This is a genomic window from Tessaracoccus coleopterorum, from assembly GCF_011174705.1.
Classification (GTDB): domain Bacteria; phylum Actinomycetota; class Actinomycetes; order Propionibacteriales; family Propionibacteriaceae; genus Arachnia; species Arachnia coleopterorum.
In genome coordinates, this window is record NZ_JAANIJ010000001.1 from 166,975 (window position 1) to 223,282 (window position 56,308).

Here is a 56,308-nt window from a genome sequence, read left to right on the forward strand (position 1 = left end):
AACTCCGAGTTCGCCGGGCTGCGGCGCTCCCCGATCGTGTACCGGCACGCCAGCTACCCACGGCACACGATGGCGGCCATGTACCGGATCGCCGACGTCGCCGTCGTGACCCCGCTCCGCGACGGGATGAACCTCGTTGCGAAGGAGTACGTGGCCTGCCGACCCGGCGACACAGGTGCCCTGGTGCTGAGCGAGTTCGCGGGAGCCGCCCATGAGTTGAAGAGGGCATACCAGGTCAACCCGTACGATCTCAACGGGATGAAGGACGTCATCATGCAGGCCGTGACGGAGCCCGCCGTGGAGCAGCGCCGTCGGATGAGGTCACTCAAGCGACAGGTGCACCGTCACACGATCGACCACTGGGCGGACGCGTTCCTTGGCGACCTTGAGACGGTCACCCGCTGACGCAGCCCGAGGGCCCGCGCCGACGGGGTCCAGACTCCCGGCCACCCCTCCCTGCCTCCGCGGCACAGTCGCACACGGTTGTGGCCCGGACGAGTCGATCCGTCCGGGCCACAACCTTCTTTCATGCTGCTCAGCTGAGCGGTAGCACCCACACGTCGGCGACGGATGGGTCATGGTCCCCGTCCACATCCTGGAAGCGGAGCCGGACCCGGCCGTCGGCGGCGACCTCCGGCTCGTCGACCACGAACTGGTAGGTCATCGTGCCCTGCCCACCAGCCGTGCGCCGGAGGCTCTGCGACAGCACAGTGACGCCGTCGGCCGACACGTCGTAGGTCTTGAGCGTCGCCCCGTCGAAGGTCTCCACGACTCGGACCGCGAACGGACCGTCCGTGGGCACCACGACATCGAACTCGAACCAGCCACCGGGGTACATGCTGTGCGTGTAGCGACGGGTCACCCCGGCCTCGAAGGAGGTGCCGGAATGCTGCGACGCTGCAAGAGCGTGCGCAGCCTCGGAGGCGCCGTCACCGAGATCGACATGGTCGATGGCCCCCGTCGGAGGCGTCGGAAGCTGCACGTTCAGGCTCGCCTCGGCCTGTACCGCAGCGGCGTCGGGGCGGGCCGTGAGCCGGACCGGCCCCTGCACCACCGTGTCGGGAACGACCAGCTGGCCGGCCACCTCCGTCGTGGCCCCGGCGCCCGCCTCAACCGAGTAGGGAACCTGCACCTCAGCCCAGCCCGAGGGACCCCGAACGTCAGGACGCCGCCACGGGCCGCCTCAGTCCCGTTGCGCAGCACGGCCCTCACCTGCACCGTCTGGCCTGGCTGTGCCTGCTCAGGGGTGACGCTCAGCGAGTCGACCGTCACCGGCGATGTCACAGTGAGCGTCGCGGTGAGTGGGAGCGACACGGTGGTTCCGTTGTAGCGGTAGCTGGCGGTCCCACCGAGGTCGTAGCGGCCGGGCACGACGTCGTCCGGAATCGACACGTCGAACGGGAAGCCCGCCTCGGTGCCCGGTTGCTGGGCCCCGCCGGACGCGCAACGGGTGTGACGACCCAGCCCTCCGCCGATGTGAGGGTGGCGGCGACCTGGCTCAGCGGCCAGGTGCCGTTGACGGCGAGCGTCACGTCGACCCGCGCGGTCGTGCCCGGGAACGCGAGATCGGGCACCCCTACCTTCACGTCCCCTCCGACCAGGCTCGCGCCGGCCGCGGAGAGGGCGTCGGACGCCGCGGCGGCGAGGGCGCGCACGTCGGCGCTCTGCGCGTCGTCCAGCTCGCCCCTGGCGACCTCGGAATCGAGGTAGGCGATGAGCGTCTGGAGGTCGCTCAGGCCCTGGTGCACCGAGACCGCGGAACGGACGGCCGCGGAGGGTCCGGTCACGCCCACGTAGACGTCCCACGCCCTGGTTGCGGTGCGGTCGAACTTATCGACCAGCCGGCCCAGGGTCCTTGCCTGCCCTTGGACAGGGCACCGGCGTCGTCGAGCGCCTTCACCGCGGCGCGGATGGGGTCGACACTCGCGGCGCCGTCGCCAATCTGCCCGAGGGTCGGATCGACCGTGAATGCGTAGCTGCCCGAACCGATCGAGAGGCGGACGTGCCCGGCCTCGTAGCCGAGGAACTCGACCGAGCCCACGTCACGCACGGGGGTTCCACCCTCCCGAACCGCCCACGGCGACCGGGCGGGACCCGGACCTCGGCGGTCGTGTTCGGGGCACCACGACGTTCAGCGTCATGGTGCCTGCGGCATCGGTGCTCCAGGAGGAGCCGATGGTGCCGTAGGAGCTGTCGAACCGGTAATCGACCTCGTCGATGCCGGCTCCGGCGACAGGGGCGATCAGGATGCGGCTATATCCCGGCTCGAGCGCGGAGACGCCGGCCATGGTGCGGTACATCCACTCACCGACCGCGCCGTAGGCGTAGTGGTTGAAGGAATTCATGCCGACCGGGCCGAACGAGCCGTCGGGCATGATCGAGTTCCACCGCTCCCAGATCGTGGTGGCCCCTTGCCGATCTCGTAGCCCCACGAGGGTAGTCCTCGTTCTGGAGCAGCCGGTAGGCGATGTCGCTGCGGCCCACCTTGGTGAGGGCGGGAAGCAGGCCGTCGACGCCGAGGAAGCCGGTCGACAGGTGGAAGTCGCGGCGCTCCAGCGCCTCCACGAACTGGGCGGTCACCTTGTCGGACATCCCGTCGGGGATCAGGTCGTTGGTGATGGTGAGGATGTAGGCGGTCTGCGAGTCACCGCGCACCGTGCCGTCCGCCGAGATGAACGTCGCGGCGAAGGCCGCCTTGATGTCCTCGTAGAGGGAGGCGTAGCGGGCGGCATCCTCGTCGCGGCCGATGGCGGCGGCCATGATGGAGAACTCGCGGGTGCTCTTCGCGACGAACGCGGTGTCCACCACCGGCACCGGGGTGTCGTCGTCGAGGTTGAGCCAGTCGTTGTAGCCGCCCACGTTGCGGATGTGGTTGGTGGAGGTGGCGGCCAGGTAGTCGACGTAGCGACGCATCGCGTCGTAGTTCTCCTCGATGACGGCGGTGTCACCGTAGGCCTGCCAGAGCGAGTACGGCACGTGCACGCCCGCATCCGCCCAGCCCGCGCTCCCGTAACCCCCATCGAAGCGCCCCGGAATGACGGGGGCCACGCCCGGGAAGGCGCCGTTGGCGCTCTGGGTGTCGCGCAGGTCCTGCAACCACTTCGTCAGGAACTGCTGCGAGTCCATGTTGTAGTTCGCGGTGTTGGCGAACACGTTGATGTCGCCGGTCCACCCATCCGCTCGTCGCGGGCCGGTGTGTCGGTCGGGACGGAGAGGAAGTTGCCGCGCTGGCCCCAGATGATGTTGCTCTGCAACTGGTTGACAAGGGGCGACGATGTCTCGAGGTGGCCGGTCAGCTCGTTGTCCGTACCCACCACGACGCCCACCACTTCCCGGCGGCCGGGGCCTGGGTGAGCCCGGTCAGCTCGACGTAGCGGAAGCCGTGGAAGGTGAAGCGCGGCTCCCAGGTGGCCGTGCCGTCCGGCCCGAAGGTGAAGTAGTCGGTGGCCTTTGCGGAGCGGAAGTTGTCGGTGTAGAGCGTGCCGTCGGGGTTGAGCACCTCGGCGACGCGGATCCGCACGGTCGTTCCCGGCTCACCCTGCATCGTGACGCGGGTCCGGCCGACCATGTTCTGGCCGAGGTCGTAGATGAAGGCGCCCGCCACCGGATCGGGCATCCTGGTGCCTGTGATCTCCTCGGTGACCCGGACCGGCGGATCGATCTGGGGCTCCAGCACGTCGGAGCGTTCGTCCCGGACATCGGCCGCCGCCCACTGCGCGTCGTCGTAGCCCGGGCTGTCCCAGGCGCCGAGCTCTGCAGCGCGGCCTGCGTCGAATGCCTCACCGTCGAGGATGTCGGCGGAGATGGTGGCCGAGGGCGCCGTCCGCCACGTCTCGTCCGTGGCGATGGTCTCCTCGGTGCCGTCGGTGTAGGTGACCCGCAGCTGCGCGATGAGCGAGGTGTCCGTGCCGTAGACGCTGTCACCGAACGAGGCGACGCGGCCCGAGTACCAGCCGTCGGCGAGCTCGGCCGAGAAGGCGTTGCCGCCGGCAGCCAGCTGGTCGGTGACGTCGTAGCTCTGGTAGGCGATGCGCTTGCGGTAGTCGGTCCAACCGGGTGCGAGCTCCTGGTCACCGACCTTCTCGCCGTTGAGCCGCAGCTCGTAGACGCCACGGGCGCTCGCGTAGACGCGGGCGCTGGCCACGGGCTTGTCGAGATCGAACTCGGTGCGCAGGATCGGCACCTCCGTCCCCTTCGCGAGCCAGGCCTCGACGTTGCCCGCGAGGCGGAGGGTCCCGCCGCTGACGGTTCCGCCCGTGAAGGTGCGGTCGCCGGCCGCGAAGGTCGTGTCGAGCAGAACCTCCCGTTGGAGGACGTGACGGACATGTCCCGGATGACTCCCGCTCGTCGCCGTTGGTGCGGAAGCCGACGATGCCGGGGCCGGAGTAGGCCGTCGACGTCCGGACGTCGAACACCTGATCGTCGACCAGCGTCGTGATCGTGTTTCCGGAGACCTTGATCGTGTACCTGTGCAACGAGTTGAAGTTGAACCCGGCGGGGAACGGCGTCGGCTGCAGCACCGTGAACCCGCCGTTGGACTTGATGTGTGGCCGCAGCGCCCTCTCCGACTGGTTGATCTGCCACATGTAGGCGTTGTTGCCGTCGAGGCCGCGGAAGTAGAGGCCGAGTGCCCCGCGATGCCCGAGGCCCGGAACGTGATGGTGGTGTCACGCCAGGCCTCGGACAGGCTCTTGCCGGAGCCGATCCACTCGGCATCGGCCCACTCGCCCGAGCCCCGAGTGCGGTCTCGAAGGTTGCCGGTGTACTCCAGTCCGACGCCACACCGGCCTGATCCCACACCCGCACCTGCCAGACGTACCGCGTCGTCGGGTCGAGAGCAGGACCCCGTAGGCGACGCCTACCGAGTCGTCGGTGGTGGTGCGACCGCTGTCCCAGACGTCGGGTCGCTCCAGTTGCTGCTCACTGGAGGCGACCCGGATCTGATACGCGCTCTGCATCGTGCCGCGGGCCGATGAGGTGAGTCGCCAGCTCAGTTGAGGGTGGTCAGGGGATGCCGAGCGGGTCGGTGGCCGCGTTCGTCTGGAGGGAGGCCACCCCCGTCCGGGTCGGGTCGGCCGTGGCCGACGGGGCTGCGAGCCCCACCGAACCGATGATCAGGGCGGTGGTGAGGGCGCACACCAGAGGGGTGTGTCTGCGTCTGGACAAATCGTTTCTCCTCTTTGTGAAACGTCTCAATCGGGACCAGACGGACGATACACAGGCAACTGCCCGGCCACAGCGGGATTGCGAAATCACTTTGTGGCTCACCCTGCACGGTCGCCGTCGAGCGACGTGCCCGGGCGCTCCGGAGAGGCCAGCCGGATCGGACACATGACGCCGACCTTGTCAGTGACCCGCGGGGCCCGGAACGAGACACACACCGCGGGGTCCGGGGGCCCGGGGCCGGGAGAAACTCATTCTGCGCGGAGGTGCCCGTCCACCCCCGCCACACGCCTGTGCTCCCCGGGCCCACCCGAGCCAACCGGGCGACGACGAGACGTCCGCCTGTGGCTCAGGCGGCCGTCTCGTCGTCGACGGCGATGCGCATCATCAGCTCGCAGGCCATCGAATTGGACCAGCTGAACCAGGGACGCGTGAACAGGGTCGGGTCGTCCTTGTGGAAGCCCTCATGGGTCCATCCGGTGCCACCGTCGGTGGCCAGAATCGTGGCCAGGCAGGCCCTGGCCTCCTCGAGGTCGCCGGTGAGGCCCTGCACGGCGAGCGCGATGTGCCAGATGTATTCCTCGGGTGTGTGCGGGCTGCCGATGCCTTCGGCGGCGCTGCCCGAGTAGAAGTACGGGTTCTCCGGGCTCAGGACCCACGCCCGGGTCGCCTGGTAGAGCGGATCGGCCTGGTCGACGTCCGAGGTGAGCGGGAGCGACAGGAGCGACGGCATGTTGGCGTCGTCCATCAGGAGCGTCCCGCCCAGGCCGTCCACCTCGTACGCATAACGCCCGTCCACCACGCCGTGACGCTCGAGGCCGCCGCGGATCTCGCCGGCGAGTGCGGCCGCGTCGTCTCGGAGGTTGGCGTCACCCCAGTGCCCGGCAAGCTCCCCGATCTGCCGGAGGGCCGCAGGGCCATCAGCTGGGCCGGGATGTTGTACCCGAAGGTGCAGGCGTCGTCGGAGGGCGGAACCCGCTCCACGTCATCCCCGTGTACGCCACCGGGTGCCCCTGCCGTCCTCACCCAGCGTGTCCCACGGCTCGGATTCCCGGACATGGCCGTAGCTGGACGACTCGCCGTGATTCTGCTCGACCCGCCATTGCCCGACGATCGTGCGGCAGCCGGCGTGGACCACCTCGGTCAGGTGGCTGTCGTCGCCGGTCTCCGCCCAGACCCGGAACGCCAGATCGACGGGGAAACCAAGCGAGTCGATCTCGTACTTGCGCTCCCAGACCCGGGATCCATGGCGAGGTCGCCCTCGTCGAAGTGGGCTCCCGTCGGGCCGTCGTTGAAGGCGTTGGCATAGGGATCGAGAGCGATGGAGGCCCACTGCCGTGCGATGATCCCCGCACCACCCGGGCAACCTCCGCGACGTCGAGCAGCCGCATGAAGGGAAGCACCTGCGCCGAGGAGTCGCGCAGCCACATGGCGGGGATGTCGCCGGTCACCACGAACACGCCGTCGGGGCGGAGGGTCATGGTGGTGCACCAGGTGTCGAGCATCATGGCCCGGAAGCGCTCCGCGGCGATCTCCCCGAGGACCGCTCGATGCGCTCGGCCCAGGCGTCGATCCGGAGATCAGCTCGGGCCCGGCCGGGTTGGCGATGTGACGCATGTCAGTCTTCCGTCCTTGTCGTTGCGGTGCCCTCGGTGCGGCACCAGTTCAGTTCCATCGCCGTCAGCCTGTCGAGGTGGGAAGCCAGTCCGGCCAGGGTGTCCGCCTCGCTGACCTCACCCGCCACAGCTGCTGGGCCAGGGCGCTGCCGCGGGGCCAGAGCTGGTACTCGGCGCGGCCCCAGGTGTGGACGTACTCCGACCAGAGCTGGAACTGGCCGCCCAGGAGCCTCGGTCGGAGCCCGGGCTCGAGGCGCAGCTCCTTCGCGAGCCCCGCCGTGTGGGCGAGCGTGGTCATGCCCCCATCGTCAGGGGCCGGAGGGATCGTCGTGTTGGGCGTAGTCGAGGTAGGTGGAGTCGACCGGGGCCGCGATGACCTCGAAGCCCTTGGCCGCCGCCGCTGCGATGGATGCCCTGTCGCGCCACACCATGACGGTGACGCCCTCGGGGCACCCATCTCGAGGACCTCGTCCCACGCGACCACTCTGCGGCCGGCGGCGAGCACATGGTCACAGACCTGCCGCTCGAACCAGGCCTGGGCCTCTGCCCCCGTGGTGATGCCGTGCTCAGCCATGGTGGCGAGCGAGACCGGGTCCTGGAACCACTCCTCCGAGGGGCACTCATCGCCGCCGATGTGGATCGGCGACCCGGGGAAGAGCTCCATCGCGGCATCGAGAACGTCGCGGCAGAACCGGACGGCCTCGTCCGAGAGCCGCAGCACGTGGTGGGACACGCCGAAGCAGGTGCGGGGGTGGCTGACATGATCGCAGGCGCCCAGCTCCGGATAGGCGGCGAGGACCGACTCCATGTGCCCGGGCATGTCGATCTCCGGCATGACGGTGATGCCGAGTTCGCCGGCGCGGGCCACGAGCCTGCGGATCTCCTCGACGGTGTAGGAACCGCCGTGGGGACGCCCGTCATGCTGGGGGAAGTCGTCGCGGTCGTTCTCATCGGGCGGGGGCTGATGACCCGGCAGGGTCCCGGGCGCCGGGCGCCCTCGGCCGTCAGTTTCGGGTATGCCGGCACGGGTAGCCGCCAGCCCTGATCCTCGGTCAGATGGAGGTGGAGCACGTTGAGTTTGTGCGCCGACATCACCTCGAGGTGCTTCAGCAGGCCGTCCATCGGCAGGAAGTGACGACCCACATCGATGAGACACCCGCGCCACGCGTTGGCGGGTGCATCCTCGATCCGGGCGCACGGGAGGACGAGGGACGACTGCTCCATGGGCCCGGGCCCCTGGATCTGGGCCGGCAGCAGCTGCAGCAGCGTCTGCACCGCCCAGACCGCCCCCGTCTCCCGCCCGCACGGACGGAGACACCATCGGGGCGATGTCGATCCGGTAGGCCTCCTCGGCGAGCGAGGGGTCCGCGATGAACTCGACGCCGGGGCCCACGGCTGCCACCGTCCGGGCACCGGCGGCCAGCAGAAGGCGCTCGGCGAGGAGGCGGGCACCCACACCTCCCCGCGCACGGGCAGCGGATCGGTGAGGGAGAAGGTCCCTTCCAACCATTCGACGTGTGTGGGGGTGGGCAGGAGCTTCACGAGATCGCCTCCGGGGTCCAGGTGATGATGCGGGGATCGGTCAGGTCGGGGACGTTGAGGTCGCCCAGATGTGCGGCGTCGGGACCGACTGTCACGACGAAGGCACCGGAGGCGCGGGCCGCGGTGGCGCCCATCGGCGAGTCCTCGAAGACGACGCACTCGGTGATGTCGGCACCGCAGCGCTGCGCGGCGAGCAGATAGAGGTCGGGCGCGGGCTTGGGGTGGACGACGTCCTCGGTGCCGAGCGCCGCCGTGAAGTGGTGGTCCCAGCCCAGCGTTGCGACGACCCTCGCCACGATGTCGGAGGGGGAGTTCGACGCGATCGTGATCGGGAGCGACGGGCTCAACCGCTCGATCAGCTGGGCTGCCCCAGGGGTGGGGTGAACCCCGTCCCGCAGGTTTTCGCCGAGGAGTTCGAGCATGCGGGCCCCAGCGCCTCCGGGTCGGCTCCGGGATGGACGCCAATGATCTCGTCGACCACATCCTGGACGGTCCCACCGAGGATTCCCTGTCCGGCCGAGTCCTCGCCCAGTTCCCGCCAGAGTTCGCGCGTGGCCGCGAACCACGCATGTTCCGAGGCGACCAGCGTGTTGTCCATGTCGAAGAGCACGGCGGCCACGCGAGCGGGTGGTGAGGCCGTTGCAAGGGGTGGGGCGTCATTGAGTCTCCAGGGTCGGGGCCGCGCACCACGATAGCTCGGAATGCGCGTTCTTGACCATTTCGATTGAATTTGAGCGAGTTGCGCCGCTAGGTTGATCATCATGTCTGTGCCCTCACCGTCGACGTGCTCACCGTCGGTCTCACCTACCGCGACCTGATCTTCACCGGGGTGGAGGCGATGCCTTTGCCGGGCGAGGAGCGCTACGCGTCCTCGTTGCACGAGATGTGGGGCGGCATTGCCACCATGGCCCGCGTGTCCGCCGCCCTCGGTAGCCACACCGCCCTCGCCACCGCCGTCGGATCCGACCCGGCCAGCAGGCGGCTCCTCGACGACATGGCCGCGATCGGCGTCGACACGAGCCTGACCGCCCACCACGAGGGCTGGAGCCTCCCCGTCACCGTGGCCATGTCACTCCCCACGACCGGGCCATGCTCACCGTCGAGACCCCACCGCCCGCGGATCTGGCCACCCACCTGGCGGAGGCCCGGTTCACGGCCACCTCCCTGATCGTGGACCTCCGCGATCCGCCGCCCCTGGCTGCAGAGCGCACGGGCGGGCGGGGCGACCGTCTTCGCGTCCCGGGGTTTCGACCCGACGGAGCAGTGGGGCGATGAGGCCCTCCACGGACTGGACGGGACCGACGTCTGGATGCTCAACGACCTGGAGGCCCGGGCCTTCACGGGGCTCGAGGATCCGGCCGCTGCGGCCCGCCTCCTCGCGGAGCGGGTTCCGCTCGTGATCGTGACGCGCGGCGCGGACGGGATGGTCGCCGCCGACGGGAGCACCGGCGCCGAGGCGGTGGTCCCCGCATTCGCAGTGACGCCCCTCAACACCACGGGCGCGGGCGACTCGACCCTTGCCGCCTTCGCCTTCGCGCACCGCATCCCCGGTGCCTCCCTGGAGGACCGGCTCAACCTCTCCGCCTTCATCGCCAGCGCAGTGCTGGCCTCCCCGCCGGGGCGGGGACTCCCCGTCCCTCGAAGAGCTCCACCGCAACGCCACCCGCGGCACCGACCCACGTCATGCGCGGATCGCCGAACTCCTGGAAGGAAATCGATGAAACCGTTCTCGATCCTCGTCATCGGCGACACCCAGTACCTCTTCGACGGGGCACGGAAACGGCCCGGGTTCCTGCTCGACACCTTCAGGCATGCCTCGGCGCTTGCCGGAACCGGGGCCGTCGCCCCCATCCGCCACGTGATCCATGTCGGCGATGTCACCGAGCACGGATGGGCGGACGAGGCGGAGGCCGCGGAGTCGGTGCTGCAGGCCGGGGCGGCCCTGCTCCGGGGCACCGGCATGACGATCGCCACCGGCAACCACGATATTGCCCAGTACTCGGACGACACCCGCGGCGAGACGGACTTCTCGCGCGTCTTCGGGCCCGCCTCCCGCTGCTCGGGGAAATGGCGTGCGTGCCCTCCGGCACGGGCCAGGCGGGTACTCCTCCTGGCGGGAGGTCGAGATGGGCGACGGCGCATCCATCGGCGTCCTCGCCCTTGACTGGCGCCCCTCGGCGGCGGGCTGGCGATGGGCGGACGACATCCTCTCGGCCCATCCCGACCTGCCCACGATCATCGTCAGCCACGAGACCGCCTTCCAGGGCGAGCTGACTCCGCACGGCGACCTCGTGAAGGACCTGATGGCACCCCACCCGCAGGCTTTCCTGGCCCTCGGGGGCACGAGTGGCCCAGCACCAGGGTCAGCCAGGACGGACGGGAGTACCACGCCGTCAACTACCAGGAACTGCCGTTCGGTGGCGCGGGCGCCGGCCGCATCTACGAGTTCGATCCCGGCCGCGGAACCTGCCAGGTCATCTCCTTCTGCCCGGCGGCCGACCGGCCGGAGGTGCTCCGTTCGGTCGAGGCCCGGCGCAGGTTGGCTCTCGCCCGACCCGAGGATCAGTTCGCGTTCGACCTGCCCGCCTCCCTCGGCGGGAGGTCGACCCCCTGGCAGGCCGAGGGCCTCGCCCTCATCGCCGACACCGCGCCGAACGGCGAGACCGAGATCACTCTCAGACTCGACGGTGCCTTCGTCCTCGAGATCGAGGCGGAGCTGCCGCCCGCGATCCCGGACAGCTGGCAGGTCCTGCTGACGCGGCTGGGGACCGCGCCGGACGGCTCCCCGGAGCCCCTCGCGGCACTCAGCCTGTCGACCGAGAACTTCATCGGATGGATGGCGTACACGCAGGGCGGGGAGACCTGGACCAACTCACACGAGTATCAGCCCTCGCAGATCGTGAGCATCGTCATCGCCCAAGGCGCGACCCACGGCGCCTGGATCGACGGTGATCCGGTGGGACGGGTGGACGGGGGACTCGCCCACACCCTCCTCGACGGGCCCTGGCGCTGGCGCCTCGGGTCGGGCGAGTACGGCGGCGAGCCGGCGGACCCGTTCGGGGGAACCGTCCGCCGGCTCAGGGCCTGGGCCTGAGGACCCCTCAGGCGCCCTGCCCGACCACCGAACCGGTCACCACTCGAAGCTCAGGTTTCGGGTGGGGCCGAGGGGCTCGATGTCCCGGAGCTCGCCGACCCCGGGGCCTCCCAGGAGCCGCTCCGCACACCGAGGGCGTCGAGCAGCAGGCCCATCACATCCTGGCTGCGCAGCGTGGCCGCCCCCTGAGTGTCTCCGGCAGCCGGCCACCCACCCGGTGGGTGATGAGGAAGCTGCGCCGCACCTCGACCTCGTCCTCGCCGTGGCCGCCGGCCGGCTTGTGACCGTGATCGGTGGTCACGGCGATGAGCCAGTCCTCGCCCAGCTGCTCGTGCCGTTCGTAGACGGCCTTCACCAGATGCCTGGTGAGCTCATCCACCCTCGAGATGGCCTGCCGGTACTGCTCTGAGTCGGCGCCGAACTCGTGGCCGGAGGCGTCGGCACCCTCGAAGTACACGACGGCCCCGTCCGGGCCCTCGTGCAGGAGCCTCCAGCATGCCCAGGCGGCCACCTCCGCATCGGCCGCGGGGATGCCGTCGGCCGACGCGGGGTGGAACACCTGGTGCTGGCCGGTTCGCTGCTGGTCGGTGCGCTGTTGGAGGATCGGGCCGGGCGCCGTGACGAACGCGTCCCAGGTGGCGGCCAGCATGGTCCTGGCGGTCGGGTTCGCGTGGAAGATGCGCGACAGGATGTCGGGCCGACGGGCCAGGTCATGGCCGACGAACTCGTTCCACCAGACGTTGCACTGCTCGTGCGTCGACCCCGTCAGGATCGAGGCCCAACCGGGAGCAGAGTCGGTGGGCGGGGTCATCCACATCGGGACGACCCGCCCCTCGGAGTGCTCGCCACCCCGCACGAGCCGGGCGAGCGTTGGAGCGATCACCCCGAGTTCCGCAACGCCGGGCCCGGTCAGTGTCGCGTCGCCTCCCCGGCGGTGAACCGCTCGTCGGACGGATGGTCCGGGGCGTCGAAGCCGCGGTCGGCGGCCACGGAGTCGGGCAACGCGAGATCGGCGCGGACGCCGTCGAGGCACACCAGGAGCAGCTTCACGTCACCGCCGCCTGATCCGCAGCGTGAGGATCTGGAACGGGCGGAGCCGGAGATCCAGCACCCCCTCCGCGGCGCCCACCAACGACTGGGTCGGCTCGTCCACTGGCGCCTCGAGGAGATCGACCTCCAGCACCTCCGCGTGATCCTGCAGCACCCGGAGCCGCACCCGGCTGCGGGCACCGGCGGCCTCGTGGAGACGCACCACCAGATCGCCCGACCCGTCGAAAGCGAGCTTGACGGCGTCGATGACCGCGAACGAGGCGCCGTCAAGGGGCTCAACGGAGACGGGGCCGCCACTTCGACGGCGCCCGGTACGACGCGGAGTGGCTGGTTGAGCCGCGCCCCTGCCGCGTGCGACGCGGCCACATCCGTGCCGACCGTGATGGCGTAGGAGAGCGTGTGCTCCCCGAGGTCCGCGGCCGGGTCGGGCGAGTTGGGTGCCCGCAGGAGGCTCAGTCGTGCGTCGACGCCACCTGTGGCCCTCGCCTCCGATCCCCCGCCGGAGTGACGTTGTGGCCGTACCCGGAGTTGGTGCTCAGCGTGACGCCGTAACCGGGTTCGCGCAGCCAGAGCCAGCGGTGCGCCATGGTCTCGAACCGGGCGTGGTCCCACGACGTGTTCGAGTGGATCGGGCGCTCGATGTGGCCGAACTGGACCTCTGCCGCCGAATGGGTGGCGCGCACGTCGAGCGGGAAGGAGACCTTCATGATCTTCTCGCGCTCGCGCCAGTCAACCCTCGCGCCGAAGTCCACGGTTGCGCTGCCGGCATCGAGCGAGACGCTCTGGACCACGGCCGACGTGCCAAACCTCCTGGTGACGTCCACCCGTGCCCGCAGGCGGTCCTCCACCGCGATCTCGAGCGACTCGACGGAGGTGAGGTCCTCGCCCGTCCGCAGGTACTGGTCCTCGAGTTCCCAGGCGTCGAAGCAGCTCGGGTGGTCGGGGTGGAGGCGCAGCACGTTGGCCCGGCGCCCCGGCAGGAGCACCTCACGGTCGACGCGCAGGTCGATCAGCGACCCGACGGTGCCGTCGGCCTCGACGACGACGCGGACCAGCGAGTTGTCCAGGATGATCCGGTCGCCGTCACGCGAGATCGTCACGGGTGCGGCCGGAGCATCGCCCTGGCCGGTCAGCCGGCTCGACGACAGCGGCGGGAGCGACACGAACCGGAGCCGCCCGTCGTGCTCGATGACCTCGGTGCGCTCCACATCGGAGGCGTTCACCACCGTGGCGCCGACGCCACCGGCAGCGGTGAGCGCGGCAGCGGCGGAGGCGAACATCGTCTCCAGTTCATCGAGGATCTCCCGGTACTCGGCGATGGCCTCCCGGTTGACCCACGACGTGCTGCTTCCCGGCAGGATGTCGTGGAACTGGAGCACGAGCACCCGGCGCCAGAGGGTCTCCAGCTCGTCCTGCGGGTAGGGGTGGCCGACCCGGGCGGCATGCGAGCAGATCCACTCGACGGCCTGCAGTGCGGCCTCGCTGCGGCGGTTGCCCTGCTTGAGCTCGACAAGGGAGGTGAAGATGCCCCGGTGGAACTCGAGGTAGAGCTCCCCCGCCCACACGGGCGGGTCGTACTCGGCCCGGGCCGCCTGCTCGAACTCGGCGGGCGTTCCGTGGGAGACGACCGGTGCCCCCTCGAGATCGGCGAAGCGGCGCACCCGCTCGACCATCTCACTGACGGGGCCACCCCCACCGTCGCCGTAGCCGTAGGGCAGCAGCGAGCGGGTCGCGCGGCCCTTCTCCTTGAAGTTGCGCTCCGCACCCAGCACCTCCTCGGCGCTGACGATCGAGTCGTAGGAGTCGACGGGTGGGAAGTGGGTCCAGATGCGGGTGCCGTCGATGCCCTCCCACCAGAAGGTGTGGTGCGGCAGCTTGTTGACCCGGTTCCACGAGAGCTTCTGCGTGAAGAACCAGCGCATCCCGGCGAGCCGGGCGATCTGCGGCAGCTGGCCGCTGTACCCGAAGGAGTCGGGCAGCCACAGACAGTCGGTGTCGACACCCAGCTCATCGCGCGTGAAACGGACTCCGGAGGTTAGCTGCCGGACGAGCGACTCTCCGCTCGGCATGGTGGCGTCGGGCTCGATCCACATTCCACCCACAACGCTCCACTGGCCACGGTCCATGGCTCCACGTACCCGCCGGTAGACCTCGGGCGAGTCCTCCTTGAGCCAGGCGTGGTGCTGTGGCGCGGAGTTGGCATAGCGGAAGTCGGGGTACTGGTCGGCCAGCGCCACGACGTTGCTGAACGTGCGCACGATCTTGCGGCGCGTCTCACGCAACGGCCAGAGCCATGCCGTGTCGATGTGGGCGTGGCCGACGGCGGTCATCTTCTGCGCCGAACGCGCAGCACCGCTCTCAAGCAGCGGACGCAGAACCGCGCGGGCCGCCTCCGCGCCCTCGATGATGCCCTCGGCATCGAGGACATCGGCGGCATCCTCCATGCCACGCAACAGGCAGGCGCGCCAGGTGGAGTCCACCGGAAGCTGCCGCATCAGTCCGTCCAGCACATCCAGGTCCATGTGAAGGCCCCAGACATGCTCGCGGCGAACGACGAGCTCGGCACCGCCGAAGCGCCAGACGGGCGCGTCCGAACGGGTGAGGATGTCACCCTCGAGCGTCACCTTGCCCAGCTTCTGCGTCATGTCGGGGTTGGCGGCGGCCTCCACAAACAGCGTGACCGTCCCGTCCGGATCGACGATGCTGCGCTGGGCCGCCAAGGAACCGAAGGTCAACGGCACCGTACGGTTCATGGGGTTGACGGCCTTGAGCGGCCAACCGTCGGCGGTGTAGACCATGCCCTCGGACTGGTTGCCCGCCCAGTCGCCGACGAACCCGAGGTCCACCCGCAGCTCCAGTCGCTCCGCGGCCGCCTCCTCAGGCACGTTTCCCGCGACCCTCAACCACCACGTCGACCAGGCAGGGCCCAGAGGGTGTCGACGGGGAAAGCACTGTACTCGGCCTCCAACGCCTCGCTGAAGCTCACCGGCTCCCCGGCACCTTCCAGGCGCTGACATCGAGTGGCGCGACGACGTGGAAGACCGACCCTTCGACCCGCTCGCGGAGCTTCTCGATTCGCTCCTCCACCAACTCTCGGTTGTCGTGCATCAGGGCTTCTCCTTGAGGTAGGCGAGGTCGTCGAAGTTGGCGATGAGGTCGTCCAGCAGTTCCCCGCCACCCGGTACGAGTCGACGAGCGGGTGATGGCTGAGCGCCAGCAGCGCATCCTCGCGGGAGCCGTTCACGGCCGCGTGGATCGTGCATCGCTCCACATACTTGGCGTTGACCACGATCCCCTCGCATGTTCGGGGAGGACGACCCCGGGCAGCGGCGTGACCCCGCTCCCGTCGACGTGGCAGGGATCTCGACGACGGCGGAGTCGTCCAGGTCGGGCAGCAGGCCGTTGTTGGCGACGTTGAGTATGAGCTCCGCGGGGACGTCGTTCGCAATGGCGTGCATGATGGCGAGGGCAACCTTGTCGTAGCCGCCCGTCTCCAGGTCGGCATCGTCGCGTTCGAAGCTGCCTGCGGCCTCACGGTTTGTCGCCATGTAGGTCGCCTCACGCTCGAGCCGGGTGCGCTCCCACCGTTCGTAGGCGCCGGCGGCTGCGCCGTCGAACGAGTCGTAGAAGGCGCGCTGCTGCTGGGCGAGGAACCGGCCGCGGGTCTGATCGGTGGCGCTGTCGATCGCCAGATCCTCGCGGGCGTAGTAGTAGTAGTGCAGGTACTCGTTGGGGACCGCCCGAAGCGACTGCACGAGGTCGGCCCCGAAGAGGCGCCCTTCCTCGAAACGCTCGATCAGATCAGGCCGGTCCAGGAGCAGCGGAAGCACGTCGACGCCGTCTACCGACAGGCCGGTAAGCCATCCGAGATGGTTGAGCCCCGCGTAGTGGATCCGGACGCGGTCGCTCCCGGCAGAGACGCCAGGGACATCGGCGGCCACCAGGCCCTCTGCCTTGAGCACGTCGATGATGCGCCGGGCGAGGCCTACAGGCGAGTCGCAGATTCCGATCACGCGGTCACCGAGATGACGCTGCATGAACTCGGTGATGACCCCGCAGGGTTCGTGAAGTTGATCACCCAGGCATCCGGCGCATACTCCTTGACCGCGTCCACGATCCGCGTGACAGCAGGGATGCCGCGCAGCGCGTAGGAGATTCCCCCTGCTCCAACTGTCTCCTGGCCGATGACGCCGTGCCTCAGCGAGATCTGTTCGTCGAGCGCCCGACCAGTGGTGCCACCCACCCGGATGGCGGAGAAGATGAAGTCGGTATCGGTGAGGGCCACCCTGAGATCCGTCGTTGCAATGAGTTCGGGTGCACACTCGACACCGGTTGCGAGTTCACGGAGCACGCTCGTGATGGCGGCCAGCCGACGCTCATCGGTGTCGTAGAGCCGCAACTGTGTGACACGTTCGACGTTGTTGTCGGCGAGCAGCGCCTTGTACACGAGCGGCACGCGGAATCCGCCGCCGCCGAGAATGGTCAACTTCATACTGTCCTGATTTCGGTGTGGTGATTGAAGCAGCGCTCCACGAGCGAGGGTGCGAGAGCCCGGGCATCTGTGATGATGCCGTCGAGCAGGTCGACATCGAAGGGCGAGGTGCTCCCCTTACCTGGGAACTTGTCCTCATCCGCGAGGAGATACGTGGTGGTGGAGGCCGCCCTGATGGCTCGCTTGACGTCGCTCTGGGCGAACGAGTTGTCCCTGATGCGTCCGGTGTCCGAGACGCCGGAACAACCGAGAAAGGCGATGTCAGCCTGCTGGCGGGCCAACGCAGCGGAGACCTGCGGACCGGTCAGACACTGGTACTGCTCAGACCACTGCCCGCCGAGGAGGACAAGTTCTGCCTGGCGCGTCGACCGGAGGTGCTCGAAGGTGGGAAGCGACGCGGTCAGCACGGTGACATCCTTGGCCGTGAGCGCCAGGGCGACGAAGTGCGCGGTGGTGCCGATATCGAGGATCACCGTCGCACCGTCCGGAATCAGCGCTGCGGCAGCGGCGCCGATGCGCTGCTTGCCTGCGCCACCGCGCGCAAGTGCCTCCTGGAACGGGTCGTCCACCTCACGCGCGAGCTGGACCCGCCCCAGGTACGCTCGACGAGCCCCGCCTCCTCCATCTCTGCGATGTCGCGGCGGACCGTCGCCGGGCTGGCCTGGAACTGCTCGGCCACCTCGGCAACCGAGACCGGCCCCGGGCATGCAGGAGGGCTAGCAGGGCATCATGTCTGGCGGTCTTGAGCACAGGACCACGCTAGCCGAAAATTCTCTAACTCGCTCGCACTCGCTCAACTCGATCAGAGTTCTTCACTTGGCACGGAATTGTTGCTAGATTGGCTGCCGTAACGACGGACTTGACGATCAGTTTCATCATCAACCCACGTCACAGCGTCTTGGCGCCAAAGCGGCCACCGGGACATCCTCCTCGACAGACAGAGTCCGGGGGCCACTGAGGGACTTCTTCCGTGCGGCAGTCTGAGACAACGGGTGCAGATTCTTGATCGATCTGTCCGATCATGGCTGAATCCTCAGCCTCCGACGCACGAACAAGGAGAGTTCGATAATGAACGTATCTCGACGATCGCTCATGCAGGGTGGAGCCGCCGGGCTCGGTTTCCTGGCACTGGGTGGGCTCACTGCATGCTCCACCGCTGCGCCGGGCTCCGGCAATGCAAGCGCTGGCGCCACGGGCGGGGTCACCAACCTCGTGCTCTGGACGTGGCCTGAGGGCTTCGGCAAGAAGGCCCTGGAGGCGGTCGCGACAAAGTTCCCGCAGTACAAGCTCCGACAGGATGTGATCGGCGGCGAGTTCAAGCAGAAGCTGACGACGACCTTCACCGCGGGCAGCGGCCTGCCTGACATCACCGGCGTCAAGGGCGAGGACATCTCGTTCTTCCTGTCCCAGCCGAAGTACTTCACCGACCTGAACACACTCGGTGCCGAGGACATCAAGGGCGACTACCTCGAGTACAAGTGGGCGCAGGCGACGACCAAGGACGGCCAGCAGCTCGGCATCCCGATCGACATCGGCCCCACCGCGCTGTTCTACCGGTTCGACATCTTCGAGGAGGCGGGTCTGCCGTCCGATCCTGAGGAGCTGGCCGCGGCCATCCGCACCTGGGAAGAGTTCATCGAACTGGGTAAGAAGCTCAAGGCCGCCAAGCCGGAGACGTATCTCGTCCGCAATGCGGGCGGCATGTTCGACACGATCTGGAAGCAGTCGGGCAAGGGCTTCATCGACGAGTCCGGCACGTTCATCGGCGACCAGGACCACATCCGGTCGGCTTGGGATACGTCGATCTCCGCCTTCCAGGCGGGCATCGTCGCAACCCTCGACAACAACACCGCCGATACGGCAGCGGCGGTCAACGAGGGCCGCCTCCCCGCCGACTTCGGCGCCTCGTGGCACCTTGCCGATCTCATCGTCGATGCTCCGCAGACCGCGGGCAAGTGGCACGTCTGCGAACACCCGGGCACCGCAACCAACAACGGGGCTCGTTCCTGACCATTCCTGCGGGAGTCGCGGATCCGGCCGCCTCGTTCGAGGTCATCAGGTTCCTGCTCAATGCGGAGAACCAGGCGCTGGAGTACGAGGACAAGGGTAACTTCCCCGCTGTCCCGGCCTCCTGGGATCTGCCCGAGCTCACCGGCCCGGTCGAGTTCCTCGGTGGTCAGGTCGCCTCCGAGGTGTTCGGTCACGCGGCCGAGACTGTGCGCCCGATCTTCTCGGACCCGAACGAGAACACGATCAACGCCCCGTACTTCGCAGAGATGGAGCTCGTGGAGACTGCGGGCAAGGATCCCGAGAAGGCATGGAGTGATGCCGTCACCGCTGCCAAGCGCCTTGCGCAGCAGGTCGGCCTGACGGTGAAATGAGTCGACACACAGCACGGCGGGGAGGCGTAGAGGCCTCCCGCCGGTCGGCGATCACCGGACGTTGTCGACCTGGCAGAGGATGAGGAAGTCGCTCCCCAGTACGGTGCGCTCTCCCCTACTTCTTCCTCTTCCTCCTGTTCGGCGCCATGCCGATGGTGTTCACCATGGCGCTCGCGTTCACGAACTGGTCGGGCCTCGGCGACATCAACTTCATCGGCCTCGAGAACTTCAGGTATCTCCTGACCGACCCACTGTTCTTCAAGTCGCTCGGCAACACCATCATCCTGTGGATCATGGCGACGGTACCGACCTTGACGCTCGCCACCATCGTGGCGCTCATGCTGAACTCGACGCTGAGGTTCTCCACCACCTACCGGGTCATCTACCTCATCCCCAACGTCACCTCGCTGGTGGCCATGGGCATCCTCTTCAGTTCGCTCTTCTCCAGCCAGTTCGGCCTCGCCAACGCGATCATCAACCTCTTCGGGTTCGACAACATCGCCTGGCTGCAGAGCGAGTGGGGCATCAAGATCGCCATCTCCGCACTGAGCATCTGGTCGTTCGTCGGCTACAACGCGCTCCTGATCCTCGCGGGCCTCCAGGCGATCGACAAGACGCAGTACGAATCCGCCGCCATCGACGGTGCCAACGGCTGGCGGACGTTCTTCCACATCACGCTTCCGCAGTTGCGCTCCATCGTGCTCTTCATCACCCTCATGTCGACGATCGGCTCACTGCAGAGCTTCACCGAGGCCCGGGTCCTCACCTCGTCCATGTCGGGCGGCGCGGCATCCGCCGGAGGTGTCGGCAACTCAGGTCTGACGATGGTCCTCTATTTCTACTCGGTGGCATTCCAGGAGAATCGCTTCGGCTACGGCGCCACGATTGCCTGGGGCGTCTTCGTCGTCGTGATGTTCTTCTCCGCGATCAACTGGATCGTGACGAGGGAACGTAAGGAAAGGGGCGTCTGATGAGCTCCATGAACGCCCGCGCAGTACCCGCCGCCCTGGCGGGCCCCGCCATCAGCGGTGGGGGCCCCGTCGACGCAGAGCCGCGCCGAGACGCGGAGTGATTGCCCGTCACGCAGCGCTCATTGTCGGCGCCCTCGCCTCCCTGTTCCCGTTCTACTGGATGTTCGTGCTCTCCACGCACGAGTCCGAGGTGATCTACCAGTATCCGCCGGTCATGGTTCCGGGCGGCAAGCTGGCGACCAACTACGGATCGATCATGGAACGGATCAACATCTGGGGTGCCATGTCAAACACCCTCGTCGTGGCTCTCAGCGTGACGGTGCTCGTTCTGCTGATCTCCTCGTTGGCCGCATTCTCGTTCGCGAAGTTCGAGTTCCCAGGCAAGAACGTACTCTTCGCGATCGTGATGGCGACCTTTCTCCTGCCATCGCAGCTCGCGACGATTCCGCAGTTCCTCTTCATGAGCAAGCTCGGTTGGGTGGGCGACCTCAAGGCGCTGATCTTCCCCTCCCTCGCGAGCGCATTCGGGGTCTTCTGGTTGCGTCAGTACACGACGAATGCACTCCCGAAGGAGCTGCTGGAGGCCTCCACGCTCGATGGCTGTGGCTTCCTGCGGCAGTACTGGCACGTGTGCCTACCGACGGTCCGTCCCGCCTTGGCGTTCCTGGGTATGTTCACCTTCATCGGGTCCTGGAACGACTTCATGTGGCCGTTGATCGTGCTGAACGATCCCACAAAGCAGACGCTCCAGGTTGCGCTGAGCCAGCTGAAGACGGCCCACGGGAACGACTACGGCATGTTGATGGCGTCTTCGCTGATCGCCGTCGTACCGCTGCTGCTGATCTTCGCGATCGGCGCGAAACAGTTCATGGCCGGCATCACGGAGGGTGCGGTCAAGGGCTGACCTCTCCGACGGCCCGGGCGCCGGTGGCGCGGACGAACCTTCCGGTTCCCGCGACACCGGCGTCACCATTTCGGAGCCCTCGACCAGGTGGTCAGCCGTCTCGCCGGGCCTCCTCAGGCCAGGCCAACGAACGCGCGGAACGCGTCGGCACCCTGGTAGTTGACCCGTTCGTCGGGACGGTTGAGGCGTGCAGGCGTGAGCCGGAACCGTACCTCGTCGGTGGCCTCGCCCAACCGGTCAACCGGGGCACGGTCGAACCGCTCGTAGCCGACCTTCTCGCTGACCCGCTGGCTGGCCGGGTTGTCGGCATAGGCCTCGGTGCGGCACTGGACCGCTCCGAGTTGATCGAAGGCGAAGGCACAGATCATGGCGCGCATCCGGGTGCCGATCCCCGCCCGTGGAAGGCCCGACCGAGCCACGATCCGGTATGCACCACCCTTGCCACCGGAAAGTTGCGGGCGCGGAGATCCTGCGCGCCGACCAGTTCACCGTCGCGCCGGGCGACCATGAGCAGCTCCCAGCTCTCCACGGTGCTGGCGGCCCAGGTGTTGAAGTAGAACCGGGCCGAGTTGGTTCGCAGTTGCCCGGGTGGCAGCAGGGCCCAGTCACTCAGGAACGGATACCCGGAACCCTCAGGCACGATCCCGGCGACGGCGAGGTCGAGCACCTCCGGCACATCATCGGGGGTCATGGCGCAGAGCACCAGGTCCCGCAGGTGATGCGCACGCCGAACGGCGGATAGATCTCTGCCCACTCAGTCATGACCGCAGGCTATCGGGTGCCGATGCCGTGACGGCGGGGCGGCAGGGCCCTCACCTGCCCGGATAGCATCGCTCCACCGATCCGGTGCCGCAATCCACCTGACAAGAAAAGAACCGCTCCGACTAGGTATTTACCCTAGTCAGAGCGGCTTTCGTGTGGCTCCCCGGACTGGACTCGAACCAGTAACCCTTCGATTAACAGTCGAATGCTCTGCCAATTGAGCTACCAGGGATCAGCGCTCCCGCGCGAGAAGAAACACTAGCAGAGTCCTTCAGGGGTACGCCAATCGGCCGCTGCCGCGAGAGGTGCCCTGGCTGTCACAGCGAGAAGTACTCGGACTTCAGCCGATCCGTCTCGGCCACCACAGCGGCGCTGGTCGCGGGGTCGCTGAGGTCTGCCCCGCCCGACGCGACCGCATACCACGACATGGTCATGTGCCTGCCGAGGCTGCGGCGCCCGACGATCTGTACCTCGCCTCGCACCGGGGCGTCGATGAGGACCTGGACGACCGTCGAGGCCTCGACGCGTTCCCGGAAGAGCTGCGGAAGATGCTGCGGGTCGCTCAGCGCCACCTCGTGCTGGACGCCGTCCACGGTCTTCCAGCGGAACCGTCCCTGCTCCGCCTTCCACGAGCCCCCGCCGACCCGCTCCCAGGGCCACACCTCCCATGAGCCGTGCGTGCCCACTGCGAACGCCTCACGGGTTCCCGCAACCACCACGCCGTCCTCGCCGGTCGCGTGCGCGAGCACGTCCGCCCTGCCACCGAGTTCCTCGTCGAGCCCGGCGAACAGGACGGGATCGGTGCGCTTGAAGAGTGCCATGCCCCCATTGTGCCCGCTGTGGAAAAGAAGTGTTGTCCGTCGTCACACCGTCCACAACCCACCCCCGCCCATTCCGGCAGCCTCCCGCACGGCGCACCCTTGGCGCATGAAAGACATCGACATCCCACTGATCATGCTCGCCCCCGGCGAAGACGTGGCGCTCGCCCGCGCCGTCGAGGCGGGCGTCTACGCACGCCACCTGCTGCGCGGCCGCGGCCCCGACCGGTGGCTCGAACGCGTCGTCGAGCACGGACGCCTCGCCGAGGAGACCCTCTGGTGGGTAGGCCTGCGGATCGCCCGCAAGCAGGCACGGCGGTTGGAGCAGTTCTCGGGCCTCCCCGGCGACGACCTCTTCCAGGAGTCCAGCATCGCGGTCGCCCACGCCATCCGCTCCTACGACCACACCCGGGGGTGCGCTACACCACCTTCGTGTGGCACCTGGTGCGACAGGGGTTGCACGACGCCGTCGGCGTGCGGATCACCGGTGGAAACGTCAGCCGCGGCGACCGGAGGGCGCGACTGCTCGTCGACCACATCCGCGCCGAGCGACCCGGCCTCGGCCTCGACGCCGCCACAACGCTCGTCAGGGCGAGCCGCCCGGCGGCGCTGCGCGCCCGGATGGCCCAGATCCCCTTCGACGAGTCGCTCCACAGCGTGGATCGGGGCGACGTGTGGGAGGGGGCCACCCCACCGGGCTGGGGTTCCTGGAGCTCCTGGACCCGCTGCACCGCGCTGTGCTCACCGCCCACTACCTCGCGCCAGGCACCTCGCTCGCCGCCGTCGGAGCGCAGATGGGTGTCTCGGGCACCACCGTGATGCGGTGGGAGCGGGAGGCGTGCAGGGCGGCGCGGCGGCTGCTCAGCGCCGAACGCACCGAGCTGCCGAGCATCAGCCGAGCCCGACCGCCTGGAGCCTCTTCCTGCGCATCTCAAGCTCGGTCAGTTGCGCGAACTGGGCGCGGTGCCCGGTCGGATCCTTGACCGGGTCGGTGCGCTGCAGCCGGGACTTCACATCCGCGATCTCGCGCGACACGCGCGCCAACTGCAGCCGCGATGTGTGGGTCAGCGAGTAGGTCTCATCGGCCTCCCGCAGGAGCGGCTCGACCAGCAGCGCCACCAGCAGCTGCTCGACCAGCTCGTTGGGGGCCGCTGACCGCAGCCGATCCGTCCAGTTCCCACCGAACCCGACCGAGCCGACGAGCCGGAACACTGCCGCGTAGCCGGGGTGCGTGAAGTCGCGCTCCTCGACACCGTTCCAGCCCGCGTCGAAGGTCAACGGGTACTGCAGCATGAGCTTCAGGGAGTCGCGCTCGAGCCGTAGCCCCGGGTCGTCGGGATTGGGCCATGCCGGGTCCGGCTCCGTGGGCTCCTCCAGGTCGATCACCTCGGGCGCCTGCTGGCGCCGCTTGACGTGGAGCGCCTCGCGTCGCACCTCGTCGAGGTCCATGCCGAGCACCCCTGCCAACTCGCGCAGGTACTGGCTGACCAGCGACTGGTCGCGGATCGAGCCGACCAGTTCGGCACCCTCGCGGGCGGCCGCGAGCCGCCCGTCGGCGCGATCCAGGTCGTAGCTCTTGGCGATGTTGGCCATCACGAAGCGGTACAGCGGGATCCGGCGCGCCACCAGTTCACGCACCGCCGCGTCGCCCTGTTGCATGCGGAGGTCGCACGGGTCGAGGCCTGTAGGTTCGACCGCGACGTAGGTCTGGGCGATGAAGTTCTGGTCGCCCTTGAACACCTTCAGCGCGGCGGCCTGGCCGGCCGCGTCACCGTCGAAGGTGAAGATGACCTCGCCGTGCAGCCCGTCATGGGTGCCCATCAGGCGCTGCAGCAGCCTGCCGTGGTCCTCGCCGAACGCAGTCCCGCAAGAGGCGACCGCCGTCGGGACCCCGCTGAGATGGGCGGCCATCACATCCGTGTAGCCCTCGACGACCACCGCCTGCGACTTCTTGCCTATCTCACGGCGCGCCAGGTCGAGGCCGTAGAGCACCTGCGACTTCTTGTAGACGGGCGACTCGGGGTGTTGATGTACTTGGCGGGGAGCCGGTCATCGTCGTAGATGCGCCGGGCACCGAACCCCAGCACCGCCTGCGCGGAATCGCGGATGGGCCAGAGCACCCGACCCGTGAAGAAGTCGCGGCCGGAGTCCCGGACGAGCCCGGCGGCCTTCAGGACGTCATCGGCGAACCCTTGGCCTTGAGTGTCTGCCGGAGCGCCGACCCGTGCCGCGGGGCGTAGCCGATCATGAAGTGCTGCGCGACCTCACGGTCGAAACCGCGGCCGTGCAGGAACTGTCTCCCGGCGATCGCCTCCGGCGAGTCGAGCTGGTCGGCGTAGAACTCCTGGGCCGCCTCGTTCGCCTCCAGGATCCGCTTGCGCATGCCGGGGGCTGACCGGGTCCGCTGCCGTCATCCTCGATCCGCAGCACGAGACCGGCGCGGTCGGCCAGCACCTGGATGGCCTCGACGAACGACAGGTTCTGCTGCCGCTGGAGGAAGGTGATCACGTCGCCGCCCTCGCCGCAGCCGAAGCAGTAGTAGAAGCCGCGCGACGGGGTCACCTGGAAGCTCGGGGTCTTCTCGTCGTGGAAGGGCACAACCCCTTCAGGGAGCCGCCGCCTGCGTTGCGTAGCGCCACATAGCCGCCGATCACGTCCTCGATGCGGCTGCGCTCACGGACGGCCGCAATATCCTCGTCGTTGATGCGGCCTGCCATGGGGACGAGTCTAGTCGCACTACTCTTGCGGTCGTGACAGTGGAGATCGGATGGCAGTTCGCCCTCGCCCTGGCCCTGCTCGTCGTGGTCGGGACCGCGGTGGCGCTGTGGGGACGGCTCCCGGTCGCAAGGACGATCCCGTGGGCGGCCCTGCGTGCCGGGGTGCAACTGCTCGCGGTGTCGCTGATCATCGGTGTCGCACTGCGGGAGACCTGGTCGGCGCTGCTGTTCGTGTCGGCGATGTTCCTGGTGGGCGTCTACACCACCTCCCGTCGGTCGGGCCTGCGCTCACCCGCCGCCTTCGCGTCGGCGGCCCTCGCGATGATCGCAGGCGCCCTACCCGTGCTGCTGATCGTCTTCGGCACCGGAGCGGCGCCCTTCACCGGCGCCTCCATCGTGCCGATCGTGGGGATCGTGGTGGGCAACATGATGAGCGTCCACACCCTCGTCGCCCGGCGGGCATTCTCCGACCTGCGCTCCGGGGTTGCGCAGTACGAGGCGTGGCTCGCGGTCGGTTTCCCCGCGCCACCGCGATCGGGGAGGTGATCTCGCCCACGCTGCACGAGTCGCTGTACCCCGCGCTCGACCAGACCCGCACCGTCGGCCTGGTGACCCTCCGGGCGCCTACATCGGTGTGCTGCTTGGCGGCGGCAGCCCTCTCGACGCGGCAGCTGCCCAGGTGCTGGTGCTCGTGGGCATCAACACCGGCCAGGCCTGCACCGCCGTGGCCGCACGGTGGCTCATCGCCCGCGGCCTGCTGCTTCCCCGGATCTCGCGGGCGGCTGCGTCCGTAAGCGTCTCAGGCCCGCGCCCGATCCCCTCGGCAGCTTCTTCGGGTTCCAGCCGAGCAGCGTCGACGCCTGCTCGAAGGCGAACCGGTCGGTCATGCCACCCACATAGGTGACGGCGCCCCGGACCGCGTCCTCGCTCCGGTACTCCGACGGCAGTGCCCCGGGTCGGCCAGGTAGTAGTCCACCAGGTCTGTGAGCACCCGCACGACGGTGTGCGACTGCGCGACGGACTCCGGCCGGGTGTAGATCCGTTCGTAGTTGAACCGACGCAGCTCTGCCAGGGCCTCCGCGGTGACGGCGTCCATCCCGACGATCCCTGTCAGCGCCGTGGTCTCGATGACGGCGTTGATGAACGTGGCCAGCTGGCTGCGCCGCGAGGTCCCCGCCACCCCGACGACGATGTCCGGCAGGTCGTCGATGGTGACGATGCCGGCATGGACGGCGTCCTCCAGGTCGTGCGCGCAGTACGCGATCCGGTCGGCCCAACTGACCAGCTCCCCCTCCAGGGTCGCGGGCGCGGGCCGCGACCACGAATGGTTGCGGATGCCGTCGAGGGTCTGCGCCGTCAGGTTGAGGTCGGCCAGCACGACGTCGGCACCCCAGGGTCCGTGGTCGTAGCCGCCGACGATGAACTGGTCGAACGCGTCCTCGGAGGCGTGCCCGCCGGGGCCGTGCCCGCAGTCGTGGCCGAGCGCGATCGCATCGGCAAGCGTCACGTTGACCCCGATGCCGCGCGCCATGGCGGTGGCCGCCTGCGCCACCTCGAGGGCGTGCGTGAGACGGGTGCGCTGGTGGTCGGTCGGGTAGACCACCACCTGCGTCTTGCCCGCGAGCCTGCGGAAGGCCGCGGAGTGCACGATGCGGTCGCGATCGCGCTCGAAGCAGGTGCGGAACGGGTCGGGGTCTTCCTCGACGGCGCGCTGGCCCGCACCGTCGGCGAAGGTCGCCTCTCCGACGTACTGCAACCGTTCGAGGGCCTCCCGTTCGACCCGCCTCCGTGCGCCGCGTGGGGTGATGCGGGCGCGGGAGGTGGCGTGTGCGGAGATGACGTCGTCCCCGTGGCCGTGCATGGTCTCGGCCCACTGCCGGGCGCGGGGTAGGAGTGAGTCGTTCATAGCGCCCCCAACCTACCCTGGGTCGTCGTCAGCGCTCTTCGCGGGGAACCCACTGCCTCCTGGTCTCACCGACGTACACCTGGCGCGGCCGGTAGATCCGCTGGCCGGGATTGTCGGCGACCTCCTTCCAGTGCGCGATCCAGCCCGGGGTGCGGCCGATCGCGAACATCACGGTGAACATGTCCACCGGGATGCCGATGGCCCGCAGGATGATGCCGGAGTAGAAGTCGACGTTCGGGTAGAGGCGACGCGTTGCGAAGTAGTCGTCGGCAAGCGCGGCCGCCTCCACCTCGCGGGCGATGTCGAGGAGCGGATCGGTGATGTGCATGGCGTCGAGCATCGCGTCCGCGGCCTCCTTGAGGATCCGGGCGCGCGGGTCGAAGTTGCGGTAGACGCGGTGCCCGAAGCCCATCAGCTTCGCGCCCGACTTCCGGTCCTTCACGCGGTTGATGTATTGCTGCGGCGTCCAGGCCCCGTCGCGGATCTGCTCGAGCATGTCGATGACGCCCATGTTCGCCCCACCGTGCAGCGGGCCCCAGAGGGCGTTGACGCCTGAGGAGATCGACGCGTAGAGGTTGGCGCCGGACGAGGCGACCATCCGCACCGTCGACGTGGAGCAGTTCTGCTCGTGGTCGGCGTGGAGCACGAGGAACATGTTGAGGGCGTGGGCCACCTCGGGTGTCGTCTCGTAGTCGCGGTACGGCACGGAGAACATCATGTGCAGGAAGTTCTCGGCGTAGGGCAGGTCGTAGCGGGGGTACATGATCGGCTGGCCGATGTGTGCCTTGTACGACGCGGCCGCGATGGTGCGTGTCTTGGCGATCAGGCTGGCGGCCGCCGCGCGGAACCCGTTCTCGTCGGTGAACCGGTGCTCGGGCAGGTCGTGGCTCTGCAGCGCGCTGATCATCGCCGAGAGGATGCTCATCGGGTGCGCGTTCTTCGGGAACGCGTCGAAGTGGTTGCGCATGTCACGGTGGAGCCACGAGTTCTCGGTGAGAAGGTGGCGGAACTCCGCCCGCTCCCGGTCGTCGGGGAGCTCACCGAAAATGAGGAGCTCCGCCGTCTCGATGAAGCTGGACCGTACGGCGAGTTCCTCGATCGGCACACCGCGGTAGCGGAGGATCCCCTCCTCACCCTCGATGAAGGTGATGGCCGAGGTGCACGACCCCGTGTTGGCGTATCCGTCGTCGAGCGTGATCAGCCCGGTCGCGGACCGCAGCCGCGAGATGTCGATGGCCCGCTCGCCCTCGGTTCCGGTGGTGATGGGGAGCTCGTAACTCCTGCCGTCGATGATGACGGTTGCAGTTTCGGACATGGTGGTTTCCTCCGCTCCGGGGTGACAATGACCCCGATTCAACCTAGCGAATACATATGCCACCGGTTGGGCGGGGTCCCCGAAGCGGGCTTCTCAGCCTCCCGAGACGCCGATCTCGGCGTCCGCCAGGTCGAGGTCACAGCCCGAGGTGTCGTCGTACCAGCCGTAGGGCAGCACGACCTTGCCCTCGGGATCCCTGCCTTCCGCGCGGCGTGCCGAGCTCGGTGACGGGGAACCCGGCGTCGGCGTCGAGCTCAGCGACAAGCCCCTCGAGCTCCGCCATGCTCGAGACCATGGCGAACCGGCGGCGCAGCTCACCTACCGGGTAGCCCTTGAAGTACCAGGCCATGTGCTTGCGCAGGTCGGTCAGGCCGTGCCGCTCATCGGACAGGCCCGCCAGGAGTTCCGCGTGGCGCAGGATCATCCGTCCGACCTCACCCAGCGTGGGGCGCAGCCTCAGCTCCTCGCCCCGGAAGGCGGCGGCGAGGTCACCGAAGAGCCATGGGCGGCCAAGGCAGCCGCGGCCGATGACGACGCCCGCGCATCCGGTCTGGTCCATCATCTTCAGGGCGTCCTCGGCCTCCCAGATGTCGCCGTTGCCGAGCACCGGGATGTCGACGGCCTCGACCAGCTCGTGGATGCGCTGCCAGTCAGCCTCTCCCGAGTACGCCTGCTGGACGGTGCGGCCGTGCAGCGCGATGGCCGCGGCCCCTCCTCCTGGGCGATGCGGCCGGCGTCGAGGAACGTCTCGTGGTCCCTGTCGATGCCGATGCGGGTCTTGATGGTCACGGGCACGCCCGACTCGTCTGCCGCCCGCACCGTCTCACGGACGATGGCGCGCAGCCGGTCACGCTTGTAAGGCAGCACTCCCCGCCACCCTTGCGGGTGACCTTCGGCACCGGGCAGCCGAAGTTGAGGTCGATGTGATCGACGGAGAAGTCGCGGATGAGGATGCGGGCGGCGTCGGCCATCACGTCGGGATCGACCCCGTACAGCTGCACCGAGCGGGTGGTCTCGCCCGGGTCGAACTGCAGCATGGCGTGCGTCTTGTGATCTCCAACCACGAGCCCGCGCGAGGTGATCATCTCGCACACGTAGAGGCCCGCACCCTGCTCGCGGCAGAGCTGCCGGTAGGCCGCGTTCGTGACCCCGGCCATGGGAGCGAGCACCACGGGCAGGTCGACGACGACGGCGTCGCGTCGGCTCGGCGCGTGCAGGCGCAGCGGGGCTACGGAAGGCATGACTCTCCTGGGATGGGCCGACCCGGGAAGTTTACGCCGCCCGGCCCGGAGGCCGGCAATCGAAGCCGCTCAGATGCGCTCCAGCTCGAACAGCACCGCCGTCTCCGGCAGCAGCTGTGGGCGCGGATCCCCACCGTGGACAGCACCGAGCCGGTCAGCTCGAGCGGGGCTGCCTCCCACCGTGGCGGGCCTCCGGCGGCACCGGCTGCCGGTCGATGGCAGTGACGCGGTAGCGCGCCGCCGGATCGAGGCCGGGGAACCGGAGCATGCCGAGGTTGCCCAGCGGCGAGGCCGCCAGCTGCGACAGCGAGAAGATGGCCTTGCGGGAGGCGACGACGCCCTTGAAGTAGACGGAGGGATCGGGCAGGTCGACGCGGATCATGTCGCCGCCGAGCAGCACCGCCCGGTTGGCCTTGTACCAGTCGATCCACCAGCCGAGCTCGGCGAGTTCCTCCTCGTCGGCCTGGGCGAGGTCCCATTCGATCCCGAAATGACCGAACACCGCGGTGGCGGCCCGGAACGAAAGGTCGTGCCAGCGGCCGGTGGTGTGGGAGCGACCCGATGCGACGTGACTGCCCTGGAACTCCGTCGGGATCAGCTGGCTTGTCCACCACAGCATCCGCTGCCGCTCCGCCGGGTCGATGATGTCGGACACCCAGACGCGCTCCGCGCGCTTGAGCACCTCCAGGTCGACGCGGCTTCCACCGGAGCTGCACGACTCGAACTCGACCTCCGGGTGCCGGGCGCGCAGGGCGTCGAGGAGCCGGTAGAAGGCCTCGGTCTGGGCGTGCACCGCCGCCCGCCCGCCCGGGCGGTGCCTGCGTCGAGGAGGTCGCGGTTGTGGTCCCACTTGACGTAGCCGATGCGGTACCCACTCAGCACCGCGTCGACCTGTGAGAAGACGTGCTGCCAGGCCGCGTCGATGCTGAGGTTGAGGATCTGCTGGTTGCGCGCCCGCAGCGGCAGCCTGCCCTTGGGCGCCATGATCCACTCGGGGTGGGCGCGGGCGACGTCGGAGTCCTCGTTGACGGCCTCCGGCTCGAACCAGAGCCCGAACTCCATGCCGAGGTCGACCACGCGGTCGACGAGCGGGTGCAGGCCGTCGGGCCAGACGTCGGCGGACACCACCCAGTCGCCGAGCCCCGACCGGTCGTTGCGGCGCGACCCGAACCAGCCGTCATCGAGCACGAAGCGCTCGACTCCGAGCCGGGCTGCGCGCTCCGCCAGGTCGGTGAGGCGGGCGGCGTCGTGATCGAAGTAGACGGCCTCCACACATTGAGCGTGACGGGTCGGTCGACGCCGGGGCGTGCGGCAGGGCCCGGAGGAAGTCGTGGTAGCGACGGGCGACGGCGTCCAGCCCGTCGCCGTAGGAGAAGTAGAGCCACGGGCCGCGGTAACTCGCGCCCCGTGCCAGGCGGCCCTCGCCCGCCAGCAGCAGTTCGCCACCGGAGAGCACCTGGACGCCGTTGAGGTCGCGTTCGGCCTGGTGGATGTGGTTGCCGCTCCAGGCAGTGTGAACGGCCCACGTCTCACCGGAGCCGTGCCCGAAGCCGGGCACCCCAGGTGCAGCACGTAGGCGGCGTCGGGGCCGGTGCGGCCGTGGCGGCCCTCCCGACGGTGCTGTCCAACCGTCATGGGCACCCGTTGCGGGAAGCGCTCGACGCCCCAGCGGCCGGAGAAGTCGAGGACCTCGTCCGCCCGCCCGGGCACGGGAGGGAGAGGGTCAGTTCGTCGACCTGGAAGACGCCCTCTGCGAGGTTGGTCACCGTGGCGCGCGCGGCGACGAGTCCCTGCGGGGTGAGTTCCACCTCGAGGAGCAGCCCGAGGCCGGCGTCGGCGGCGGTGGCTTCGAACGACACGGTCGCGGCACCCGCGCTCACGTGTCCGCCGACCTCGAGGCCGTCCAGGAGCACCCGGTCGACCCGCCAGTCCGGCGTCCAATCGGCCCCGTCACGCGATCCGATCAGCCCTGGGCGCAGGACGATGCCGTCGCGGCCCTCCAGCAACAGCCCATACCGCAGCGGGGAATCGGGCTGGCTCGCCATCACCGGCAGTTCCTCGGCCACGAGGAGCGCGTCGATGTCTGCGGGACCAACTTCACCGGGTCGCTCCCCAGTGCAGGACGCGTGGGAGGCGGCCCTCCTCGACGGTGAGGATGATGCCGACGTCGGAGGCCCTGAGCGCGATGGTTGTGAACATGTTGGTCGGTCTCCTCAGTTGATCCGCGGCAGGTTGGAGCCGACCTCGTCGGGCGGCAGATAGGCGCTCGGCTCATCGATGGCCATCGACAGCAGCGGCGTCAGGAGCATCTTCGCCTCATAGCCGTTGAAGGACCGCCGGTAGGCGCCGACGCTCTCCCAATGCCCGACGATCGCCCACAGGTCGGGGTCGTCGAGATTGCGCACGACGTCGATCCCGAGACACCCGGGTCGCTCCGACCACCATTCGACGGCCGGGCCGCCAGTTCCCCGAAGCGCGGATCGGAGGTCCTGAATCGACTGAAGGCGAGCATGCGCCGACCCTACCCAATGGAGCGGGGCCGGGTTGACACCCCAACCCCTCCTTATTGATAATGGTTTTCATCATGAAGATCCGCAACGCACTGCTCGTCCCCGCGGCGGCCCTCCTGCTCACGTCCTGCGCGAACGTGGCACCCGAGGGACCGCACCCCACGTGATCGCAGCCTTCTACCCTCTGGAATGGGCCGGTTCGCAGGTGCTCGGCGGCCGCGGCACGATCACGACGCTCACCGCACCCGGCGCCGAGGCCCACGACCTCGAACTCACGCCGCGTCAGATCGCCTCGCTCGCGGAGGCCGACCTCGTCATCTACCTCAAGGGCTTCCAACCCGCGGTCGACAACGCCGTGGAGCAGTCCGGGGCCGAGCACATCCTCGACGTCGGCAGCGTGGTCGACCTGATGCCCGTCGAGGAGGAACACGTGCACGGCCATGAGGACAGCCCGGGCGACGGTGCACACACGGCCGACGACGGCCACGATCACGGCCCGCTCGATCCACACTTCTGGCAGGACCCCGAGCGGATGCAGGCCCTCGTGACGGCACTCGGCGCGACGCTGGGCGACACCGACCCGGACGGCGCGACGACCTATTCCACGAACGCCGCGACCACCGTCACCGGCCTCGGCACCCTCGACCGGGAGTTCGCCTCCGGGCTCGCGGACTGTCGGCGGTCGGCCTTCATCACCACGCACGCGTCGTTCGGCTACCTCGCCGAGCGTTACGATCTCACCGAGATCGGCATCTCCGGCATCAACCCGGACGAGGAGCCCTCCCCGCCCGCATCGCGGCCGTCCAGTCGGAGGCGAAGGAGCACGGGCTCACCACCATCTTCTTCGAGACCCTGACCTCCGACGCCGTCGCCCGGGCCATCGCGGGCGACCTGGGCCTCGGGACCGCCGTCCTCGACCCGCTGGAGGGCATCTCGAGTCGCTCGCCGGGCACGGACTACCCTTCGATCATGCGGGCCAATCTCCAGGCCCTGAGGAGCGCAAATGGCTGCAACTGACCTCGTCTCGGCGGAGCACCTCTACGTGTCGATCGGCGGCATGCCGATCCTGCGCGACGTGTCCGTGCGGGTGCGCCAGCACGAGGCCGTCGCGCTGCTCGGCGGCAACGGCTCCGGCAAGTCGACGCTGGTGCGCACCCTGCTCGGATCCTCCCCCACCAGGAGGGCACCATCTCGCTCTTCGGCGACGAGGTGCCGGGGTTCGGCGACTGGTGGAAGGTCGGCTACGTGCCTCAGCACAGCGCGATCTCGGTGCCGAACGCCACCGTCCGCGAGATCGCGTCGGCAGGCAGGCTCGCACACCGTAGACCATTCCAGTGGCTGCGCCGCTCCGACCGCGAGATCGTCACGCGCAGCCTCGAACAGGTCGACCTCGCGGCCCGGGCAGACTGGCCGTTCAAGTCGCTCTCCGGCGGCCAGAAACAGCGGGTGCTGATCGCCCGTGCACTCGCCTCCAACCCCGAGCTCCTGATCATGGACGAGCCCTTCGCCGGCGTCGACCTGCACAGCCAGGCCGGGCTCGCCGAACTCCTGGGCCGACTGCGGGACGAGGGCCTCGGCATGCTGGTCGTGCTGCACGAACGGGGACCCATGACGGGCATCCTCAACCGGGCCGTCACCCTGTGCGACGGCCGCATCGTCGACCACGAGCCGCCCTCTGGCGGCGCCTGCATCGACGACACCGATGCCATGCCCGACCCCTCGGCCTCACCGACCCCATCGCAGGGAGCCTCCAGTGATAGATCTGCTCAGCCTCCCCTTCATGCAGCGGGCCCTGATCGCCGCCATCCTGAGCGGGCTGATCGCCCCGCCATCGGCACGTTCATCGTGCAGCGGCGGATGTCGCTGCTCGGCGACGGCCTCGGCCACGTCGCCATCATGGGCGTCGGGCTCGCGATGTGGACGGGCTGGGCCCGCTCCCGGTCGCGGCCGTTGTGTGCGTCACGGGCGCGGTCATCGTCGAACTGCTCCGGCAGAACGGCAAGGCCTCCGGCGATCTCGGCCTGGCGATCCTGTTCTACGGTGGGCTCGCCTCCGGCGTGCTGATGGCAGGCATGGCCGGACAGGGCACCGGCGGGCTCTCGTCCTACCTGTTCGGGTCGCTCACCACGGTCAGCTCCACCGACGTCCTGGTGATCGTGGGCCTGGCAGTGGTGATCCTCGCCGTGACGGTCGGGCTCGCGCCGCGCCTGTTCTCCGTCTCGGTGGACGAGGCGTACTCGCAGGTGCTCGGCATCCGCGTGCGCTGGCTGAACCTCCTGATCGTGGTGCTCGCCGCTGTCACCGTCACGGTGTCCATGCGCACAGTCGGCCTACTGCTGGTCAGCGCGCTGATGGTGATCCCGGTCTCGACCGCGCAGCAGGCCTTCGTCGGCTTCTACGCCTCCTTCTTCGGCGCGATGGGATCGGCGTGCTCGCGGCCATCGGTGGGACGGTGGGGTCGTTCTACCTGGACACCGCCACCGGCGCCACCATCGTCGTGACGGCGATCCTGCTGCTCGGCCTGTCCTGGCTGGTCGGGAAGAGGCTGCGCAGGGAGGACCGGTTCATCCCGTTCATCGAGGACCACGGGCAGCACGCCCACGAGCCGGCGGAGGCCGACCCGGTGACCGCGCACCAGCACGCCCACGAACGCACCATCCAGCACGGCGACCATCTCGACTACGTGCATGACGGACACAGGCACGCGCTGCACGGAGACCACTATGACGAGCACTAGGCCCACCAGGCAGACCTGGCAGAAGGCTGCGGTCCGCGACCTCCTCGAGGGGGTGAGGAGTTCCGCACCGCCCAGCAGATCCACGACCAGCTGCGCGGGACAGGCGCGAAGGTGGGCCTCGCGACCGTATACCGGGCACTGCAGGCGATGGCCGAGGCCGACGAGGTCGACGTGCTGCGCACCCCTGAGGGCGAGGCCGCCTACCGGGCCTGCTCGTCGGGCCACCACCATCACCTCGTGTGCCGCTCGTGCGGCTACTCCATCGAGATCGCCGCCCACGTGGTGGAGGATTGGGCCGCGTCGGTGGCCATCGCCCACGGGTTCACCGACACCGGCCACGAGCTGGAGATCTTCGGGCTCTGCGGGAACTGCTCTCAGCGCTCGAAATAGGGAAGCGACCTGAGCGCGCGGTCCAGATGCCACGTCGCGTAGGCGACAACCATGCCGTCGACGCGCGTCGCGACGTTGCGGGCGTGGCGACGGCGTGCTCCCAGTTCCCGGAGAGCAGGGCGCCGAGGTGGGCGCAGTCCTCCGACTCCAGCGTTGCGGAGCCGGGGGTGCGGCAAGACGTGCACACCGCGCCTCCCCCTGCGGCGAGAACCAGCGCACGTCGTGGGAGCTGCACCCGGCGCAGTCGGTCGTCGCGAGGCCGTAGCCGGCGATCGCGAGGGCCCGCAGGAGGAACGAGTCGACGATCAGCGGCGCGGGCAGGTCGCCGCGTTCCAGCGCCAGAAGCGCGCCCAACAACAGCAGGTACTGCTGCAGCGACGGCGTGCGTTCCTCGGACACCAGCCGGTCGGCCGTCTCCACCAGCACCTGCGCCGCAGTGAACCGGGAGTAGTCGGCCGCGAGCCTGCTTGCGTGCAGCGCCTCCACCTGGGTGATCACCTCGAGTGAGCCGCGGCCCTCCGCGAACTGGATGTCCACGTGGCTGAACGGCTCGAGCCTGCCGCCGAACCTGCTTGAGGTGCGTCGCACCCCTTCGCGACGGCGCGCACCTTCCCGTGGGTGCGCGTCAACAGCGTGATGATGCGGTCGGCCTCACCGAGCAGGTGGGTCCGCAGCACCACGGCTTCGTCACGGTAGGTGGGCACGGGCCGAGTCTAGGCGGCTACCCTGAGGGTGTGCCTCAGCCTCGCCGTCGTCCCACGCCCCACCCCAGCGGTGCCGTGGCGCCGATCATCCCGCGAGGGCGCTCCCGCGGCACGTGGCGATCGTGATGGACGGCAACGGGCGCTGGGCGAAGGAACGCGGGCTGAAGCGCACCGAGGGCACGCGATGGGCGAGGCGTCGCTGCTGGACGTGATCCACGGCGCCATCGAGCTCGGCATCCCCTACCTGTCCGCCTACGCGTTCTCGACCGAGAACTGGAAGCGGTCGCCGGACGAGGTGCGGTGGCTGATGGGCTTCAACCGCGACGTGATCCACCGTCGCCGCGACGAGCTGAACGAGCTCGGGGTGAGGATCCGCTGGGCGGGTCGCAGGCCGCGCCTGTGGGGCTCGGTGATCCGCGAACTCGAGGTCGCCGAGGAGATGAGCAGCGGGAACGACACCCTGACCCTGCAGTTCTGCGTCAACTACGGCGGACGGGCCGAGATCGTCGACGCGGCCCGTGAGATCGCCCGCCTCGCCGCCGCGGGGAGACTGGACCCGGAACGGCTGACGGAGGCCCGCTTCGCGAAGTTCCTCGACGAGCCGGAGATCCCGGACGTCGACCTGTTCCTGCGGTCGTCGGGTGAGCAGCGCACGTCGAACTTCCTGCTGTGGCAGTCGGCCTACGCCGAGTTCATCTTCCTCGACCGGCTGTGGCCGGACTTCGACCGTCGTGACCTGTGGGGCGCGGTCGAGCAGTACGTGACGCGGGAGCGGCGGTTCGGCACCGCCTAGCCGCGTCAGTCGAGTCGCTCGAACGCGGTGGCCCGCACGATCGCGGCTCCGGCCGCGTCGCTGGCGGGCAGGTCGACGTCGGCGATGATCCGCCAGTCGTGGTTGCCCGCCGGGTCGTCGATGATCTGGGTGACCCGCCAGTGCTCCCTGCCCTTGTCGATCCCGAACATCTGCGGGCCGCGGGCGGCGCCACCGGTGCCGATGTCGTCGTGCTCGTCCCAGTACCCGGCGAGAGCGTCGTCCCAGGCCGCGGCGTCCATCGCCACCTCGAGCGGAGGGTCGGCCAGGTGCGCGGCGGCCGCCTCGAGGGCGCCGAGTTCCTCCCACCGGTCGAGCGCGGCCAGTTCGACGCGTCGGAACATGGCGGTGCGGATCATCGCGGTGAAGGCGCGCTCGTTACCGGTGACCGGTCGCGGCGGGGCGGCGGGGCCCCTGCGCCGCGAGCTCGGCGGCCGCGGCCACCTTGTCCGGGTCGGTCAGCGCCTCCCACTCGTCGAGCAGGGACGAGTCGGTCTGACGCACCGTCTCCCCAGCCACTCGACGAGGTCGTCGAAGCTCTCGTTGCGGAAGTGCTCGGGCACGGTGTGACGGAGCACGCGGTAGGCGTCTGACAGATACCTGAGCACGGTGCCCTCGCTGCGCTGCAGCTTGTAGAACGAGATGAACTGCGTGAAGTTCATGGCGCGCTCCCACATGTCGCGCACCACCGCCTTGGGCGACAACGCCGAGGCATCCACCCACGGATGCGACTGGGAGTAGATGCCGATGGCGTGTTCGAGCAGCTCGGCGTGCGGCTTCGGCCAGGTGACGTTCTCGAGAAGTTCCATCCGCTCCTCGTACTCGACGCCGTCGGCCTTCATCTGTGCGACGGCCTCGCCGCGCGCCTGGAACTGCTGGCCGAGCAGCACCTGGAACGGATCTTCGAGCACCGCCTCCATGATGGACACGACGTCGAGGTGGTAGGTCGGCGAGTCACTGTCGAGCAGTTCGAGCGACGCGACGGCGAACGGCGCGAGCGGCTGATTGAGGGCGAAGTCGTCTCCGATGGCATCGGACATCACGCACCAGCCGCCGTGGGGTCCGGTTCGTGCAGCTTCACCAGCACGCCCGAGTTCAGGAGGCCACGGGTCAGCGCGAGGGCATGCCGATTGAGGGCTCGGCGCCGATCGGGCGACTCATGGCTGGTGTCGATGAGGTGGCGCATCGCCTCGTAGCTGTTGCCCGGGCGCTGCGCGATGTTGAGGATCATCGAGTGGGTGACCTGCATCCGGCTGGTCAGGTTCTCCGGCTCGGCCACGATGATCTTCTCGTAGCCCTCCTCCGTCCAGCCGACGAAGCCCTCCGGCGGCTTGCGCCGCACCACCTTCCTGCGCTTCTTCGGGTCATCGCCCGCCTTGGCGAGGGCGCGCTCGTTCTCGATGACATGTTCCGGGGCCTGCACGGCGACGAAGCCGACCGTGTCGAAGCCGGCCCTCCCGGCCCGCCCGGCGATCTGGTGGAACTCTCGGGAGCGGAGCTTGCGCACGCGGGTGCCGTCGTACTTCGCGAGACCGGTGAACAACACGGTGCGGATGGGCACGTTGATGCCGACGCCGAGGGTGTCGGTGCCGCAGATCACCTTCAGCAGCCCCGTCTGCGCGAGCTGCTCCACGAGGCGTCGGTACTTCGGCAGCATGCCCGCGTGGTGTACCCCGATGCCGCGGCGCACCAGCCCCGACAGGATCTTCCCGAAGCCGGGCCCGAAGCGGAAGGCGCCGATCTCGTCGGCGATGCGGTCCGCGTCATGGCGCGTGATGAGGTTGACGCTCAGCATCCCCTGGGCCCGCTCCAGCGCCTCGGCCTGCGTGAAGTGGACGATGTAGACCGGAGCCTTCATCTCCTGGACGAGGTCGACGACCTTCTCCTGGATCGGGTCATCGACCACTCGAACACGAGCGGTACGGGACGCTCTGCGTCGTCGATCAGGCTGGTCGACCGGCCGGTGCGTTCGCTGAGCTGCCGCGACATCTCCTCCACGTCCCCGAGCGTGGCGCTCATCAGGAGAAACTGGGCCTGCGGAAGTTCGAGCAACGGCACCTGCCACGCCCAGCCGCGGTCAGGCTCCGAGTAGAAGTGGAATTCGTCGGCGATGACCATGCCGACGTCGGCCCCTCGCCCTCGCGCAGGGCGATGTTGGCGAGCACCTCCGCGGTGCAGCAGATGATGGGCGCGTCGGCGTTGACGGAGGCGTCGCCCGTTACCATTCCGACGTTCTCGGCGCCGAAGACCTGGCACAGGGAGAAGAACTTCTCACTGACGAGCGCCTTGATGGGCGCGGTGTAGAAGCTGACCCGGTCGGTGGCGAGCGCCGCGAAGTGCGCGGCCAGCGCCACCATCGACTTGCCCGACCCGGTGGGGTCGCGAGGATCAGGTTGTTGCCCGAGAACAGCTCGATGGAGGCCTCGTCCTGGTGCGGGTAGAGAGAGATTCCCTGCTCCACGGCCCACGCAGAGAAATGTTCGTACAGGGTGTCGGCGTCACCGGAGACGCGGTCGGTGAGCTTGGGCATGGGCACCACCCTACCGGCGGCGCCGGGGAACGCCGTCCGGTGGAGGGCTCAGGAATCGGGGCCGATGCTGTGCAGCGTCACCTGGGACTGGTTGAACAACCGGAGCGGTGGGCCGGTGACGCCGACCCGGAGTCGATGTAGAGGGTCGCGTCGCCGTCGGTGTAGGCACCCTTGCTGACCCGCGGGAACCACTGCCCACCGGGTTGGTAGATGGCACCGACCAGCGGGAGCCGGATCTGGCCGCCGTGGGTGTGGCCACACATCGCGTAGTCGATACCGTGCCTGTCCAGGCTCGGGAGGATCTCGGGCGAATGGGTGACCACCAGGCGGAAGCCCTCCTCCGGTGCCCCGTCCACGGCGGCCGCAAGGTCTCCGTTGCCGGTGTAGTAGTCATCCACGCCGATGAGCGTCAGGTCGCCGAACGCGCCGGTCACGGGATGGACGCGTCGTCGAGGATCGTCACGCCGTAGCGCTCGAGGAGTTCGTGGACGCGGGCATGGTCGGCCGACCAATGGTCGTGGTTGCCGTCGACGAAGTAGCTCGGCACCCCGATGCCCGCGAGGCCCTCCAGCAGCCGGCGGGCGGGGTCCAGGGTGCGGTTGGTGGTGTTGACGAGGTCGCCCGTGATGGCAATCAGGTCGGGCTCGGCCCACGCACCAGCTCGACGATGTCACGCACCTGGGCGGGTCGGGCAATGTTGTGGAAGTCGGTCACCTGCACGACGCGCAACTCGGAGACCAGCTCGTCGGTCACGAACCGGGCCTCGTTGAGGCGGGTGTTGCGCACCTCCCACGTGCCTCGCACCAGCGCACCGCCGCCCAGCAGCGCCAGCACCGTCAGGACCGCGAGGACCCGCGGCCAGCGGCGTCGACGCCGTCCTTCTGCGCCACGGCGGCTCGTGCGGGTGGCGGTGCGTCGGCTCTGCATGGGCGCCACCCTAGCGGCCCCACCCGACGGGCACCGCCGGTCGGGACGGGTCGCCCTGGGGTGGAACCGGAGGTGGCCCTGACCGGTCCGGTCGGGGCCACCTCGTGCCCGGCTCAGCGGGCCGCGCGGTTCAGGGCGCTCAGGATCGCCTTCATGGAGGCGCTGGTGATGCTCGGGTCGATCCCGACACCCCACATCACCTGGGCGTCGTCGCCGGAACCGACCTCGCACTCGACGTAGGCCGCGGCCGTGGCGTCGCCGCCGGCCTCCAGGGCATGCTCGGCATAGTCGAGCACCCGGACCTGCGCGCCCTCACGGCTCAGCGCGTCCACGAACGCGGAGACGGGGCCGTTGCCCTCGCCGTCGATCCGGACACCCTTGCGCATCGGGCCGTCGATGGTGGCGTCGACCCGGAAGTGCCCGTTGCTGGACGTCGAACCGGCCGCCTCGAGCACCCACGGGCCCTCGCCCAGGTACTCGCCCTCGAAGATGCGGTAGATCTCCTTCGGGGTGACCTCGCCGCCTGCGGTGTCGCTGTGCTGCTGGACCACCCGGCTGAACTCGATCTGCAGGCGACGCGGCAGATCCATCTTGAACTCGTTCTTCATCAGGTAGGCCATGCCGCCCTTACCCGACTGGGAGTTGACGCGGATGACTGCCTCGTAGGTGCGGCCGACGTCATGGGGATCGATGGGCAGGTAGGGAGCCTCCCACGGCATCTCCGCGACGGTGCGGCCCGCCTCCTCGGCGACCCGCTCCAGGTGCTCCAGACCCTTCTTGATGGCGTCCTGGTGCGAGCCGGAGAACGCGGTGTAGACCAGGTCGCCGGCGTAGGGGTGGCGCGGGTGGACGGGCAGGCCGGTGCAGTACTCGACGGTGCGCCGCACGTGGTCGATGTCAGACAGGTCGATGTGCGGGTCGACGCCCTGCGTGTACAGGTTCAGCGCCAGGGTCACCAGGTCGACGTTGCCGGTGCGTTCACCGTGCCCGAACAGGCAGCCCTCGACGCGGTCGGCGCCTGCCATCTGCCCCAGCTCGGCCGCGGCGACCGCGGTGCCGCGGTCGTTGTGCGGATGTAGCGACACCGCGACGTGGGAACGGTTCTTCACGTGTCGCGAGAAGTACTCGATCTGGTCGGCGTAGGTGTTGGGCGTCGACCGTTCGACGGTGGCCGGCAGGTTGAAGATGATCTCGCGGCCCTCACCGGGCTGCCACACGTCGGAGACCGCGTTGCACACCTCGACGGCGAACTCGGTGGGGGTCTGGGTGAAGATCTCCGGCGAGTACTCGTAGCCGAACTCGACCTCGGGGAGGTACTTGTCCGCATAGCGCATCACGGTCTCGGTGCCGCGGGTGGCCAGCGCGATGCACTCCTCCGGAGAGATCCGGAAGACCACCCGACGGAACAGCTCGGCGGTCGCGTTGTACATGTGGATCGTCCCGCGCCGTGCGCCGACCAGCGACTCCGCCGTCCGTGCGATCAGGTCCTCACGGGCCTGGGTCAGCACGGAGATGGTCACGTCGTCGGGGATCCGGTCGCCCTCGATCAGCTGGCGGACGAAGTCGAAGTCGGTCTGCGACGCCGACGGGAAGCCGACCTCGATCTCCTTGTAGCCCATCGATACGAGCAGTTCGAACATCCGCAGCTTGCGGGCGGGCGTCATCGGATCGATCAGGGCCTGGTTGCCGTCGCGCAGGTCGGTCGAAAGCCAGCGGGGCGCCTTGTCGATGCGCTTCGTGGGCCAGGTTCGGTCGGGCACATCGACGGGACGAACGGGGTGTAGCGGTGCACCGGCATCGGCGTCGGCTGCTGCACTGGAACCATCTGGCGGCGGGTGTTGAACTGGGTCATCTTGATACTCCTCGACTGGGATCTGCCTTGCGCCAGACACGGGAAAGCACCGCAACGAGGGTTCTGGCTTGATGATTATCGAGCCCCGTTGCGGCGACCAAGGAGGAGGTTGCGCCATGCCACGAGCGTGAGACTATCTCGTCACGCGGGCCGGGACAAGGGCTTTCCGCATGGTGGACCATGCGGATGGTTCAGAACCGGAGCCGTCCGGATCGTCTGGTGGGCCCACGTCGCGACGAGAGGGTGGGTGGCCGATAGTTCCGGCCGGACCGACCAGAATCGGCTACTGGCCGATTTTCCCCGGACGCCCCGCCGGGGACGACCACCCGTCAGTGGCCGATAGTTCCGCCCGGACCGACCAGAATCGGCTACTGGCCGATTTTTCCACGGACGCCCGCCGGGGACGACCACCCCGTCAGTGGCCGATAGTTCCGACCGGACCGACCAGAATCGGCTACTGGCCGATTTTTCCGGCACCGCGGCGGACGGTGGGGCGGCCGGAGGTTCATGGAACCTCGGGCCGCCCCACCGCCGGGTGCTGACTACTTGCCTGCGCCGGCGGTCAGGCCGCCGATCAGGCGTCTCTCGATGATGCCGAACAGGATGATCACCGGGACGATGGCGATCAGCGCGACGGCGAACAGGTACTGCCAGTCCTGGATGTAGAGGCCCAGGAAGCGCGGCATTGACACCGTCAGCGGCTGCAGATCGGGCGTCTGGACCAGGATCAGGGCCGCCGCATACTCGTTCCACGAGTTGACGAACACGAACACGATCGCTGTCACGATCCCGGGCCACACGAGCGGCAGCGAGATCCTGAACATGGTCTGCAGGCGGCCGAGGCCGTCGATGAGCGCCGCCTCGTCGATCTCCTTCGGCACCGACGCGAAGAACGCCTGCATGATCCAGATGGCGAAGCTCAGGTTGAACGCGCCATTGATGAGGATCAGCGCGCCCCACACCGCATACCCCTGCCAGCCGCGGAACTCCTGGTAGAGGCCGACGGCGAGCACGGTGGGCTGCAGCATCTGCGTGATGAGCACGAGCAGCAGGAAGACGAGGCGTCCCGGGAACCGGAACCGCGCCACGTAGTACGCGGCGGGCGTCGCGACGAGCAGCACGAGCAGCGTCGCGCCGCCGGCGATGACGACGGTCGACAGCAGCGACGAGGCGGGGTTGACCTCAGAGCTCCACACCGAGATGTAGTTGCTCCACTGCGGCTGGGCGGGGAAGTACACCGGCGGGATGTCGGTGACCTCGAGCCTCGTCTTCAACGAGGTGATGAACATCAGCGCGTACGGGAAACCGAAGAAGGCCACGATCGCGATCGAGCCGAGCGCGACGAGCCACGGGTTGGGGCGTCTGTGGATGCCCTGCTGGTGCTTCGCCATGTCAGTCCACCTCCTTGGTCGGGCGGACCGCTGCGAGGTAGATTGCGATGATCACCAGGCAGAACAGGAAGTTCAGCACGGACAGCGCCGATGACACACCCGGGCCCAGCGAGCGCTGGTACTCGTACATGAGCGTCGTGGTGATGTGGCCGGTGTGGTATCCGGGAGTCTCCTGGAGCAGCCGCAGGATGGGCAGTGAGTTGAAGACGTTGATGATGTTGATCAGCGCGGCGGTCGCGATGGCGGGCCTCAGCAGCGGAAGAACGATCTGCAGGTAGCGCTGCGCGGGATTGGCACCGTCCACATGGGCGGCCTCCAGCACCTCGTCCGGGACCGACTGCAGGCCGGCGAGGATCGTGTAGGTGGTGAACGGGAGCGACACGTAGATCGCCACGAACACCGCGATCCAGAACGCACTTGTGGGGTCCTTCGTCCAGGCGCGCCCCACCTCGAGGATGCCGGTGTCGACCAGCAGCCGGTTGAACAGGCCCACGTTCTCCTGGAGGCCGTACCGGAAGACGGTGGCGGTCATGACGACCGAGCAGGCCCACGGCAGGATGATGAACAGGCGCAGCAGCTTGCGCCCGCGGAAGGGCTTGTTGAGGAACTGTGCGAGCAGCAGCGAGAGCAGCACCGTCACGATGACGACGACCACGACCCACACGACGGTGTTCAGCAGGATCCTTCCGACCGGCACGCCAGGGAAGGTGAGCGCACCGGCAGGGCCGATGTAGTTGTCGAGGCCGATCGGGGCGTCGCCCTTACGGATGCCCTGCTTCGTGTACTTGAAGAACGAGGTGTAGACCATCAGGCCTGCGGGGTACAGCACCACGCCTGCGATCAGGATCATGGTGGGCAGCAGCCATGGGAGGGCCGCCACGGTCTCACCGATCCGGGACTTCCTTCTGGAGGCCACCGCTTCGGCGTTGGCGTTGATGGACAAGGGGTTGGACCTTTCTGGGGGTTGACGGCCGTGGACGGGAGGTGCACGCCGGGGCGTGCACCTCCCGTCACCTCAACCGGTCAGCGGATCAGCTCTGAGCGTCGACCTGGGCCTGGATCTGCCCCAGCAGCTCCGCCGGGTCCTCGGTGCCGACCTTGTAGGCGTTGCCCTGGAGGGCGGTCTGCAGCGCATCCCACTGCGAGTTGCCGACCGGGAGGAACTTCACGATGGAGAGCGCCTCGAGGAAGCCCTTCTCGTTGTCGGTCGTCGCCTCGGCCTTGGCCTTCTCGATCATCGAGGTGGTCACGGGGAGCAACTTGGTTCCCTTGTACCAGCCCTCGTACATCGCATCGGAGTACATGAGATCGAGGAACGCGCCGGTCGCGGTCTTGCGGTCGGCGTCGTCGTTGTTGAAGGCGATGATGAAGTCGGTCACGCCGGTGGCGACACCGTCGCCGCCGTCCTTGTCCGGCACGGGGCCAGCGCGACCTTGACGCCCTTGGCCTCGGCGTCCAGGACGATCTGCGAGTGACCGACGATCATGCCGAGCTTGCCGGCGTGCATGACGTTGGCGACATCTTGTCGGTTGTCCTCGAGCTTGGGCTGGGTGAGCCCCTCGGAGTGGAACTTCTTCATCTGGGCGAAGGCCTCGACGGCCTCCGGGGTGTCGGCGACGAGCTTCTCGCCGTCGACCCAGGTGCCACCGGCGCCCACAGCCACAGGGACGACTCGACCTGGGCCTCCTCCTTGCCGAGCGGCATGCCGTAGCCGACGACCCCGTCACCGAGCGCGACGAGCTTCCTGGCCGCGTCCTCCATCTCGGCCCACGTCTTCGGCGGCGCGGTGATGCCTGCCTTCGTGAAGAGGTCGGTGTTGTAGATGAGCATGCGGGCACTTGCGATGTCAGGGGCCGCCCACTGGGTGCCGTCGGCGCCGACGCCGTTGGCGAGCAGCGAGGGTTCGATGGCGCTGATGGTGTCGGCGCTCATCACCTCGGTGATGTCGTAGAGCAGGTCCGCGTCGGCCGAGCCGGCGAAGGCGTTGTCGTTGAGGATGTCGGGGTAGTCACCGGCCTGGATGCGGGCGGACACCTTCTCGGAGAAACCGTCCCAGCCCTCGATCTGCAGCTTCACCTCGACCTTCGGGTAGGTCTTCTTGAACTCGTCGATGAGTTTCTGCCAGTCAGCCTCCGAGCTGTCCGAGTAGGACGGGGCGAGGATGCTGATGGTGGTCTCGAGGTTCGCCGGATCCGTCGAATCGCCGCCACCGGTGGTGGCGCCGCTCGAGGGGTACCGGAGCCTCCGCCACAGGCGGTGAGCGCAAACACACTGGCGACGGCCAGCGCGCCGAACTTGAGGACACGCTTGTTCACGTGTGGTTCCTTCCTAGCGGGTAGGACAGCCGTTGTGGCTGATGCCCGGAATACTAGGAACGACACCTATTGCTTGGGAAGATCCGACAGATCTCGTAACCGAATAGTTACTGAGTTGGCCGTTCCACTCATCAACTCTGCGCGTTTGAGCGGGTCAGAAGCCCAACCGGTTGAGGTACTTGGGGTCCTTCTGCCACTCCTTCAGCACCTTGACATGCAGGTTCAGGTGGACGCGTGTCCCGAGAAGGCGGTTGATCTGTTCGCGCGATGTGGTGCCGATTTCGCGCAGTCTCGCGCCCTTGTGGCCGATGATGATGCCCTTCTGGGACTCGCGTTCCACCACGATGGAGGCGTACACATCGGACAGGGGCTTGTCCTCGGGCCGGTCGGGACGGGGGATGATCTCGTCGATCACCACGGCGATGGAGTGGGGCAGCTCGTCGCGGACCCCCTCGAGCGCCGCTTCCCTGATGAGCTCGGCGATCAGGGCCTCCTCCGGCTCGTCCGTCACGTCGCCGTCGGGTAGTACATGGGTCCCTCGGGCAGGAGCGACACCAGTTCCTCGCGCACCGTCTCGACATTCTCGCCCGCGGTCGCGGAGCACGGCACCACAGCGGCCCACTCGATGCCCATCTCCCCTGCAACCTCGGAGATGTCAACCAGATGCGACAGCTGCCGCTCCTTCGAGACGAGGTCGGTCTTGGTGGCGAGCGCCACCAGGAGGGCTTGCGGCTGAGTTTCGCGATCTCGCCGATGATGAACTTGTCGCCGGGCCCGATCCGCTGGTCGCACGGGAGGCAGACACCGACCACGTCGACCTCTCCCCATGTCTCGAACACCAGGGCGTTCAGCCGTTGGCCGAGCAACGTCCGTGGGCGGTGCAGCCCGGGGTGTCGATCAGGATGAGCTGACCGTCCTCGCGGGTGATGATGCCGCGCACCACATGCCGCGTCGTCTGGGGTTTGCTCGAGGCGATGGCGATCTTCTGCCCCACCAGCGCGTTGGTCAGCGTCGACTTGCCCGCGTTGGGCCTGCCGACGAAGCATGCGAATCCGGAACGGAATCCAGCCTCAGTCATCGTCGTCCTCACCTTCATGGTCGGCCTCATGGGCCAGTTCGTGCTCTGAGAGCTGCCGCACCAGGACGGTCCCGATCTGGTGGCGTCGTCCGATCGCACGGTCGGCGATCAGCTCGATGTTACCGACGACGGTGCGCGAGCCGGGGATCGGCACCAGGTTCAGCTGCTTGGCCATCAGGCCCCGACCGTCTCGACGTCGTCATCGTCGAGGTCGAGATGGAACAGGGCACCGAGCTCATCGAGCGGGAGCCGGAGGATACGCGGTAGCGTCCTCACCCAGCTCCGCGATGGCCGGCGCGTCGTGGTCGTACTCGTCGACGATCTCGCCGACGATCTCCTCGAGGATGTCCTCGATGGTGGCCAGGCCCGCCGTGCCGCCGAACTCGTCGACCACCATCACGAGGTGTGTGTGGCTCACCTGCATATCGTGCAGCAGCTCGCTGACGGGCTTGGAGTCGGGCAGAACGCGGCGGGCCGCATCAACTCCCCGACCGTCTCGCGGCGCTCGGCGTCCGGATTGTCGTAGATCCGCTTGGTGACGTCCTTCAGGTAGACGATGCCGAGCACGTCGTCGAGATTCTCCCCCACCACCGGGATGCGGGAGAACCCGGAGCGCAGAGCGAGCGAAAGGAGCTGCCGCAGCGTCCTCGTCCGCGGGATGTAGACCATGTCGGTGCGCGGGACCATCACCTCCTTGACGATGGTGTCGCTCAGGTCGAAGACCGAGTGGATCATCTTCGACTCGCCGGCCTCGATGAGCTCGTTGGCCTCCGCCATGTCGACGAGGTCACGCAGCTCGGCCTCGGTGGCGAACGGCCCGTCGGTGTAGCCGCGGCCGGGGTGAGCGCGTTGCCGAGCAGGATCATCAGCTGGGCGACGGGCCCGAGGACGGTGGTGAGCGCACCGATCATCGGCGCGAAGAGCCTCAGGGTTCCCTCGGGACTCTGCCGTCCGAGCGTGCGGGGGCGACACCCCACATGATGAACGAGACCGCGAGCATGATGCCGATCGTCACGAGCGCACGCGTCCAGTCGACGTCGAAGCGGGTGAACAGGACGATGGACGTCACCACGATTGCGGCGGTCTCGAGCGCCATCCGCAGGAACATGACGGCGTTGATGCTCGGTGCCGGATCCTGGGCTATCAGCTGCACACGCTCCGCGCCACGCTCCCCTGCTCGACCATCCGCTCGGCGCGGGACTTCGTGATGACGCTGAGGCCGTCTCGACGGCCACGAGGAGCGACGCGCCGATGGCGCACACCAGCGCGATGCCGACCTCAATCCATTGGGTCTGGGACACGGGGCTCGTTCAACTCGCTCTGCTCGACGACAAGTGCTGCGGGAATTCTAGCCGAGGCGACGCGCGCCGATCGCCCGCCAGAGCACGCCGACCGCGAGCAGGACGAGGCCGCCGACGACCGCGGTCCAGGGAAGGGTCACCACGAGGGTGACACACAGCACGGCGCCGAGCACCTGCAGCACCCTCGGGTACCTGCGGCGCGTCTGGGTGAATGCCGCGACGTTGGCGACGAGGTAGTAGAGCAGCACCGCGAAGGAGGAGAAGCCGATGGCGCCGCGCAGGTCCGCGACCAGCAGGATGCCCGTCAGCACCAACCCGAGGGCGATCTCGGCGCGGTGCGGGACCAGGGTGCGGGGATGGGTGGCGGCGAACCAGCGGGGCAGGTCGCCCCGCGGGCCATGGCGAGCCAGGTGCGGCCGACGCCCGTCATCAGGGCGAGCAGGGCGCCCCCGGTGGCGGCCGCCGCCGCGACGGCGACCACAACCAAGGCCGCGGGTCGGTCGGCGGCCAGCAGCGCAAGCGGAGCGGGCGAGGCCGCCAGCGCCGCCGGCCCCAGCAGCAGGAGCAGGCTGACCCCACCACCGCGTACAGCGCGAGCACCGAGCCCAGCGCGAGGAGGATGGCGCGGGGGATGCTGCGGGCCGGGTCGCGGACCTCCTCCCCCATCGTCGCGATGCGCGCGTACCCGGCGAACGCGAAGAACAGCAGCCCCGCCGCCTGCAGGACGCCGTACGGGGTGCCCGCGGCGTCGCCGAGCCAACCGAACGACGCCCCGGCCCGGAGGACCACCCGACACCGAGGGCAACGACGATGCCCGCCAGCGCCGTCGCCGCGAGGATCTTCGCGAGGAGCGCCGTCCGGGTGACCCCGAGGCAGTTGATGCCCACCAGCGCCCACACCGTCACGATCGCCGTCGGCCGCTGCCACGCCTCCGGCACCGTGTACGCCGCGAACGCCATGGCCATCGCGGCACAGGAGGCTGTCTTTCCGATCAGGAAGCTCCAGCCGGCCAGGAAGCCGGGCCAGGCGCCGAGTCGCTCCCGCCCGTAGACGTAGGTTCCGCCGGCGGCCGGATACTCGGCCGCGAGTTGCGCCGAACTGGTGGCGTTGCACAGCGCGACAAACGCCGCCAGCCCGAGCGACAGGAGGAGCCAGCCTCCGGAGGCCGTCACTGCGGGCCCCCAGACGACGAAGACGCCGGCCCCGAGCATCGAGGCGATGCCGATCGCCGTCGCGTCCGCGGTGCCGAGCGTCCTGCGCAGGTCCGAGCCGGTCACCTCAGAGTCGGGCGGTGCGGGTGAGGTCCCAGCTGGCGATGATCCGGTCGTTCAGGGCGAACATCACTGCCTTCTCCTCGGGTTCGGCGTGGTCGTGGCCGAGGAGGTGCAGGAGCCCGTGGATCAGCAGATACTCGATCTCCGCGTGCGGCTCGCGACCGTTCCCGGCCGCCTGTTCCGAGGTGATCTGCGGGCAGATGACGACGTGGCCGAGGTCGCCGAGCTGCGGTTCCTCGTCGTCGCCCGGGCGCGCAGCTCACCGAGGGGAAGCTCATCACGTCGGTCGGGCCCGGCAGGTCCATGAGGTCCTCGTGGTAGCGGGTCATGGTGTCCTCGTCCACCAGCATGATCGCCAGCTCGGCGAGAGGATGGATCCGCAGCTGTTCGAGGCGTAGCGGGCGAGCTCGATGAGGCCGAGCTCGTCGACCTCCATGCCCGACTCGTTGTTGATGTCGATCACCTGGCGTCCCTCCGAGACTGGTTGAGGCTCTCGTACTGGTCGTAGGCGGCCACGATGCGTCCGACGAGCCTGTGCCGGACGACATCGCGTGCGGTCAGAGTGCAGAAGGCGATGTCGTCGATGCCGTCGAGCACCTGCTGCACTCCCCGGAGGCCGCTCTTGACGCCCCCGGGCAGGTCGATCTGGGTGACGTCGCCGGTCACAACCACCTTCGAGCCGAAGCCGAGGCGGGTGAGGAACATCTTCATCTGCTCCATGGACGTGTTCTGGGCCTCGTCGAGGATGATGAATGCGTCGTTGAGGGTGCGGCCACGCATGTAGGCGAGCGGCGCGACCTCGACGGTGCCCGAGGTGAGGAGCTTCGGAACCGAGTCGGCGTCGACCATGTCATGCAGCGCGTCGTAGAGGGGCGCAGATACGGGTCGATCTTGTCGTTGAGGGTGCCCGGCAGGAACCCGAGTCGCTCCCCGCCTCGATGGCGGGCCTGGTCAGGATGATGCGGCTGACCTCCTTGGCCTGCAGCGCCTGCACCGCCTTCGCCATCGCGAGGTACGTCTTGCCGGTGCCCGCGGGGCCGATGCCGAACACCACGGTGTGTCTGTCGATCGCGTCGACGTAGCGCTTCTGGTTGAGCGTCTTCGGGCGGACGGTGCGGCCACGGGAGCTGACGATGTTCTGGGTCAGGATCTCCGATGCCTGGGCCGACGGATCCTCGCTCATCTGGATCACGCGTTCCACCGTCTCGCCGGTCAGGCCCTGACCGGTGCGCAGGATGGTGATCAGTTCGGTGAGCACCTCCGCGGCCTTCGCGACGGAGGGGCGTCCCGGAGAGGGTGATCTGCCCGCCGCGGACATGGAGATCTGCATCGAGGTGCTCCTCGAGGATCCTCAGGAAGTCGTCACGGGGCCGAGCAGGTTGATCATGTCGATCGAGGTCGGCACCGCGACGGTGCGGCTGGCGTCCCTGGTCGGGAACGCGGTGTTTGCCTTGCTGGTTTCCAACGGCTGACTGGTCAGGACTTCATCCTCAGGTGACTTGGGGCCGCGCGGCTGCGGCCGGGAACCCGCCCAGTCTACTGCGGGTGCGGGAGGTCAGTCGTCGAGGAAGTCGTCGTCCTCCTCGTCGTCCGAGATGATGTGCATGGCGGCCTCTTCGGCGCTGGCGGCCCCGCCGCTGATGCCGACGTCTACCCCGAGGGTGTCCTCGCGGCCGCTGCCCTGGACGGACATCAGCCGGCCGGCACGCTCCCTTCCGACCTGTCTCGCCTCGCGCTGGGGTTCCACTCGGCCGCGGAGTCCCGTGCCTCGGGTTCCTCCTGCTTGACCCGCATCTCGATCGTCTCGCCCTGCCGCATCTCTGCGGCAGTGTTGCCGAAGCCCTGGGCCACGGACCAGCCGTCCGGGCGATGACTCCCTCATCGAGGACATCCGTGACGCCCCTGTTGATGAGCGAGTCGCCCGGCTGCAACTGATCCAGCTGCTCCGACTCCTCTGGTATTGCCTCAATCTCCAGTTCGTCCATGACCAAATCTTGCCACCGTGCGGGGTGGGAGCGAGGGACAACGCGCAACGTGGCCGAAGATGCACCGCCCTCGTAGACTGCCCCGGTGCCTTCCCCATCCACTGCGGACCGGTCCGCCAGGTTCGCGACCCGACCGCCCGGCGTCTACGACGTGGTGGTGGCGCTGTTCTGCGCCCTGCTGCTGATCTCGAACGTGGCGGCGGTCAAGCTGATCCAGTTCGGCCCCGACATCGAGGTGCTCGGCTTCCCCGTGCTGCCGATCATCACCGACGGCGGCGCGCTGCTGTTCCCCCTGACCTACGTCCTCGGCGACGTGCTCGCCGAGGTGTACGGCTGGAGGGGTGCGCGGCGGGCAATCGTGATCGGGTTCGCCGTGTCGGTCCTCGCCTCCGCGACCTTCCTGCTCGTCGGCGCGGCTCCGCCTGCCGACGACTGGGGAACCAGGATGCGTTCACGGCCATCCTGGGGTTCGTGCCGCGGATCGTGGTTGCGTCGCTGGCCGGCTACGCCGTCGGGCAGCTGCTGAATGCCTGGGTGCTCGTGCGCCTCAAGAACCGGACCCAGGAAGGCTCGCTCTGGGCGCGCCTCCTCGGATCGACCCTGGTGGGAGAGGCCGCCGACACCACGATCTTCTGCATCGTGGCGTTCGCGGGCGTCATCACGGGTGGGACGCTCGTCAACTACATCCTCGTCGGCTACCTGTACAAGGTGGGCGTCGAGGCGCTGTTCCTGCCGGTCACCTACCGGGTGATCGCGGCCGTGAAGCGCCGCGAGCCCAGCTACGCGGAGTAGAACCGGCCGAGGAACTCATCGCGGTACGCGTGGAACCGGCCCGCCTTGAGCGCCGCCCGGATGTTGTCGACCAGTCGCACGGTGAATCGCTCGTTGTGGATCGTGGCCAGCGTGGAGGCCAGCATCTCCTTGGCCTTGAACAGATGGTGGAGGTAGGCCCGGGTGTAGTGCCGGCACGTGTAGCAGTCACACCCCTCCTCGAGCGGGAGGAGCGAGCGCCGGTGCGCCGCGGTGTTGACGTTGTAGCGGCCGTCGGCGGTGTAGATGGCCGCGTTGCGGGCCACGCGTGAAGGGTTGACGCAGTCGAATGTGTCGGCGCCCATCTCGATGGCGGCGAAGAAGTCGTCCGGCTCGGAGATGCCGAGCAGGTGGCGGGCTTGTCGTCCGGAAGCTCCTCGACCATCCAGCCGATGATCGTGCCGAGGTTCTCCTTCTCCAGCGCTCCCCGAGCCCGTAGCCGTCGAACGTCTGGCCGTCGACGTCCAGTTCCGCGAGGCCCCGCGCCGCCCTGCGCCGCAGATCCTCGTACTGGGCGCCCTGGATGACACCGAACAGCGCCTGGTACGGCTTGTCCGTCCGCTGCCGGGTGAGCCGGGCGTGTTCGGCGAGGCAACGCTCGGCCCAGCGGTGCGTGCGCTCGACCGATGCCTCCTGGTAGCCGCGGGTGTTCATCAGCGTGGTCAACTCGTCGAACGCGAACATGATGTCTGCGCCGAGTTCGTGCTGGATCCGCATGGACACCTCTGGCGTGAACCGGTGCCGGGCGCCGTCGAGATGTGACTTGAAGGTGACCCCGTCCTCGTCGACGTGCGCCATCCGGGTTCGGCCCTCGGCGATCACGTCGTCGTTCTGGAGGCCTGCGGTGTCCATGGCCAGCACCTTGCGGAACCCGGCCCGAGGCTCATCACCTGGAAGCCGCCTGAGTCGGTGAACGTCGGCCCGGGCCAGTTCATGAACCTGCCGAGCCCGCCCGCCTCGTCGATCAGGTCGGAGCCGGGCTGCAGGTACAGGTGGTAGGCGTTGGCAAGCACCGCCTGCGCGCCGAGCTCGCTGACCGTCTCCGGAAGGACGGCCTTCACGGTCGCCTTCGTGCCGACCACGACGAACGCCGGGGTCTCGATGTCGCCGTGCGGGGTGTGGATCACCCCGGCCCGGCCCGGCGCGTCGGCGATCCGGTCGGTCACCTCGAAGGAGAAGCTCACGCGCGCCTCGCCAGCACGTCGAGCTGGCCGAGCGCGACCGCGCCCGCGGTGGAGGTGCGCAGCACTCCGTCGCTGATGCTGACGGCCTGCGCCCTGCCTCGAGGAACCGGTCGAGCTCGTCCGGGCGATGCCGCCTTCCGGGCCGACGATCAACAGGCCCTCCCCGTCGTCGGGCAGTTGGGTCGCGGCGATGTGGCCATGCGCGGCCTCGTGGAGCACGAGCGCGATCGGTGCCCTGCCGATGGCCCGCACGACGTCGTCGGTGGTGGCGAAGTCGACCGGGGCACCCGGAAGCGCCGGGCCTGCTTGGCGGCCTCACGGCCGGTGGAACGCCACTTCTCGAGGGCTTTGGCACCCCGCTCGCCCTGCCACCGCACGATGGAACGGGAGGCCTGCCAGGCGAGGATTCGCCGGGCACCCAGTTCCGTGGCCGTCTGGACGGCGATGTCGCTCCGGTCGCCCTTTGCGAGCGCCTGCACCACGCACCAGGTGAGCCGCGGCTCCTGGGGGAGAAGACCTCCTCAACTTCCACGCTCAGGTCGCGCCTGCCGGTCGAGGTGACCCGCCCGCTCACCGCGAGTCCGCGGCCGTTACTGAGAAGCACGGCCTCGCCCACCTCGATGCGCTTTACTGCCACCGCGTGGTGCGCCTCGTCTCCCGTCAGCGTGATGACCTGCCCCGGCACCGCCTCCTCGAAGTCGGTGATGAAGAGGGACTCGTCACGAGAACCACTCGGAGATCTTGCCGAAGACGCCTTTTCCGCCCTTGGCTGTGATCGCCTCCGGGCGGGACTCGTCGCGCTCCTCGGCCAGTTGGTGGAGCAGTTCGCGTTGCCGCTCGTCGAGCTTCGTCGGGGTCTGCACCAGGAGGGTGACGCCCAGGTCGCCCCGGCCGCCGCCGCGCAGCCTCGGCACGCCGCGACCCTTAAGGATGATCCGGGTACCGGACTGGGTTCCTGCAGGCACCTCGACGGCGACCTTGCGGTCCTCCTCCGCCGAATCCGGCCACTCGGCCTCGAGGGTCGTGACGTCGACCGTGGTGCCGAGCGCAGCGGCCGTCATGGGGAGCTTCACCACCATCTCGAGGTTGTCGCCCTCGCGCCGGAAGGTGTCGTGCTCATCGACGTGCAGCTCGACGTAGAGGTCGCCTGCGGGCCGCCGCCCGGGCCGACCTCGCCCTGGGCCTCGAGATGGATCCGGATGCCGGTGGAGACGCCCGCGGGCACCTTGACCTGGAGGGTCCGGGTGGTGCGGACGCGGCCCTCGCCGGAACATTCACCGCATGGGTTGGGGATGATCGTGCCGTAGCCGCGGCAGGTCGGGCAGGCCTGGGACGTGCGCACATCACCGAAGAAGCTGCGCTGGATCTGGGACACCTCGCCGGAGCCGTCACACGTGCCACACGTCACGGGCTCCGAGCCGGGCTCTCCACCGTTGCCGCCGCACTTCGGGCACACGACGGCCGTCTGCACCTTCACCGGCTTGGTGGCGCCGAAGACGGCCTCGAACAGCTCGAGCCGGAGCCGGACGAGCGCGTCCTGACCCTGCCGGACACGTGATCGGGCCCGCGGCTCGACGCCGTGCCGAACATGGCATCGACGAGGTTGCTGAAGTCGAACCCGCCGGGGAATCCGCCGCCGAAGCCCGAGAACCCGGCACCGCCCATGCCGCCGCCCATGGGATCGCCCCGCGGTCGAACACGGCACGCTTGTTGGGGTCGCTCAGGACCTCGTACGCCTCGCTCAGTGCCTTGAACTTCTCGGCCGCATCCGCGTCGTCGGGCGCGACGTCGGGGTGCACCTTCATGGCGCGGCGACGGTAGGCCTTCTTGATCGCCTCAGGGGTCGCGTCGCGCTCCACGCCGAGGATGTCGTAGTAGTCCTTGCTCATATCTCTGGGTTTTCAGCCTTCGTTGAGGAATCTGCTCACGTAACGCGCCACGGCTCGCACCGCGGCGATGGTTGAGGGGTAGTCCATCCTGGTGGGTCCGACCACCCCGAGGCTCGCCTGGAGGTCTGAGCCGTACCCGGTGGCCACCAGGCTGGTGCCGTGGAAGCCGAGGGTGGTGTTCTCCTGGCCGATCCGGACGGTGATGTCGTCACCGGCGGCCTCCCCAGCAGCCGCATCAGGACGACCTGCTCCTCGAGTGCCTCGAGGAGCGGGCGGAGGTTCTGCTCGAACTCGGCGCCTGCCAGGTTCGGTACGCCCGCCACCAGCACATGGGCCGCAGGCTTGGCGGCGATGGTTTCCAGGAGCGCCGCGACAACGGGGGCCGCGACGGCCCGCTCGGACGGAGGCACCGTGTCGAGGTAACCACCCAGCGCGTTGGCCGCGTCGGCGACCTGGCGCCCGACCATGGCCGCAGCGAGCCGGGCCCGGAGAACCGCGAGGTGCTGGTCGGCGAGCACGGGCCCGTCAACCATCGTCTGGTCGACCCGGCCGGTCGACGACACCACGATCACCAGCAGCCGATCGCTGCTCAGCGGCACGAGGTCGATGTGGCGGACCTCGTCGCGCTGCACCACCGGGTACTGCACG

Annotated in this window: 44 protein-coding genes, 1 tRNA gene and 33 pseudogenes (2 of these 78 running past the window's edge); 19 read left to right on the forward strand and 59 right to left on the reverse strand. The window is 68.7% G+C overall.

The window, feature by feature from the left end; genetic code table 11:
• Positions 1 to 405 (forward strand): annotated as a pseudogene (locus tag G7085_RS01120) (alpha,alpha-trehalose-phosphate synthase (UDP-forming)) (it extends 986 nt beyond the left edge of the window).
• A gap of 130 nt (positions 406 to 535) precedes the next feature.
• On the opposite strand, the gene G7085_RS01125 reads toward G7085_RS01120, so the two are convergent.
• The 14 genes and pseudogenes from G7085_RS01125 to G7085_RS01175 all read right to left on the reverse strand — a co-directional run bounded on the left by G7085_RS01125 (position 536) and on the right by G7085_RS01175 (position 8,931).
• The gene (locus G7085_RS01125) at positions 536 to 1,084 is read right to left on the reverse strand and encodes a hypothetical protein (protein WP_197509705.1); all 549 of its coding nucleotides are present in this window, start codon (positions 1,082 to 1,084) and stop codon (positions 536 to 538) included.
• 196 nt (positions 1,085 to 1,280) lie between these two features.
• Positions 1,281 to 1,787, reverse strand: a complete 507-nt coding sequence (locus tag G7085_RS01130) for a hypothetical protein (RefSeq protein WP_197509706.1) — start codon at positions 1,785 to 1,787, stop codon at positions 1,281 to 1,283.
• Positions 1,784 to 2,050, reverse strand: a complete 267-nt coding sequence (locus G7085_RS01135) for a hypothetical protein (RefSeq protein WP_197509707.1) — start codon at positions 2,048 to 2,050, stop codon at positions 1,784 to 1,786. The genes G7085_RS01130 and G7085_RS01135 overlap by 4 nt, the downstream gene beginning before the upstream one ends.
• Positions 2,043 to 2,375, reverse strand: a complete 333-nt coding sequence (locus tag G7085_RS01140) for an alpha-L-rhamnosidase C-terminal domain-containing protein (protein WP_269451741.1) — start codon at positions 2,373 to 2,375, stop codon at positions 2,043 to 2,045. Before G7085_RS01140 ends, G7085_RS01135 begins: the two co-directional genes overlap by 8 nt.
• Positions 2,305 to 3,329 (reverse strand): annotated as a pseudogene (locus tag G7085_RS01145) (alpha-L-rhamnosidase-related protein). The gene G7085_RS01140 and the pseudogene G7085_RS01145 overlap by 71 nt, the downstream one beginning before the upstream one ends.
• On the reverse strand, positions 3,293 to 4,798 hold the full coding sequence (locus tag G7085_RS31725; protein ID WP_197509711.1) for a family 78 glycoside hydrolase catalytic domain: 1,506 nt from the start codon (positions 4,796 to 4,798) through the stop codon (positions 3,293 to 3,295). The pseudogene G7085_RS01145 and the gene G7085_RS31725 overlap by 37 nt, the downstream one beginning before the upstream one ends.
• Positions 4,798 to 4,958 (reverse strand): annotated as a pseudogene (locus G7085_RS36150) (glycoside hydrolase family 78 protein); the annotation flags it as partial. The pseudogene G7085_RS36150 and the gene G7085_RS31725, both read right to left, overlap by 1 nt.
• A 46-nt stretch (positions 4,959 to 5,004) precedes the next feature.
• Positions 5,005 to 5,139, reverse strand: coding sequence for a hypothetical protein (locus G7085_RS28950; RefSeq protein WP_269451742.1), 135 nt, complete (start codon positions 5,137 to 5,139; stop codon positions 5,005 to 5,007).
• 373 nt (positions 5,140 to 5,512) lie between these two features.
• A pseudogene (locus tag G7085_RS01160) lies at positions 5,513 to 6,496 on the reverse strand (glycoside hydrolase family 125 protein).
• An 88-nt stretch (positions 6,497 to 6,584) separates the two neighbouring features.
• Positions 6,585 to 6,671, reverse strand: a pseudogene (locus G7085_RS28955) (hypothetical protein); the annotation flags it as partial.
• 172 nt (positions 6,672 to 6,843) lie between these two features.
• Entirely contained in the window at positions 6,844 to 7,647 is an 804-nt protein-coding gene (locus G7085_RS31730; protein ID WP_231979097.1) for a family 20 glycosylhydrolase, read from the reverse strand.
• A gap of 173 nt (positions 7,648 to 7,820) precedes the next feature.
• A pseudogene (locus G7085_RS33715) lies at positions 7,821 to 8,003 on the reverse strand (family 20 glycosylhydrolase); the annotation flags it as partial.
• Positions 8,004 to 8,317: 314 nt separating this feature from the next.
• Positions 8,318 to 8,743 (reverse strand): HAD family hydrolase, encoded by a 426-nt coding sequence (locus G7085_RS01170; protein WP_197509713.1) that lies wholly within the window; start codon positions 8,741 to 8,743, stop codon positions 8,318 to 8,320.
• The gene (locus tag G7085_RS01175; protein ID WP_197509714.1) at positions 8,677 to 8,931 is read right to left on the reverse strand and encodes an HAD family hydrolase; all 255 of its coding nucleotides are present in this window, start codon (positions 8,929 to 8,931) and stop codon (positions 8,677 to 8,679) included. The genes G7085_RS01170 and G7085_RS01175 overlap by 67 nt, the downstream gene beginning before the upstream one ends.
• Positions 8,932 to 9,105: 174 nt before the next feature.
• On the opposite strand from G7085_RS01175, the gene G7085_RS01180 reads away from it, so the two are divergent.
• The 3 genes from G7085_RS01180 (at position 9,106) to G7085_RS01190 (ending at position 11,415) form a co-directional block, all read left to right on the forward strand.
• Positions 9,106 to 9,489 carry a PfkB family carbohydrate kinase gene (locus G7085_RS01180; protein WP_197509715.1) on the forward strand — a complete coding sequence of 128 codons (384 nt, stop codon included), beginning with the start codon at positions 9,106 to 9,108 and terminating at the stop codon, positions 9,487 to 9,489.
• Between the two features lie 30 nt (positions 9,490 to 9,519).
• On the forward strand, positions 9,520 to 10,485 hold the full coding sequence (locus tag G7085_RS01185; RefSeq protein ID WP_231979848.1) for a PfkB family carbohydrate kinase: 966 nt from the start codon (positions 9,520 to 9,522) through the stop codon (positions 10,483 to 10,485).
• Between the two features lie 345 nt (positions 10,486 to 10,830).
• Positions 10,831 to 11,415, forward strand: a complete 585-nt coding sequence (locus G7085_RS01190) for a hypothetical protein (RefSeq protein WP_197509717.1) — start codon at positions 10,831 to 10,833, stop codon at positions 11,413 to 11,415.
• 36 nt (positions 11,416 to 11,451) lie between these two features.
• On the opposite strand, the pseudogene G7085_RS01195 reads toward G7085_RS01190, so the two are convergent.
• The 6 genes and pseudogenes from G7085_RS01195 to G7085_RS33730 all read right to left on the reverse strand — a co-directional run.
• A pseudogene (locus G7085_RS01195) lies at positions 11,452 to 12,465 on the reverse strand (alkaline phosphatase family protein).
• A 1-nt stretch (position 12,466) separates the two neighbouring features.
• Positions 12,467 to 15,573, reverse strand: a pseudogene (locus G7085_RS31735) (alpha-mannosidase).
• A gap of 142 nt (positions 15,574 to 15,715) precedes the next feature.
• A pseudogene (locus G7085_RS33720) lies at positions 15,716 to 16,502 on the reverse strand (family 4 glycosyl hydrolase); the annotation flags it as partial.
• Complete coding sequence (locus tag G7085_RS33725; protein ID WP_408647013.1) at positions 16,475 to 16,951, reverse strand: family 4 glycosyl hydrolase; 477 nt, start codon at positions 16,949 to 16,951, stop codon at positions 16,475 to 16,477. The pseudogene G7085_RS33720 and the gene G7085_RS33725, both read right to left, overlap by 28 nt.
• Positions 16,952 to 16,953: 2 nt before the next feature.
• Positions 16,954 to 17,526 (reverse strand): DeoR/GlpR family DNA-binding transcription regulator, encoded by a 573-nt coding sequence (locus G7085_RS01210; protein ID WP_197509718.1) that lies wholly within the window; start codon positions 17,524 to 17,526, stop codon positions 16,954 to 16,956.
• Positions 17,448 to 17,651 (reverse strand): annotated as a pseudogene (locus G7085_RS33730) (DeoR family transcriptional regulator); the annotation flags it as partial. The gene G7085_RS01210 and the pseudogene G7085_RS33730, both read right to left, overlap by 79 nt.
• Before the next feature lie 374 nt (positions 17,652 to 18,025).
• Between G7085_RS33730 and G7085_RS01220 the strand changes: the two are divergent.
• The 3 genes and pseudogenes from G7085_RS01220 (at position 18,026) to G7085_RS01230 (ending at position 21,213) form a co-directional block, all read left to right on the forward strand.
• Positions 18,026 to 19,338: pseudogene (locus tag G7085_RS01220) on the forward strand (ABC transporter substrate-binding protein).
• A gap of 79 nt (positions 19,339 to 19,417) precedes the next feature.
• Positions 19,418 to 20,309, forward strand: a pseudogene (locus tag G7085_RS01225) (carbohydrate ABC transporter permease).
• A 97-nt stretch (positions 20,310 to 20,406) separates the two neighbouring features.
• The gene (locus G7085_RS01230) at positions 20,407 to 21,213 is read left to right on the forward strand and encodes a carbohydrate ABC transporter permease (protein WP_331715394.1); all 807 of its coding nucleotides are present in this window, start codon (positions 20,407 to 20,409) and stop codon (positions 21,211 to 21,213) included.
• Between the two features lie 113 nt (positions 21,214 to 21,326).
• Here G7085_RS01230 and G7085_RS01235 read toward each other — a convergent pair whose 3' ends face one another.
• The 4 genes from G7085_RS01235 to G7085_RS01250 all read right to left on the reverse strand — a co-directional run bounded on the left by G7085_RS01235 (position 21,327) and on the right by G7085_RS01250 (position 22,796).
• Positions 21,327 to 21,590: a GNAT family N-acetyltransferase gene (locus tag G7085_RS01235; protein ID WP_197509721.1), complete on the reverse strand. Its 264-nt coding sequence runs from the start codon at positions 21,588 to 21,590 to the stop codon at positions 21,327 to 21,329.
• Positions 21,578 to 21,904 carry a GNAT family N-acetyltransferase gene (locus tag G7085_RS01240; protein WP_197509722.1) on the reverse strand — a complete coding sequence of 109 codons (327 nt, stop codon included), beginning with the start codon at positions 21,902 to 21,904 and terminating at the stop codon, positions 21,578 to 21,580. The genes G7085_RS01235 and G7085_RS01240 overlap by 13 nt, the downstream gene beginning before the upstream one ends.
• A 227-nt stretch (positions 21,905 to 22,131) precedes the next feature.
• Positions 22,132 to 22,207 (reverse strand) — tRNA-Asn (locus G7085_RS01245).
• Between the two features lie 85 nt (positions 22,208 to 22,292).
• On the reverse strand, positions 22,293 to 22,796 hold the full coding sequence (locus G7085_RS01250; protein ID WP_197509723.1) for a hypothetical protein: 504 nt from the start codon (positions 22,794 to 22,796) through the stop codon (positions 22,293 to 22,295).
• A gap of 411 nt (positions 22,797 to 23,207) precedes the next feature.
• Between G7085_RS01250 and G7085_RS23095 the strand changes: the two genes are divergently transcribed.
• Both G7085_RS23095 and G7085_RS33735 read left to right on the forward strand, forming a co-directional pair.
• The gene (locus G7085_RS23095; RefSeq protein WP_231979099.1) at positions 23,208 to 23,612 is read left to right on the forward strand and encodes a hypothetical protein; all 405 of its coding nucleotides are present in this window, start codon (positions 23,208 to 23,210) and stop codon (positions 23,610 to 23,612) included.
• The gene (locus tag G7085_RS33735; RefSeq protein ID WP_408647014.1) at positions 23,531 to 23,776 is read left to right on the forward strand and encodes a hypothetical protein; all 246 of its coding nucleotides are present in this window, start codon (positions 23,531 to 23,533) and stop codon (positions 23,774 to 23,776) included. Before G7085_RS23095 ends, G7085_RS33735 begins: the two co-directional genes overlap by 82 nt.
• Here the strand turns inward: G7085_RS33735 and dnaG are convergent.
• Positions 23,685 to 25,510: pseudogene (gene dnaG / locus G7085_RS01265) on the reverse strand (DNA primase). The gene G7085_RS33735 and the pseudogene dnaG sit on opposite strands and share 92 nt — an antisense overlap.
• 69 nt (positions 25,511 to 25,579) lie before the next feature.
• Here dnaG and G7085_RS01270 point away from each other — a divergent pair.
• Positions 25,580 to 26,276, forward strand: a pseudogene (locus tag G7085_RS01270) (ABC transporter permease); the annotation flags it as partial.
• Here the strand turns inward: G7085_RS01270 and G7085_RS01280 are convergent.
• From G7085_RS01280 to G7085_RS33750, 7 genes and pseudogenes are all read right to left on the reverse strand, one after another.
• A pseudogene (locus G7085_RS01280) lies at positions 26,251 to 27,371 on the reverse strand (HD domain-containing protein). The pseudogenes G7085_RS01270 and G7085_RS01280 overlap by 26 nt on opposite strands.
• A 73-nt stretch (positions 27,372 to 27,444) precedes the next feature.
• Positions 27,445 to 28,731, reverse strand: a complete 1,287-nt coding sequence (locus G7085_RS01285; protein WP_197509726.1) for a citrate synthase — start codon at positions 28,729 to 28,731, stop codon at positions 27,445 to 27,447.
• Between the two features lie 93 nt (positions 28,732 to 28,824).
• Positions 28,825 to 29,888: pseudogene (gene dusB / locus G7085_RS01290) on the reverse strand (tRNA dihydrouridine synthase DusB).
• Between the two features lie 238 nt (positions 29,889 to 30,126).
• Positions 30,127 to 31,244 (reverse strand): annotated as a pseudogene (locus tag G7085_RS33740) (glycoside hydrolase family 36 protein).
• Positions 31,150 to 31,682, reverse strand: a pseudogene (locus tag G7085_RS01300) (glycoside hydrolase family 36 N-terminal domain-containing protein). The pseudogenes G7085_RS33740 and G7085_RS01300 overlap by 95 nt, the downstream one beginning before the upstream one ends.
• Positions 31,604 to 32,038, reverse strand: a complete 435-nt coding sequence (locus G7085_RS33745; protein ID WP_197509729.1) for a hypothetical protein — start codon at positions 32,036 to 32,038, stop codon at positions 31,604 to 31,606. Before G7085_RS33745 ends, G7085_RS01300 begins: the two are co-directional and overlap by 79 nt.
• Positions 32,039 to 32,185: 147 nt before the next feature.
• Positions 32,186 to 32,377: a hypothetical protein gene (locus G7085_RS33750; RefSeq protein WP_231979100.1), complete on the reverse strand. Its 192-nt coding sequence runs from the start codon at positions 32,375 to 32,377 to the stop codon at positions 32,186 to 32,188.
• 310 nt (positions 32,378 to 32,687) lie between these two features.
• Here G7085_RS33750 and G7085_RS01315 point away from each other — a divergent pair.
• The 6 genes and pseudogenes from G7085_RS01315 (at position 32,688) to G7085_RS01335 (ending at position 35,609) form a co-directional block, all read left to right on the forward strand.
• Positions 32,688 to 33,499 (forward strand): annotated as a pseudogene (locus G7085_RS01315) (metal ABC transporter substrate-binding protein).
• A 40-nt stretch (positions 33,500 to 33,539) separates the two neighbouring features.
• A pseudogene (locus G7085_RS33755) lies at positions 33,540 to 33,605 on the forward strand (hypothetical protein); the annotation flags it as partial.
• A gap of 86 nt (positions 33,606 to 33,691) precedes the next feature.
• Positions 33,692 to 34,546, forward strand: coding sequence for a metal ABC transporter ATP-binding protein (locus G7085_RS31750; protein ID WP_408647016.1), 855 nt, complete (start codon positions 33,692 to 33,694; stop codon positions 34,544 to 34,546).
• A complete protein-coding gene (locus G7085_RS31755; protein ID WP_331715396.1) occupies positions 34,435 to 34,983 on the forward strand; it encodes a metal ABC transporter permease in 549 nt (182 codons plus the stop codon). Before G7085_RS31750 ends, G7085_RS31755 begins: the two co-directional genes overlap by 112 nt.
• Positions 34,980 to 35,219 carry a hypothetical protein gene (locus tag G7085_RS31760; protein WP_331715397.1) on the forward strand — a complete coding sequence of 80 codons (240 nt, stop codon included), beginning with the start codon at positions 34,980 to 34,982 and terminating at the stop codon, positions 35,217 to 35,219. The genes G7085_RS31755 and G7085_RS31760 overlap by 4 nt, the downstream gene beginning before the upstream one ends.
• Positions 35,220 to 35,330: 111 nt before the next feature.
• Positions 35,331 to 35,609, forward strand: a complete 279-nt coding sequence (locus G7085_RS01335; protein WP_331715398.1) for a Fur family transcriptional regulator — start codon at positions 35,331 to 35,333, stop codon at positions 35,607 to 35,609.
• A gap of 189 nt (positions 35,610 to 35,798) precedes the next feature.
• Here G7085_RS01335 and recO (G7085_RS33760) read toward each other — a convergent pair.
• Positions 35,799 to 36,197, reverse strand: a pseudogene (gene recO / locus G7085_RS33760) (DNA repair protein RecO); the annotation flags it as partial.
• On the reverse strand, positions 36,104 to 36,313 hold the full coding sequence (gene recO, locus G7085_RS31765) for a DNA repair protein RecO (protein WP_331715399.1): 210 nt from the start codon (positions 36,311 to 36,313) through the stop codon (positions 36,104 to 36,106). The gene recO (G7085_RS31765) and the pseudogene recO (G7085_RS33760), both read right to left, overlap by 94 nt.
• A gap of 30 nt (positions 36,314 to 36,343) precedes the next feature.
• On the opposite strand from recO (G7085_RS31765), the pseudogene G7085_RS01345 reads away from it, so the two are divergent.
• Positions 36,344 to 37,106, forward strand: a pseudogene (locus G7085_RS01345) (isoprenyl transferase).
• Positions 37,107 to 37,111: 5 nt separating this feature from the next.
• Here the strand turns inward: G7085_RS01345 and G7085_RS23105 are convergent.
• From G7085_RS23105 to G7085_RS23170, 20 genes and pseudogenes are all read right to left on the reverse strand, one after another.
• Positions 37,112 to 37,483, reverse strand: coding sequence for a DUF3516 domain-containing protein (locus G7085_RS23105; RefSeq protein ID WP_231979101.1), 372 nt, complete (start codon positions 37,481 to 37,483; stop codon positions 37,112 to 37,114).
• Between the two features lie 19 nt (positions 37,484 to 37,502).
• Positions 37,503 to 38,982 (reverse strand): annotated as a pseudogene (locus G7085_RS33765) (DUF3516 domain-containing protein).
• On the reverse strand, positions 38,979 to 39,143 hold the full coding sequence (locus tag G7085_RS23125) for a hypothetical protein (protein WP_231979103.1): 165 nt from the start codon (positions 39,141 to 39,143) through the stop codon (positions 38,979 to 38,981). The pseudogene G7085_RS33765 and the gene G7085_RS23125 overlap by 4 nt, the downstream one beginning before the upstream one ends.
• Complete coding sequence (locus G7085_RS23130) at positions 39,143 to 39,481, reverse strand: hypothetical protein (RefSeq protein WP_231979104.1); 339 nt, start codon at positions 39,479 to 39,481, stop codon at positions 39,143 to 39,145. The genes G7085_RS23125 and G7085_RS23130 overlap by 1 nt, the downstream gene beginning before the upstream one ends.
• Before the next feature lie 250 nt (positions 39,482 to 39,731).
• Positions 39,732 to 40,088 (reverse strand): metallophosphoesterase family protein, encoded by a 357-nt coding sequence (locus G7085_RS01355; protein ID WP_197509730.1) that lies wholly within the window; start codon positions 40,086 to 40,088, stop codon positions 39,732 to 39,734.
• Positions 40,085 to 40,291 carry a hypothetical protein gene (locus G7085_RS31770; protein ID WP_197512688.1) on the reverse strand — a complete coding sequence of 69 codons (207 nt, stop codon included), beginning with the start codon at positions 40,289 to 40,291 and terminating at the stop codon, positions 40,085 to 40,087. The genes G7085_RS01355 and G7085_RS31770 overlap by 4 nt, the downstream gene beginning before the upstream one ends.
• Positions 40,288 to 40,581: a hypothetical protein gene (locus tag G7085_RS01365; RefSeq protein ID WP_197509731.1), complete on the reverse strand. Its 294-nt coding sequence runs from the start codon at positions 40,579 to 40,581 to the stop codon at positions 40,288 to 40,290. The genes G7085_RS31770 and G7085_RS01365 overlap by 4 nt, the downstream gene beginning before the upstream one ends.
• Positions 40,582 to 40,694: 113 nt before the next feature.
• Positions 40,695 to 42,433, reverse strand: a pseudogene (gene leuA / locus G7085_RS01370) (2-isopropylmalate synthase).
• 542 nt (positions 42,434 to 42,975) lie between these two features.
• Entirely contained in the window at positions 42,976 to 43,824 is an 849-nt protein-coding gene (locus G7085_RS01375; RefSeq protein ID WP_197509732.1) for a carbohydrate ABC transporter permease, read from the reverse strand.
• 1 nt (position 43,825) lies between these two features.
• On the reverse strand, positions 43,826 to 44,767 hold the full coding sequence (locus tag G7085_RS01380) for a carbohydrate ABC transporter permease (protein WP_197509733.1): 942 nt from the start codon (positions 44,765 to 44,767) through the stop codon (positions 43,826 to 43,828).
• An 88-nt stretch (positions 44,768 to 44,855) separates the two neighbouring features.
• On the reverse strand, positions 44,856 to 45,242 hold the full coding sequence (locus G7085_RS01385) for an extracellular solute-binding protein (RefSeq protein WP_197509734.1): 387 nt from the start codon (positions 45,240 to 45,242) through the stop codon (positions 44,856 to 44,858).
• Positions 45,200 to 45,403, reverse strand: a complete 204-nt coding sequence (locus tag G7085_RS01390; protein ID WP_197509735.1) for a hypothetical protein — start codon at positions 45,401 to 45,403, stop codon at positions 45,200 to 45,202. The genes G7085_RS01385 and G7085_RS01390 overlap by 43 nt, the downstream gene beginning before the upstream one ends.
• Positions 45,400 to 46,077, reverse strand: coding sequence for an extracellular solute-binding protein (locus G7085_RS01395; protein WP_197512690.1), 678 nt, complete (start codon positions 46,075 to 46,077; stop codon positions 45,400 to 45,402). The genes G7085_RS01390 and G7085_RS01395 overlap by 4 nt, the downstream gene beginning before the upstream one ends.
• Positions 46,078 to 46,293: 216 nt before the next feature.
• A pseudogene (era, locus tag G7085_RS01400) lies at positions 46,294 to 47,247 on the reverse strand (GTPase Era).
• Positions 47,210 to 48,518 (reverse strand): annotated as a pseudogene (locus G7085_RS31775) (hemolysin family protein). The pseudogenes era and G7085_RS31775 overlap by 38 nt, the downstream one beginning before the upstream one ends.
• A gap of 429 nt (positions 48,519 to 48,947) precedes the next feature.
• On the reverse strand, positions 48,948 to 49,415 hold the full coding sequence (locus tag G7085_RS31780) for an APC family permease (RefSeq protein WP_331715899.1): 468 nt from the start codon (positions 49,413 to 49,415) through the stop codon (positions 48,948 to 48,950).
• Positions 49,316 to 49,795, reverse strand: a pseudogene (locus G7085_RS29000) (amino acid permease); the annotation flags it as partial. The gene G7085_RS31780 and the pseudogene G7085_RS29000, both read right to left, overlap by 100 nt.
• A gap of 1 nt (position 49,796) precedes the next feature.
• Positions 49,797 to 50,255, reverse strand: a pseudogene (gene ybeY, locus G7085_RS01415) (rRNA maturation RNase YbeY).
• Positions 50,252 to 51,179: pseudogene (locus G7085_RS01420) on the reverse strand (PhoH family protein). The pseudogenes ybeY and G7085_RS01420 overlap by 4 nt, the downstream one beginning before the upstream one ends.
• A gap of 168 nt (positions 51,180 to 51,347) precedes the next feature.
• The gene (locus tag G7085_RS23170) at positions 51,348 to 51,485 is read right to left on the reverse strand and encodes a DUF5709 domain-containing protein (protein WP_231979112.1); all 138 of its coding nucleotides are present in this window, start codon (positions 51,483 to 51,485) and stop codon (positions 51,348 to 51,350) included.
• Between the two features lie 449 nt (positions 51,486 to 51,934).
• On the opposite strand from G7085_RS23170, the gene G7085_RS29005 reads away from it, so the two are divergent.
• Positions 51,935 to 52,303 carry a VUT family protein gene (locus G7085_RS29005; RefSeq protein ID WP_331715402.1) on the forward strand — a complete coding sequence of 123 codons (369 nt, stop codon included), beginning with the start codon at positions 51,935 to 51,937 and terminating at the stop codon, positions 52,301 to 52,303.
• A complete protein-coding gene (locus tag G7085_RS29010) occupies positions 52,261 to 52,569 on the forward strand; it encodes a queuosine precursor transporter (protein ID WP_331715403.1) in 309 nt (102 codons plus the stop codon). The genes G7085_RS29005 and G7085_RS29010 overlap by 43 nt, the downstream gene beginning before the upstream one ends.
• Here G7085_RS29010 and tgt read toward each other — a convergent pair.
• The 5 genes and pseudogenes from tgt to hrcA all read right to left on the reverse strand — a co-directional run.
• A pseudogene (gene tgt / locus G7085_RS01435) lies at positions 52,557 to 53,771 on the reverse strand (tRNA guanosine(34) transglycosylase Tgt). The gene G7085_RS29010 and the pseudogene tgt sit on opposite strands and share 13 nt — an antisense overlap.
• Positions 53,772 to 53,920: 149 nt before the next feature.
• The gene (locus G7085_RS33770; RefSeq protein WP_408647017.1) at positions 53,921 to 54,250 is read right to left on the reverse strand and encodes an RsmE family RNA methyltransferase; all 330 of its coding nucleotides are present in this window, start codon (positions 54,248 to 54,250) and stop codon (positions 53,921 to 53,923) included.
• Between the two features lie 104 nt (positions 54,251 to 54,354).
• Positions 54,355 to 54,456: pseudogene (locus G7085_RS33775) on the reverse strand (RNA methyltransferase PUA domain-containing protein); the annotation flags it as partial.
• A 34-nt stretch (positions 54,457 to 54,490) separates the two neighbouring features.
• Positions 54,491 to 55,660, reverse strand: a pseudogene (dnaJ, locus tag G7085_RS01445) (molecular chaperone DnaJ).
• Between the two features lie 12 nt (positions 55,661 to 55,672).
• A pseudogene (gene hrcA, locus G7085_RS01450) lies at positions 55,673 to 56,308 on the reverse strand (heat-inducible transcriptional repressor HrcA); it runs 365 nt beyond the window's last position.

What these genes read in the sequence shown, in the direction of transcription:
- G7085_RS01140 (WP_269451741.1), bottom strand. Translation starts at nt 2,375, where the DNA reads ATGCCCGACGGCTCGTTCGGCCCGGTCGGCATGAATTCCTTCAACCAC.
- G7085_RS01170 (WP_197509713.1), bottom strand. Translation starts at nt 8,743, where the DNA reads ATGCTCGAACTCCTCGGCGAAAACCTGCGGGACGGGGTTCACCCCACC.
- G7085_RS01235 (WP_197509721.1), bottom strand. Translation starts at nt 21,590, where the DNA reads ATGCGCGCCATGATCTGTGCCTTCGCCTTCGATCAACTCGGAGCGGTC.
- G7085_RS01240 (WP_197509722.1), bottom strand. Translation starts at nt 21,904, where the DNA reads ATGACCCCCGATGATGTGCCGGAGGTGCTCGACCTCGCCGTCGCCGGG.
- G7085_RS01250 (WP_197509723.1), bottom strand. Translation starts at nt 22,796, where the DNA reads ATGGCACTCTTCAAGCGCACCGATCCCGTCCTGTTCGCCGGGCTCGAC.
- G7085_RS01285 (WP_197509726.1), bottom strand. Translation starts at nt 28,731, where the DNA reads ATGTCCGAAACTGCAACCGTCATCATCGACGGCAGGAGTTACGAGCTC.
- G7085_RS23105 (WP_231979101.1), bottom strand. Translation starts at nt 37,483, where the DNA reads ATGATCCGCACCGCCATGTTCCGACGCGTCGAACTGGCCGCGCTCGAC.
- G7085_RS23125 (WP_231979103.1), bottom strand. Translation starts at nt 39,143, where the DNA reads ATGAGCGCCACGCTCGGGGACGTGGAGGAGATGTCGCGGCAGCTCAGC.
- G7085_RS23130 (WP_231979104.1), bottom strand. Translation starts at nt 39,481, where the DNA reads ATGGTGGCGCTGGCCGCGCACTTCGCGGCGCTCGCCACCGACCGGGTC.
- G7085_RS01365 (WP_197509731.1), bottom strand. Translation starts at nt 40,581, where the DNA reads ATGCAGAGCCGACGCACCGCCACCCGCACGAGCCGCCGTGGCGCAGAA.
- G7085_RS01375 (WP_197509732.1), bottom strand. Translation starts at nt 43,824, where the DNA reads ATGGCGAAGCACCAGCAGGGCATCCACAGACGCCCCAACCCGTGGCTC.
- G7085_RS01390 (WP_197509735.1), bottom strand. Translation starts at nt 45,403, where the DNA reads ATGAAGAAGTTCCACTCCGAGGGGCTCACCCAGCCCAAGCTCGAGGAC.
- G7085_RS23170 (WP_231979112.1), bottom strand. Translation starts at nt 51,485, where the DNA reads ATGTCCGTCCAGGGCAGCGGCCGCGAGGACACCCTCGGGGTAGACGTC.